This window comes from Phytohabitans rumicis (genome assembly GCF_011764445.1).
GTDB lineage: Bacteria > Actinomycetota > Actinomycetes > Mycobacteriales > Micromonosporaceae > Phytohabitans > Phytohabitans rumicis.
This window is the reverse complement of the sequence record NZ_BLPG01000001.1, coordinates 626,475-684,145: the sequence shown is the minus strand read 5'-3', so window position 1 is coordinate 684,145 and position 57,671 is coordinate 626,475. Positions and strand designations below refer to the sequence as shown.

The window sequence follows — 57,671 nt, the reverse complement described above, 5'->3', positions numbered from 1 at the left end:
CGTGCGGTACGGCGCCCAGGTGGTCGCGGTGACCCGGCTCGGCGTGGACCGGGTCCGCACCGCCGGCCGCGAGCAGGCCCCGTTCCTGCTCCGGCTCGGCACCGGCGAGGACCTCTACGCGCGGGCGGTGATCGACGCGTCCGGCACCTGGGCTATTGCGAACGTGCTCGGCGCGTCTGGCATCGCCGCGCATGGCGAGACCGCCGCCGCCCGGTTTGTCGAGCCGGCGCTGCCGGACGTGCTCGGCGGCGACCGGGACCGGTTCGCCGGCAAGCGGACCGTCGTGGTCGGTGCGGGCCATTCGGCGGCCAACACGCTGCTGTCCCTGGCGCGGCTGGCCGACCAGGTGCCGGGTACCCGGGTGGTATGGGCGATCCGCTCGGCCGGCCCGGCCCGCACCTACGGCGGCCAGGACGCGGACGCCCTACCGGCCCGGGGTGCGCTCGGCTCGCGGCTGCGTGAGCATGTCGAGGCCGGCACCATCGAGCTTGTTACCGGCTTCGCCGTGCACGCGGTCACCCCGGCTGCGGATGGGGGTGTGGACGTGTCGGACGGCGCCCGGGTGATCACCGCGGACCGGATCGTGTCCGCGACCGGGTTCCGCCCGGACCACGGCTTCCTCGCCGAGCTGCGGCTGGACCTGGACCCGATCCTCGGCTCGACGAGGGCGCTGGCGCCGCTGATCGACCCGAACGAGCACTCCTGCGGCACGGTCCCACCGCACGGCGTCGACGAGCTGGCCCACCCGGAGCCGGGCTTCTACGCCATCGGCGTGAAGTCGTACGGCCGCGCGCCGACGTTCCTGATGGCCACCGGCTACGAGCAGGCCCGCTCCGTCGTCGCCGCGCTCGCCGGGGACTGGCAGGCCGCCCGCCAGGTGCACCTCGACCTGCCCGAGACCGGGGTGTGCAACAGCAACCCGATCGTGGACAGCGACACCGTCGACGCCGGCGCGGGCTGCTGCGGCACGCAGGCCACCACGAGCCCGGCCGGTCGTGGTCTGGCGACCGGCGTCGCGGGTGGGTTGCTGTCCGCACCGCTGACCCTGCTCCCGGTCGTCCAACCGTCCACTGTGGACGGTGGCCAGGGCGGCTGCTGCGGCTGACATGACCCCGCAAACGGCATCGATGGCCGCCGGCCGGCGGGTCGGCGGCCACGAGCGGGGATCGGCGCGGTGGCGGATGGTCGCCGCGCTGGCGGTCACCCAGACGGTCGGGTACGGGGTGCTGTACTACGCCTTCGCGGTGGTGTTGCAGCCGATGGCCGCCACCTTGCACGCGTCGACCGCTGTGGTCACCGGGGCGTTGACGTGTTCGGTGTTGGCCGGTGCGGTGATGGCGGTGCCAGTCGGCCGGTGGCTGGACCGGCACGGCGGCCGGGCGCTGATGACCACCGGGTCAGTCCTGGCCACCGTGCTGGTGCTGGCCTGGTCACAGATACGCACGGTGGCCCAGCTGTACCTGGCGTTGATCGGAGTCGGGCTGACCGCCGCGATGGTGCTGTACGAGCCGGCCCTCACGGTCGTTGTCTCATGGTTTCCGCCCAGGCAGCGGGCGAAAGCGGTCCTCGCGGTGATCGCGGTGGCCGGGTTCGCCAGCACCATCTTCATGCCGCTGACCGGCATCCTGCTCGATCGGTACGGGTGGCGTACCGCGCTGGCGGTCCTGGCCGTGGTGTACGGCGTGGTCGCGGTGCCGCTGCACGCCCTGACCGTCCGCACCCCACCAAGAGCGGAGGAGGCCGCCGGGCGGCCGAGGGCTGATCGTCGCCGGGCGGTGGTGCGGGCGGCGGTGCGCGATCGCCGGTTTTGGTGGCTGGCGGTCGCGTTCGTCGCGCACGGCGCCGCGATGAGCGCGATCACCGTCCACCTGGTCGGCTTCCTGGTCCACAAGGGACACCCGGCCACGTTCGCGGCGACCGTGGCCGGGCTGCTGGGCGTGCTGTCGGTGACCGGCCGGCTGGTGCTGACCGGCCTGCACCGCCGCCTACCGCTGCACGTGCTCGCCGCCGTCGTGTTCACGGTGCAGGCCACGGCAGCGGCCGGCCTGACGGTCGTGGCCGGCAGCCGGATCGGCGCCGCCGCCGCGGTGGTCGCGTTCGGGATCGGGTTCGGTGTGGCCAGCCTGGTCAAACCCGCCCTGCTGGCCGACCGGTACGGCACCACCGCCTACGGCACCCTCGCCGGCGTCCTGGCCACCCCGATCACCGTCGCCAAAGCCGCCGCACCACTGGCCGCCGCCGGCCTCATCGCCACCGGCGGGTACCCGGCGATGCTGGCCGCGGTCGGCGCCGCCTGCCTGCTCGCCGCCGTCGGCATCACCGCCCGCGCCTCCACGCCCACGCCGGTCTCCGACATCCACCCCACGCGTGCCGTCGAGACGGCTGGTCAGCTGGCGGCAGCCAGCGATTGAGGTAGCCGACCAGGCCCTTCATCACCAACGCGGCGCTGCCGAGCGTCGACGGCGGGTTTCATCGTCACAGGGTGGCGGTGCCGCGGAAGCAGGTGGTCGTCGCCCCGCCGACCCAGACGGTCCCGTCAGCGTCGGCTGTGATCGTGATGTCGCCGGCCCGGCCCAGACGCGCACCCTGGGAAACCCGGTAGCTGCTAGGCGCCGCGCCCGTGCTCGTCAGCCACTGCCCGACCGAGGCGTTCATGCTGCCGCAGACGGGATCCTCGGCCACCCCGACGCCGGGCGCGAAGCTCCGCAGTTCGAACGCGTACTCCGAGCCCGACGGGTAGGCACCGACCGCACCCACCATGGCCGTGGGGATCTGCGACAGGTCGGGCTCCAGATCGAGCACCTCTTGCGCGGTGGCGAGCTGGACAACGGCCCAGCCGGGGCCGTTGTCGACCCACTGGTGGGCCAGCACCCGGTCGCGGTCGATGCCGAACGCGGCGACGATCTTCTCCAGGTACTCATCCTCGATGTCCCCGGTGCGCCGGGTGGCCGGAGCGGCAAACGACAGTAGGCGCTCGCCGCGGCGCACCTGGACAAGCCCGGCGCCGCACTCCTGCACGACGCGGTCTCCGCGACGAGGGCTCCCGCCGTGCTCAAGCCAGGCGTGGGCGGAGCCGAGTGTGGGATGACCGGCGAACGGAAGCTCACCACCGGGAGTGAAAATCCGCAACCGATAGTCCGCCTCAGGGGTCGTGGGCGGCAGCACGAAGGTCGTCTCCGACAGGTTCGTCCAGCGGGCGACGCGCTGCATTGCCTGATCGTCCAAGTCGGCCGCGTCGAGCACGACAGCGACCGGGTTCCCGAGGTAGGGGGTCGAGGAGAACACGTCGACCTGGGCAAAGTCGCGAGAACGAGGCACGTGGATCGGGCCTTTCGAGTTGTGGCTGTTTAGCCCAGGTACTTTTCCCACGGGCCGGTGATGGCCAGGGTGAGGCCGGGGTCCTGCATGTTGACGAAGAGTACTGTGCCGTCGGCGGTGAAGGTCGGGCCGCAGAACTCCGAGTCGTTGAGTTGGTTTCGGGCGATGGCGTAGGTCGGGCCGCCCGGGATCGCGCTGAGCACGTGGGAAGCGCCGGCGCCGTCCTCGGCGAGTACGAGGCTCCCCCACGGGGTGACGGTCACGTTGTCCGGGCCGTCGAAGGTCAGGTCGTCGTACCTGGCCGGCGCGCCGTCCTCCGCCGTGGTCTGGTGGGGGAAGTAGGTAACCAGCTGGATGGTCTGGGCGCGGTAGTCGTAGAACCAGACCATGCCGTCGTGCGGAGCGGCGTCCGCGGGAAGGTCACCCTCGTCCCAGGCGTAGGAGTTGACGACGTACACGCCCTCGTCGGTGCCCCACACGCCCTCGAACTTCCTTCCGCGGGTGACCTGGCCCTCGGTGAACTGTTCGCGCACGGGTGTGGTCTTCGCGTCGCGCTCGGGCACCTCGATCCAGCGCACCGGGAAGGGGCGGCCCAGCTGGGCGGAGGTCAGGTAGGCGACGTCGGGCAGCACCGAGCCGTCGTCCATGATGATCTGCATCGCGGCCAGGGTGCCGGCGTTGGCGGCGAGACGCGTGAGGACGCCGGGACCCAGCTTGACGCCACGGGGTGCGGTCCACCGGTAGAAGAGGCCGTTGGGCCCGTCGGCGTCCTCGGAGAGGTAGACCTTCGTGCGGTCCTTGTCGATCGCCAACGCCTCGTGGGCGTAGCGGCCCAGGCACTTGATCGGCCGCGGGTCTGCGCTGCCGTCGGCCCAGACCTCGAAGACGTAGCCGTGATCCTTCTGGAAGACCCCGGAGCGGTCGCCCTCCTCCCATTCGTCGCCGGCCCGGTCCTCGGTCTCCTCGCAGGTCAGCCACGTGCCCCACGGGGTGGGCCCGCCGGCACAGTTGCTGACCGTGCCGGAGATGGCGACGAACTCACCGAGGTTGCGGCCCGCACGGTCGGTCCTGATCACGGTGCAGCCGCCGGCGTCGACCGCGCCGGGGTCGTAGACGGTGCCCCTGACGTGCGGCACGCCCGACTCGGCGCCCGGGTCGATCTCGTGGTTCTGGATCAGGGTGTACCGGCCGTGGCCGGCGTCGTAGACGGCCATGCCGTCGTGGTCGGAAGGGGTCAGTCCTTGACCCTTGTCGAGCCGGGTGACGCCGGTCCGGGTGACGATCGTGTAGCTGAAGCCTTCTGGCAGCGCCAGAATTCCATCGGGGTCGTCCACGAGCGGCGGGAACGGCTTGCGACCGGTCCCGCCCACCGGCCGGGGGAGGTTCGGGTGGGCCTGGGCGAGTGACGGGAAGCCACCGGCGACGGCAAGGCCCACTCCAGCGGCCGCGCCGCCGGCAAGGAAGTTACGACGAGAGGCAGGCACGTGCGTATCTCCTGTTCAACAGAGTGCGACGACGAGCAGCCAACTCCTGCGGACCGACTCCGACACGCCGTTCACATGAGCTGTCGGTGACATCGAGGGTAAGAATCGGTCTGTGTTTTCGCCTCAAGGCCCGTCTCTGGGTGAACTGTGCGTCCAGGCGCTGTCCTCGGTCGAGCGCGGCTACGACCTGCTGGCTCCGAAGTTCGACCACACGCCGTTTCGTACCCCGCAGAGCGTTCTCGGGGCGACCGCCGACGCGCTGTCCGGACTCGGGCCGTTCAGCCACGGGCTGGACGTGTGCTGCGGCACCGGCGCGGGCATGCAGATTCTCGGGCCCCTGTGCCAGGAACGGATTACCGGCGTCGACTTCAGCGCCGGCATGCTCGCCCAGGCTCGGAGCGCGCACCCGGACGCCACGTGGGTACGGGCCGACGCCCGGGCCCTGCCTTTCGCCGAGGACTTCGATCTCGCGGTCACCTTCGGAGCGCTTGGGCACTTCCTGCCCGCCGAACGGCCCGCACTCTTCGAGGGGGTGTACCGCGCGCTGCGGCCCGGCGGGCTCTTCACGTTCCCGATCGGGTCGCCGCCGCCGCTCGCCTCGGTCTCGCACTGGGCCACGCTCGGATTCGACGTGGCAATGCGGGTCCGCAATGCCGTGTGGCGTCCCCCGTTCGTCATGTACTACCGCACCAGCCCGCTGTCCGCGGTCCGCGACGACCTGTCGGCGGCCGGCTTCACCACGACCGCCGTCGCCTTGACCGTCCTGGGCCGGCACCGGGACGGCAGCCCGCGGTGCCGGCTCATCCTGGCGCGTAAGCCGGCAGAGGGGCACTGACTACGGCGGTGTGCTGGTCGAGGCGCGGTTGCGCAGGACGGGCGGCCGGATCACGCGCTGGCGGCGTGGCTTGCCTTCGATCGCGGCCACGACCATGCGTACCGCCGCCCGCATGATGCTGCCGATCTCCCAGCCGACGGTGGTCAGGCCGGGGAGAGCAGCCCGGAGACCGGGTGGTCGTCGTAGCCGGCGACCGACACGTCCTGCGGTATCCGCAGGCCCAACTCGGCCGCGGCGGCGTACGCCCCGTAGGCGATCGAGTCCGAGAAGCAGAACAGGGCGGTGGGCCGGTCGCGTTCACGCAGCACGCGGCGCGCGGCCGCGGTCGCCGCGACCAGGTTGTGTCCGGAGGTGACGATCGAGACGGCCAGGCCGAGCCGTTCCGCTTCGGCGGCGACGTGCACCTCGGCCGGCCGGTCCGGGGTGCTGGCCCGGCTCGGAGTCAGCACGGCGATGTTCCGGTGCCCGAGGCCGGCCAGGTGCTCCAGGGCCAGCGTCACCCCGGCCCGGTTGTCGAACAGGACCTCGCCCGCGGTGCGCGCCGCGACCAGTGAGTCGCCGATGCAGACCATCGGTACCGTGTCGGCCAGGGCCGCCCAGCCGTCGGCGGACGGGTCGACCGGCGACACGATGAGGCCGTCCACCCGCTGGTCGCGCAGTTGGTGGGCGATGGCCAGCTCGCGCTTGGGGTCGCCGCCGGCGTCGAGGATCAACGCGTACCGGTCGCGGGCCAGCAGTTCGCGGCCGATGCCTGCGGCGAGTTGCTGTTGCCACAGGTCCTCCAGCGAACCGCACAGCACTCCGACCAGCCCGGTCTGGCCGCCGGCGAGCGCGCGGGCGATGGGGTCGGCCTCGTAGCCGAGCTCGGCCGCCGCCTTGCGGACCCGCTCCTTGGTCTCGTCGGAGACCTGGAGCCCGCGCAGCGCGTAGGACACCGCGGCGGTGGACAGCCCGGTCGCCTCCGCAACCTCACGTAACGTTGCGCGTTTGTTTCGAGGCACGCGGCCAGCGTAGCGGTACGGCTGTCGCCCATCCCCACGCAGCGAGACGAGCCTTGACACGCGGCCATGTTAAGCGATTCACTGAAGCGCTTAACTGAAACGCTTAACATGGGTGAAACCTGGGAGGTCGGCCTGCGGATAGATGTCCACCAGCACCTGTGGCCCGAGGAGTTCGTCGAGGCCCTCCGGCGGCGTGCCCGGCCGCCGCGCCTGACGGGCTGGACGCTGCATCTCGACGGCGAGGCCGACTTCGCCGTCGACCCCGCGCAGCACGATCCGGTGGTACGCGCCGCCGAGGTCCGCGCGCAGGGAGCCAGCCTGGTCCTGGTCTCGCTGTCCAGCCCGCTGGGTATCGAGTGGCTCGCGCCGGAGCAGGCGTACCCGCTCATCGACGCCTACCACCGCGGTGCCGCCGCCCTACCGGCTCCGTTCCGGGCGTGGGCCGCGGCCTGCCTGAGCGAGGTCGACCCGGCCGCGCTGCGCGAGCAGCTGGGGCGGGGCTTCGTCGGACTGCAACTGCCCGCGACGGCGCTCGCGGATCCGGCCGGCTACGCGCGCTGCGCCCCGCTGCTGGACCTGCTGGAGGAGGTGGGTCTCCCGCTCTTCGTGCACCCGGGCGCCGCGCCGCCCGCCGCACCGGTGCCGTCCTGGTGGCCGGCCCTCGTGCCGTACGTGCACCAGATGCATCAGGCGTGGTACGCGTTTCGCGCGTTCGGCCGCCCGCGCCATCCCCGGTTGCGGGTCTGCTTCGCCATGCTGGCCGGACTGGCGCCGCTGCACGGCGAGCGGCTCGCCGTGCGCGGTGGTACGCCGGGGGTCGTTGACCCGTCGATCTTCCTGGACACCTCGTCGTACGGACCGCGCGCGATCGATGCGACCATCCGCGCGCTCGGCGTCGACGGCATCGTGTTCGGCACCGACCATCCCTATGCCGGCCCGGCCGACATGCGGCTGGGCGTCGCCGCCGAGCACGCCATCGTCGCCACCAACCCAGCCCGACTGCTCGCCCTGAAAGGAGACCACCGATGACCTTCTCGACCGCGTTCACCCGTGACCTGACCCGATCGGAGCTGCAAGCCCTCGTGGACGACCTGGCCGCGCGGCGCGACGCCTGGCAGGCGCAGGTGGCCTTCTCCGACACCCAGCGGCACTATGTCTCGCTGCACCGCGACGAGCATGTCGACGTCTGGCTGCTGTGCTGGACCCGCAGCAACGACACCGGTTGGCACGACCATGACATCTCGTCCGGCGCCGTGCGGGTCGTCCAGGGCGCGATCAACGAGCACAATCCCCGGATCGGCGGCGACCACGTGGCCGCGACGATACCGGCCGGCCAGTCGTTCCACTTTGGACCTGAGCACATCCATCGGCTCACCGGCGGCACGGACGACACCGTCACCATCCACGCGTACTCTCCGCCGCTGTGGCGGTTGGGCCAATACACCATCGACGGCGACGGTCTGATGCGCCGGGTGTCCGTCAGCTACGCCGACGAGCTGCGCCCGCTCGACGCGTACCCCGCGATGTATTGACCTATGCTTCGACATACGCTGTGAATATCGCTGTACGGCTGGAGGGAGCGGGTGTGACAGACGGTGCCGCGTCGGCGACCGAGCGCCTGTTGGCACTGTTCAACGGCCACCGGCTCTCGCCGACCCAGCGGCGGATCGCGCAGTACCTGCTCGACCACATGCCCGAGGCGGCGTTCCTGTCGAGCGTCGACGTGGCCGAACGTGTCGGGGTGAGCCAGCCGTCGGTCACCAGGTTCGCGATGGCGCTGGGCTTCTCCGGCTATCCCGCGATGCGTGACGCGCTGCGGCCGATCGCGTTGCGCGCGACGAGCGCTCCGGACAGCCAGGAGGACATCCGGCGCAACGAGTTCCAGGCGGCCGTGGACGCTGAGATCCGCAACCTGACGGCGCTGCGCGACGCGCTCGCAGATCCCCGCCCCGTGCTCGACCTCGGGCGCGACCTGTCCGGGTCGAGGCCGCTCACCGTGCTCGGCTCGCGGATTTCCGGCCCGCTCGCCGCGTACTTCGCCTACGGCGCCAGGCGCATCCATCCCGACGTCCGGCTGGCCGGCGGCGGCAGCACCGTGGCCGACGAGCTGCTCCAGTCGCGCGAGGCCGGGGGCACGTGGGTGCTGGCCTTCGCCATGCCGAGGTACGCCGCCGAGCTGCGCGCCGCCCTGCGCTGCGCTCGCGAGCTGGGGCTGCGCACCGCCGTGATCAGCGACGTGCTGATGCCGTTCGCCAGCGACGTCGACGTGTCGCTCAGCGCCGGCGTCGGCTCGCGGCTGGTCTTCGACTCGTACGCGGGACCGACGGTGCTGGCCACGATCCTGCTGCAGGCGATCGCCGACGCCGAACCCGACCGCGCCCAGCGGCGGCTGGACGCGTACGAGCAGTTGGCCGAGCGGCACGGCTTCTTCATAACGGGCTGATGCCGGGGTAGGTGGCGAGCAGGTCGGCGGCGGCCCGCAGGTCCGCGTCCAGGTTGCGGTCCGTGGTGGGCTCCGGCAGTACGGCGGCGGCGAGGTCGAACGCGTCGCGGGCCAACCCCGGGGCGGGCGCCGTGCCGCGCATCCGCAGTGCGCGGATGGCCGCCACCAGTTCGACCGAAAGGATCACCCGGTACGCCGCCACGGCCTGGGTGGTGTTGCGAGCGGCCTGGGCGGAGAACGGTGCGTGCTCCTCGACTCCGCGGGACACGACGGCGCTGGCGAGGGTCGCCGGCGTGGCGCAGTGGCGCAGGTCGGCGAGGGCGGACTGGGCCACGTACTCCAGGATCATCAGTCCGGACGACCCGGCGGGACCGGCGGCCAGGAACGGCGTCAGTCCCGTGATCGCGGGCTCCAGCATGGTCGTGGTGCGCGCGACCGACAGCGCCGCGGTCTGGTAGAGCCCGATGCGCAGCGAGTCCAGTGCCAGGCCCAGGTGGGCCATGTGGAAGTTCGCGTTGTGCAGGATCCGGGAGCCGGCCACGTCCACCAGCGGGTTCTCGCCGGCGGCGTTGAGCTCGACCGCGAGCGTGCGGTCCAGGGCCGCGGCCGCGTCGACCGCGGATCCGTGCACCTGGGGCATGGCCCGGTAGCTGTAAGGGTCCTGGATTCGCGCGGACCGCGTTGGCTGGCCGCGCAGCAGCCGCCGCAGGCTCGCCGCGACCGCCTGCTGTCCGGGGTGGGGTCGGGCACGCTGGACGAACTCGTCGTACGCCTCGATGTTGCCGTCGGCGCCGAGGAAGGCGAGCGCGCTGATCACGGTGGCGGCACCGAACAGGTCCGACAGGTTCGCGCAGGCGAGCGCGGCCTCTCCGATCAATGCCGCGTTGGAGCTGACGAAACCGACGGCGTCGGCCGGGTCGAACTGCACCGCTGGCACCTGCCCGCCCCGCCAGGGCAGCTCGCCGAGCAGGCACAGTGCGGCGCTGGCCAGCGCGCTCAGGTCACCGGTGCCGATGGCGCCGAAGGTGTACGCGGTGGGTGCCAAGCCGCGGTTGAGCGCCTCGGCCAGGGCGGTGAGCACCTCGGGACCGACCCCGGAGCCGCCAGCCGCGAGCTGGTTGAGCCGGACGACGAGCATGGCGCGGGCGATCACCGGGTCGAGCAGCGGGCCGGCCCCGGCGGCGTGGCTGCGCAACAGCCGCAGGCCGTGCGCGTCCCCCGCCGACGCGTCGGATCCCGGCTCCGGTGCCACCGTTACCAGCCGGTTGGCGCCGACGCCGGTGGTGCGCCCGTAGACCGGTCGCCGGGCGGCCAGCTCCTTGACCAGCGCGTGGGCGGCCGCCGCCCGGGCCAGGCCGGCGGCGTCCACCTGGACCGAGGCGCGGTCCTGGGCCACGCGGCGGACCTCGGCGCAGGTGAGCCCCGCACCGTCGATCAGCACGTCCGGGTGCGACATGGCTTCTCCTCGATGGGTGTCCGCGTGAGCGCACATGTGACGGACAGGTAAAACCTCATCGCCATTATCTTGACAGTCTCTTCATGCGACAAGAGCATGAATACATCCATTCACGGGCGGCTCTTGCGGAGACACCTTGATCACGTTTGCCGAGGTAACCAAGCGGTACCCGGACGGCACCGTCGCCGTCGACCAGCTCAGCCTCGATATCCCCGCGGGCAAGATCACTGTTTTCGTCGGGCCCTCGGGGTGTGGGAAGACCACGACACTACGAATGATCAATCGGATGGTCGAGCCGAGCTCGGGCACGATCCGGCTCGACGGAGAAGAGATCGGCAAGTCCGACCCGCCCACCCTGCGCCGGCGGATCGGGTACGTCATCCAGCACGGCGGGCTCTTTCCCCATCGGACGGTCGTGGACAACGTCGCCACCGTCCCGTACCTGCTGGGTTGGGACCGCCGCAAGGCTCGTGGCCGGGCGATGGAACTGCTCGAACTCGTCGGCCTGCCCGCGTCGTTCGCCAGGCGGTACCCGTACCAGCTCTCCGGCGGCCAGCAGCAGCGCGTCGGCGTCGCCCGCGCACTCGCGGCCGACCCGCCGGTCATGCTGATGGACGAGCCGTTCAGCGCCGTGGACCCGGTCGTGCGCAAGAGCCTGCAGGAAGAGCTGATCCGGCTCCAGGCCGAGCTGCACAAGACCATCGTCTTCGTGACCCACGACATCGACGAGGCGATCCGCCTCGGCGACCAGGTGTGCGTGCTGAAGGTGGGCGGCCGGATCGGGCAGTACGACACCCCGGCGAACCTGCTCGCCGCCCCCGCCGACGAGTTCGTCGCGCAGTTCCTCGGCGAGGACCGGGGCCTGCGGCGGCTCGCCTTCCTCGGCTCCGACGGCCTGTCCCTGGCCACCGATCGCATCGTCACCGCGGGCACGGCCCCGGCCGGGCTCGACTGGGCGCTCGTCGTCGACTCCGACCGCCGCCCGGCCGGCTGGTCGAACGCCGGCGACCCGGACCTGCTGCCGTGCGCGCGCACCTTCACCGTCGGCGTCGACTCGTTGCGCTCCGCCCTGGACAGCGCGGTCCTCAACCCCTCCGGGCTCGCCATCGGCGTCGACGGCGACGGCCGCGCGGTCGGGCTCGCCGACCAGTCGCAGATCACCGAGCGGCTGCGCACGCCGGTGGCGGGCCAATGAGCTGGGACTGGCGCTGGAGCTGGATCGGCACCCATCTCGACCTGCTCGGCGAACTGCTCGTCCAGCACGTCTACCTGGCGCTGGTGCCGGTGCTGATCGGCCTGGCGATCTCCCTGCCACTCGGTCTGTGCTGCGTACGCTGGCCGCGCCTCTACCCGTTCGTCCTGGCCGTGACGAGCACGATGTACGCCCTGCCGTCGCTGGCCCTGTTCGTCGTGCTCATCGAGTACACCGGGTTCAGCGGGTGGACCGTCATCATTCCGCTGACCATCTACACCCTGGCGGTACTGGTCCGCAACGTCGTCGACGGCCTGCACTCGGTTCCCGACCACGTACGGCAGGCCGCTGTGGCCATGGGCTTCTCGGCGGCACGGCGCCTCATCCAGGTGGAGCTGCCGGTGGCCGTACCGGTCGTGTTCGCCGGGCTGCGGGTGGCCACGGTGGCGAACATCAGCCTCGTCAGCATCGGTTCGCTGATCGGCATCAGCGGCCTCGGCCAACTCTTCGTCGACGGCATCCAGCGCAACTTTCCCACCCCGATCGTCGTCGGCATCGTGCTCACGGTCGCCCTGGCGGTGCTCGCGGACGCGGCGCTGGTACTGCTCCAACGCGTGCTCACCCCGTGGAGCCGGACCAGAAGGACCACAGCATGAACATCGTGCAACTCGTGCTCGACTGGTTCACCGATCCCAGCCAGTGGTCCGGCCCGGACGGCATTCCCAACCGGGTGGCCGAACATCTCTACTACTCCGGGCTGGCGCTGCTGATCGCGGCGGGCATAGCGCTGCCGCTCGGCCTGCTGATCGGCCACACCGGCCGGGCCGGCTTCCTCGTGGTGAACTCGGGCAACGCCGCCCGCGCGCTGCCCACCCTCGGCCTGGTCGGGCTGGCGGTGGTGGTGTTCGGCATCGGGCTCGTGCCCACCCTGGTCCCCTGGTCGCGCTGGCGATCCCGCCGATCCTGGTCAACACGTACGAGGGAATCCGGCAGGTCGACGCGGAGCTGCGCGACGCGGCGCAAGGCGTCGGCATGACCGGTCCGGAGGTCCTGCTCCACGTCGAACTGCCGGTCGCGCTGCCGCTGATCATCCTCGGCCTGCGGACCGCGGCGATCCAGATCGTGTCCACCGCCACGATCGCCGCGTACGTGGGGCTCGGCGGGCTCGGCCGCTACATCTTCGACGGACTGGCCCGGCGGGAGTACGAGGTCATGGTCGGCGGTGCCGTCCTGGCCGTGCTGCTGGCGCTGCTGACCGAAGCCGCCTTCGCCCTGCTGGCCAAGGCGACCGTCGCCCAAGGCGTACGCCACCGGGCGACCGCACGGTGACCACCAGATAGATCCCCCGAAAGGATTACCCAGGATGAACGCCAAAATCCGAATGGTTGTCGCCCTTGCCGGCGCGAGCGCGACGCTGGCGCTGGCCGCCTGCGGCGGAGACGACGGCTCCAACCCGCTGGACTCAGCCGGAGGCGGTGGCGCCGGCGAGGTCGTGGTCGGCTCGGCCAACTTCCAGGAGAACGTGCTCCTCGGCGAGATCTACGCACAGGCACTGGAGGCCAAGGGCGTAAAGGTCACCCGGCAGTTCAACATCGGCGCCCGCGAGATCATCTACGACCAGATCAAGTCCGGCAACCTCTCGATCCTGCCGGAGTACAACGGCGCACTCCTGGCGTACCTCGACAAGGCCGCCACCGCGACCGGCACCGCCGACGTCAACGCGGCGCTCGTCGCCAAGCTGCCCGCCGAGCTGGAACTGCTGACCTCAGCGGCCGCGGAGGACAAGGACTCGGTCGTCGTCACCAGCGAGACCGCGTCCAAGTACAACCTCAAGTCGCTCGCCGATTTGTCACCGGTCGCCAAGGACCTCGTGCTCGGCGGCCCGCCGGAATTCAAGACCCGCACCCAGGGCGTGGTCGGGCTCGCCAGCACGTACGGCATCGAGTTCAAGGAGTTCAAGTCGCTGGACACCGCCGGCCCGATCACCGTGGCCGCGCTGAAGAAGGGCGACGTGCAGGCGGCCAACCTGTTCACCACCGACCCCGCGGTCCCGGAGAACGGGTTCGTCGTCCTGGAGGACCCGAAGAACCTGTTCAGCTCGCAGAACGTCACCCCGCTGGTGAACAAGGCCAAGGTCAACGACACGATCCGCGGCGCCCTCGACGCGGTCTCGGCCAAGCTCGACACCACCACCCTGGCCGCCCTCGACAAGAAGGTGATCAGCGACAAGCAGGACGTCGAGACGGTGGCCAAGGAGTGGCTGAGCGCCCAAGGGCTCGTGTGACGGTGAGTGGGGCCGGTACGGTGCGGGCGGCGCGTGGCGCCACCCGCACCGCTCGCGCTGCGTCACGGCTGAGGCGGGTTGGCCAGCATGTCGACGATGTGTTCCACGGTGATCCGGCGTAGGTCGGTGCCGCCCAGGTCGAGGTCCACCTCGTGCGCGGCCTCCACGGCGTCGATCAACCGCAACCAGCCCAGTGAGTCCAGGCCGAGATCGTGCAGCGGCTCGGCGCCGGCCAGCGCGGCGTTGGCCGGCACGGCGCCGTCGGTCGCCTGGGCGATGAGGGTGGCGACCCGGCGTCGAAGCTCGGCGCGTTCCATCAGCGCCCGCCCGCGACGCCGGCGAGCGACCGGTGCACGATCATGGCGATCTCCGCGACCGTGGGTGTGTCGAAGAACGCGTCCAGCGGCACCTCGACGGCGTACCGCTGCCGTATCCGGCTGCTGATCCTGGTGATCGTGAGCGAGTGGCCGCCGAGGTCGAAGAGGTCCTCGTGCGGGCCGATGTCGTCGACCTGGAGCACGTCCTGCCAGATCGCGGTCAGCTCGGTCACCACCGGGTCGCCGCCGCCCGCGCCCGCCGCGGCGGGATCCGGATCGGTGGGTCCCGGGCGGGGTGGATCCGGCAGCGCCGCGCGATCGAGCTTGCCGTTCGGCGTGCGCGGCAGATGGTCCACAGTGGACCAGATGGTGGGCACCATGACTGCCGGCAGCGTCTCGGCCAGGTGCCGCCGTAAGTCGGCCGGCTCCGGGGGCGTACCGCGCGGCACCGTGTAACCCACGAGGTGCGTGCCGCGCAGGACGACCGCGCCCTCGGCCACCCCGGGGTGGGCCAGCAGGCGGGCCTCGATCTCGCCCAGCTCGACCCGGTGCCCGCGGATCTTGACCTGGTTGTCGTCGCGGCCGACGTAGACCAGCCTTCCGTCGGGCAGCCACGCGCACCGGTCTCCCGTGCGGTAGAGCCGGCCGCCGGGCGCGAACGGATCGGGCCGGAAGCGCTCGGCGCTGAGCGCCGGGTTGCCGAGATAGCCGTCGGCTACGCCGTGGCCGGCCAGGTAGAGCTCGCCGGTCAGTCCGGTGGGGACGGGCCGCTGCGCCTCGTCCAATACGTACGCTCGGGTGTTGGCTATCGGCCGGCCTATCGTGACCCGGTCCAGGTCCGGCGGGATCTCCTCGGCGGTGGACCAGATCGTCGTCTCGGTCGGACCGTACACGTTGAACAGTCGGGCTACCCGGGGCCGCAGTTCGCGGGCGAGTGGCAGCGGCAGCGCCTCCCCGCCGGTGAGCGCGACCACCGCGTCGCGGCCGTCGAAGCCGCCGTCGAGCAGGATCCGCCAGCCGGAGGGCGTGGCCTGCACGTGGGTGACCCGCTGGCCGTGGATCAGCCGACGCAGCCGGGTGCCGTCGGTTGCCGCTCCCTCGGGAGCGATCACCACGCGTCCGCCCCCGATCAGCGGCAGGTACAGCTCCAGCGCGCTGATGTCGAACGACAGCGACGTCAGCGCCAGCCACCGGTCGGTCGGTCCGCTGCCGAGCAGGTCGCGCATGCCCAGCAGCAGGTTCGCCAGCGCGCCGTGGGAGACCGCCACCGCTTTGGGCGCGCCGGTCGAGCCGGAGGTGTACATCACGTAGGCCAGGTCGCCGGGCGTCGGTGGGCGGCCCGGGGCGGGCGGTGGGTCCGCGGTCGCGGCGAGGTCGGCGGGGTCCGTCACCACCAGCGCGGGGCGGCGTGAGCGAGGATGAAGGACCGCCGCGCCGCCGGGTACGCCGGATCCACCGGCACGTATGCCGCGCCGCAGCGGGCGATGGCCAGCAGCAGCACCAGGGACCACCAGGATCGCGGAACGCAGACGGCGACCAGCGACCCGGCGCCGACACCGCGCCGGCGCAGGATCGCGGTGAGGCGTGCGACGGCGGCGTCGAGTTCGGCGTACGTCAGGACGCGTTCACCGTCCACAATGGCCACCCGATCCGGCCAGGTGCGCACAGACGCCGCCAGGAGCGCCGGCAGCGTGCTGTCGGGCGGGTACGGCCGGGCCGTGTCATTCCATTCCCGCACGATCCGGTGCCGTTCGGCAGGTGGCAGTATCGGCAGTGCTGCCGCCGGCTGGTCATGGCCGTCCACGATGGACGACAACACGGTGGCCAGGTGCGCGCCGATCCGCTCCACCGCGTCGGTCGCCATCGCCTCGACGCTGTGTTGCAGGGCGATTCGCGGGCCGTCGGGCGCATCGACGATGAGCAGGTTCAGCGCATTGCGGGCCGCCGGAGCCGGGAAGAACCACTCCATAGTGGACGAAACGCCGGGGAAGCGTGGCTCGGTGGGCTGGCGCCGGTAGCTGACCGACACCGCGGTCAGGGCCGCGGACGGGCGCAGTCCGCTGACCGCACGGGCCAGCGGCACCGCCCGCACGTCGTACAGCTCCCGCAGCCCGGCGCGGACCGTGCGGGCGTACTCGCGAACGGTGCCGCGCAAGGGGGTGACCGCCAAAGGCAGTTCGTTGACGAACAGGCCGACCTCGCCCGCGGTTGGCGCGGTTCGGGTGGACAGCGCCACCGACACCGGCAGGCCGGCGTTGCCGTACCGGGCCAGCAGGGCGTGCACCGCGGTGAGCAGCAGCTCGAACCGGGTGACGCCGAGCCGCCGCGCGGCCGGGTCGATCCGGGCGGCCAGCTCGGCGGGCAGCGCCAGGTGGACGGTGCCGCCGGGCCCGGCGCCCGGCGGCTCCCGCCGCAGTCCGGGCAGGACGGGGTCGGGCGCCGGTGACCAGCGGGACGTCCAGTAGGCGCGGGCCCGGGGCAGGTCGGCGGCCACCCGCTCGCGGTCCGCCGCGACGGAGCTGGCCGGCGGCGCGACCGGTCCGGCCAGCTCGACCAGGTGGCCGGCGAGCGCGGCGCGGTAGGCGGCCGCGAGGTCGCGGGCCAGCACGTCCTTGGAGTGCCCGTCGAAGACGAGGTGATGGGCGACGACCAGCAGCAGGCTGCGGCCCGGGCCGGCGGTGAGCAGGGTGAACCGGGCCAGTGGGCCGGTGTGCAGGTCGAACGCGCGGGCGACCTCCGCGCGAATGCTCTCCTCGGAGAGCTCGCCGTGTTCGAGTGCGATCTTCATGGCGGCCGGGACCAGCACCGGTACGTCGCCGTCGATGGCCACCGCATTGCTCAGCGCCGGGTGCCGTTCGACCACTGCCGCGCACGCCTCGCCGAGCGCCCGCTCGTTGAGGCCGGCGCCGAAGTGGATGCCGAACGCCATCTGGTAGGCCCCGGCGGCGACCCCGGCCCGCTCGGTGAACCAGACGGCGTGCTGGGCGTGGCCGGTCTCGGTCGTGCTCACGGTGCTCCTGTCCGGTCGGGTTCGCCGGTGTCGGCGAAGAGGGGGCGAGCTGTCGTTTGAGGACCTTGCCGGCCTCGTTGCGCGGGAGGTTGTCGCGTACCAGCAGGTGCGCGGGCAGTTGGTAGTCGGCCAGGCGGGTGGACAGGAAGCCGCGGATCGCCGGCAGGGTCAGCGCGCCCTCCGGCGTGGCGGCGCGCGCCACGACGACCGCCGCCAGCACCGATTCGAGAACGGGGTGCGGTACGCCGAGCACAGCGGCCTCCGCGACCTGGGGGTGCTCGTGCAGGGCGGCCTCGACCTCCACTGTGGAGATCCGGTAAGCGCCGGACTTGACGACGTCCTGGCGCCGGTCGGTCAGGTACAGGTAGCCGTCGGCGTCCAGCCGGCCGAGATCGCCCATGCGAACCCAGTCGCCGCGGAACGTGGCGCGGCTGGTGTCCGGATCACCGTGGTAAGCGCGCGGATACGGCGAGCGCAGCCACAACTCGCCGGTCTCGCCGTCCGGGAGCGGGTTGCCGGCGCTGTCGGCGATCATCAGCGTGCCACCGGCCGGGCGGCCGAGGGCGGCCGGCCGGGACGGGTCGAAGATCATGCTGACCTCGGCGGGCGCGGCCTCGGTCGAGGTGTAGTAGTTGACGATGGCCGCGTTGGGGAACGCCGCGGCCAGCCGCGCGGCCACCGCCGGCGGCAACGCCGCCGCGGTCGAGCCGACCAGGTGGACGCCGGACAGGTCCTGCCCGGCGAGGGCGCCGCAGTCGAGCAGCTCGATCGCCAGCGACGGTACGAGGAAGACGGTGCCCACCCGGTCCGTGCCGAGCAGCCGGGCGAACCGGGCCGGCGTCGGTCGGGCGAGGGTCAGTGCGCCGGGTCGCGCGTACAAGGCGTTGAGCAGCATGGTCTGCGCCGCGTTGGTGCCGATGGCGAAGGCGTGTGCGAACCGTTCGGAGTGCGCCAGCCGCAGCCGGCGCGGGTGCGTGGGCGCGCCCAGGGTCAGGTTGGCGTGGGTGGCGACAACACCCTTGGGCCGGCCGGTGGTGCCGGAGGTGTACAGGATCTGCGCGATGTCTTCCGGGCGTACCGGTGCCGGCTCTCCAGCCATCTTCGAGCCGGACGCGAGCAGATCGGGCACGGACGCCGTCCATACCGCCGCCGGCACGCCCGCCGGCCGGGCCACCCCGTGGCCCTGCAACACGGCGGCGGCCGCGCAGTCGGCCAGCGCGTGGCCGAGCTGGCCGGGCGAGAGCCGGTCCGACAGCGGTACGGCCACGCCCCCGGCCCGCTGGATCCCGCAGTAGGCGACGGCGAAGTCGGGCCAGTTCGCGGCGCCGTACCGCAGCGTGACCCGGTCGCCGCCGCGTATGCCGCGCTCGCGCAGGGCGGCCGCGACGGCGCTGGCGCCGGCGTCCCACCGCGCGAGGGTGAGGGCAGGCCCGCCGGCCACCTCGATGGCCACGTGGTCCGGCTCCAGGCCCGCGCGCCAGGCGAGAAACCCGGACACGGTACGGGGCGGGCTCATGTGGTCTGCCTCCTCGGCAAGCCGCGCGGCGTCGGGTCAATCCAGCGTGAACGGCAAATCCATCGATGGGATCGGCCGAACGGTCATAGGAATGCGCTTTCCCAGCCGAGTTACGGAACCGTCACGGTGAGCACATACTTGCCGGGATGTGCAGAGCCGTCGATGGCCGCACACTGTCGACTGTGGACGGAGGTGGCCGCGTGGCGGTGCCGCTGACCTGGGGGCAGCGTGCGCTGTGGACAGCCATTCAGCGGCGAGGCGCGGAGCAGGCCCTGATGAGCATGCGGCGGGTCGTCGCCGTTCCCCGCGGCGCCCCCGCCGACGTCGACAGCGTGGCGCGCGCCATCGGGGTGCTGATCGGCCGGCACAGTTCGCTGCGCACCCGCATCCAGACGCTCGACGGCCAGCCGTACCAGGTGGTCGTGGACAGCGGCGAGCTGCCGCTGCTGTCCCGCGAGGCCGGTGAGCCCGACGGCGGTGCGGCCGTGGCGCATGCCGTCGCCGAAGAACTGGCCGCCGCGCCGTTCGACCACGCGGGGGAGTGGCCGCAGCGAGTGGCGCTGGTCCGGGACGGGGACCGGGTACGGCAGGTCGCGCTCGCCTTCAGCCACACGACCGTCGACTTCCGGGCCGTCGAGATCCTGCTCCGGGAGCTACGGCTGCTGCTGTTGCGCGGGCACGTGCGTACGCCCGCCCCGCTGCAGTCCGTCGATATCGCCCGCCTGGAGCAGGGCCCGGATCGGGCCCGTTCGGAGCGGGCCGTGGCGCACTGGGTCAGCGGCTACGACCAGCTCCCGACCGACACTCTGCCGCCGGTGGGCCCACCGCTGACGCCCCGGTTCCAGCGGGTGGTGCTGGTCTCCGAGGCGGCGGACACGGCGATCCGGCTCGCCGCCACACGGCACCGGGTCACCAGCACCACCGTGCTGCTCGCGGCGGTCGCGGTGGTGATCTCGGTGTGGTCCGGCACGGACGTGTGCGGCATGCACTCGATGGTGCACAACCGCGCACTGGACGGGTACCGGGACGCGATCGCCAAGCTGAACCAGGTAGGACTGGTCGTCGTCGACACGCGGGACCGGCCGAGCTTCGCCGAGTTGCTGTCGCGGGTCTTCCGGGCGGCGGTGCGCGGGTACCGGCACGCGCACTACGACCCGGCGCAGCTGCGCGCGGCGTTTCAAGCGGCCGGGCACCCGTACGAGAACGGCGTGAGCCCGCACTGCTTCTTCAACGACATCCGCCTCAGCACCGACGCCGACCTGTTTGGACACGCGACCGACGAGGCGGACGTACGGGCGGCGATGCGCCGGTCGACGGTGGCCGTGGCCGAGGGGTTCGAGCGGTTCACCTGGCGGCTGCGCGTGCAGGTCCTGGACGCGCCCCGCGGCGTCGGCATCGCCGTCACCGGGGACACCGCCTACCTGCCGCCGCCCGTCGCCGAGCGCTTCCTGCACGACGTCGAGCGGGTCCTGATCGAAGCGGCCTTCGGTGATGTGCCGTGGCCATGGCTGTCCATGACGACGACACCCGGGGGTGCGAACCGTGATTGAAGTGCCGCTTTCGCCCGCGCAGGAGCGGTTGTGGTTTCTGGACCGGTTCGACCCGGGTCAGCCGAACAACGTGGTGCTCTCCCGGCGGCTGCGCGGCCCGGTCGACGCCGACCGGCTTGCCCGGGCCTTCGGCGCGGTCACCGCACGGCACGACGCGCTGCGGGCCACGTTCCCCGAGCGCGACGGCGTGCCGGTACAGGCGATCGGCGATCCGGGCCCCTTCGCCTTGGACCGGCGCGACCTGACCGACGAGCCGCCCGCGCTGCGGGAGGACCGGGCCCGCCAGGTCGGCCTGGAGCTGTTCGACGCCGGGTTCGACCTCGCCGAGGGCCCGTTGATCCGAGCCACGCTGCTGCGCCTCGGCGACGACGATCACGTGCTGATCGTGGTGGCGCACCACATTGTCTTCGACGGCAGCTCCCAGTCCATCCTCGTCCGCGACCTGGGCGAGGCGTACGGCGTACTGGCCGCCGGCGGCCCGGCCGACCTCGCGCCGCCGCCGGTCACCTGGAGCCAGTACGTGCGCGAGCAGGCCGAGCAGCCGCCGGAGAAGGCCGAGCAGGCACTCGCGTACTGGCGCGAACGCCTCGCCGACGCGCCGGCGCTGACCCTGCCGACGGACGCGAGCCGGCCGTTGTTCAAGACCCCGCGCGCCGAGCAGGCCCGGCACGACCTGGACGCGGAGCTGACCGCCCGGCTCGAACAGTTGGCCCGGGCCCAGCGCTGCACCCTGTTCATGCTCCTGCTGGGCGTCTACCAGGTGCTGCTGAGCCGGCACGCCGGCCAGGACGACGTCACCGTCGGCACGGCCAGTGCCGGGCGGACCCGGCCCGAGCTGGAGTCGATGATCGGGTGCTTCGTCTACACCCTCGTGCTGCGCGGGGACCTGTCCGGCGACCCGACAGTCCGGGAACTGTTGCGGCGCACCCGCACCGCCGCGCTGGAGGCGTACGCCCACCAGGACATCCCGTTCGAGCGTCTGGTCGGTGAGCTGGACGTGGCCCGGGACGTCAGCCGGACGCCGCTGTTCGAGACCATGCTGGTGCTGCACACGCAGACCCGGGCCGAGCTCGACGTGCTGCCCGGCGTGGCCGGCGAACGGTTCGAGGTCGGCATCTCGCAGACCCTGTTCGACCTGGTCGTCGACGCGTCCGTCACGTCCACCGGGCGGCTGGCGCTGCGGGCACGGTACGACTCGGCCATCTTCACCGCCGAGACGGTCACCGCGCTGCTGCGCCGCTACGAGGGCCTGCTGCGGGCCGCCGTCGCCGACCCCGACCGGCGCATCGGCGAACTGCCGATGGACGACGCCGCCGGGCAGCGCCAGGTGCTCGCCCGCGGCCAGGGCCCCCGCCGCCGGTACCCGGGCACGGTGCCGTCGCTGTTCGCCGCCCGGGCGGCCGCGGCGCCGGATGCGCCCGCCGTCGGGCCCTACACCTACGGCCAGCTCGATGCGCGCGCCAACCGCATCGCCCGGCACCTGCGCCAGCGCGGCGTCCGGCCCGGCTCGGTGGTCGGCATCTGCCTGCAGCGCAGCCCGGACCTGCTCGCCACGCTGCTGGCCGTGTGGCGCGCCGGTGCCGCCTACCTTCCGCTCGACCCGGCGCTGCCGGCCGCCCGGATGGCCTGGCTGCGCGCCGACGCAGCCATCGAACGTCTGGTGACCTGCCAGGACCACGCCGCGTCCGCGGACGGCGCCGACCCGGAGCAGGTGATCTGGCTGGACCGCGACGCCGGCGCGATCGACAGCCAGCCGGCGCAGGCGCTCACCCCGGCCGGCGGCCCGGAGGCGCTCGCCTACGTGCTCTACACCTCCGGCTCCACCGGCCGCCCCAAAGGCGTCGGCGTCCCGCACGGCGCGCTGACCAACCTGCTGCTGTCCATGCGGGACACCCTCGGCAGCGGTCCGTCCGACGTCTGGCTGGGCCTCACCTCGCCGTCGTTCGACATCAGCGGCCTGGAGCTCTACCTGCCGCTGGTGACCGGCGGCCGGCTCGTGCTGGTGCCGGAGGACACCGCCCGCGACGGCATCGCCATCACCCGGATCGTCAGCGACCACGCGGTCACCCACGTGCAGGCCACCCCCTCGGGCTGGCGGATGCTGCTCGACGCCGGCTTCAACGCACCCCAGGTGACCGCGCTGACCGGCGGCGAGGCTCTCCCGCCGCCGCTCGCGCGCCAGTTGCGGCCGCGGGTGCGCCGACTGTTCAATGTGTACGGTCCAACCGAGACGACGATCTGGTCCACCGCCACGGAGCTGCCGGCCGCGGTGAGCGACGTGACCCTCGGCGAACCGATCGGCAACACCCAGGTGTACGTCGTCGACGCCGCGCTGCGGCCGGTGCCGATCGGCGTACCCGGCGAACTGGCCATCGGCGGCGCCGGCGTCGCCTGGGGCTACCTCGGCCGGCCGGCGCTGACCGCGGAACGGTTCGTGCCCGACCCGTACGGCTCCCCGGGGGCCCGCCTCTACCGGACCGGAGACCGGGTCCGGTGGCGCCGCGACGGCCGGCTGGAGTTCCTCGGCCGCACCGACGCGCAGGTGAAGATCCGGGGCCACCGCATCGAACTGGGTGAGATCGAGGCGCGGCTGGCCGAGCATCCCGACGTGAACCAGGCCGCCGTCATCACCACCGGCGACGGCGCCGACACCCGCCTCGTCGCATACCTGACCGCCGCGCCGGGCCGTACGCCGCAGAGCCGGCCGTTGCGCGCCGACCTGGCGCAGGTGCTGCCCGGCTACATGGTGCCGGGCCAGCTCGTCGTGCTCGACCACCTGCCCCTGAACACGGCCGGCAAGGTCGACCGCCGCCGGCTGCCCGCCGTCGGCGCGCACGACCTTCAGGTACGCGAGTACGTGGCGCCGCGCAGCGAGATCGAGCACGTCGTCGCCGCCACCTGGGCCGAGGTCCTCGGCCGCGAACGCGTCGGCGCGCTGGACGACTTCTTCGACATCGGCGGCCACTCGCTGCTGGCCACCAAGGTGGTCGCCCGGCTCGGCGCGGCCCTCGTGCTGGAGATCCCCATCCGCACCCTGTTCCTGAGCTCCACCGTCGCCGACTTCGCCGCCGCCGTCGAAGAGCTGCTGCTGGCCGACGTGGCCCGGCTGTCCGACGACGAGGTGGCCGGGCTCATCGACGGCGGGCCACGGTGACCGCCACGCCGGCGGACACCGCGCCGCCCGACCGGCTCTCGGCGCAGCGGCAGGCGCTGATCGCCCAGCGGCTGCGGCGAGCCGGGGCGGGCACGCCCGCCCCGGCGGCCATCCCGCGGCTGCCGGCCGGCGCGGCGCCGCCCATCTCCTTCGCGCAGGAGCGGCTGTGGTTCATGGAGCAGCTCAGCGCCGGCACCACCGCGTACGTCATGCGCACGGCAGTGCGCCTACGGGGCCGGCTGGACCTGGACGCGCTGCACCTTGCCCTGGACGACGTCGCCGCCCGGCACGACAGCCTCCGGACGTACTTTCCGGCCGCCGACGACGGGCGGCCGGTGGTGCGGATCGCCGAGCGGGTCAGCGTCCCGTTCCGCGTCGTGCCGCTCGGCACGCACGCCGGCACCGACGTGCTGGGCTGGGCCCGTGCGGTGACCACGGCCGACTCCGGAGCGTTCGACCTGACCCGGCCGCCGCTGCTGCGGGCGACGGTGGTCGAGATCGGACCCGACGACCACGTCGTGCACGTCGCGATGCATCACATCGTCAGCGACGGCTGGTCCAGGCCGGTGCTGCTCGGCGACTGGGCGGCGCTGTACGCGGCCCGGACCGGTCTCGGGGCGTCGCCGGAGCCGCTGCCGGTCCAGTACGGCGACTACGCCGACTGGCAACGGCGGCGACTGTCCGGTGCGGCAGCCGAGCGCGACCTGACGTACTGGCGGCAGGAACTGGCCGGGCTGCCGCCGATCGAGCTGCCCACCGACCGACCCCGCCCCGCACAGCAGGGCGCCGACGGCGCCGGCCACAAGATCCGGCTCCCGGACGAGCTGGTCGAGGCGCTGCGCCGGCTGGGACGCGAGCACGGCGCCACCCTCTACATGACGCTGCTGGCCGGCCTGCACACCCTGCTGTACCGGGTCACCGGCCAGCGCGACGTCGCGGTCGGCTCGCCGGTCGCCGGCCGGCTGCGGCCCGAGCTCGAACGCCTCGTCGGCCTGTTCGTCAACATGCTCACCCTGCGCGCCGGCATCCGGCCCGACATGACGTTCGCCGAGCTGCTGGCCCAGACCCGCGAGCGGGTTTTGGCCGCGCTCGGCCACCAGGAGCTGCCGTTCGAGCGGCTCGTGCAGGACCTCAACGTCGAGCGGGACACCAGCCGGTCGCCGCTGTTCCAGGTGCTGTTCGGCATGCACAACTCCGAAGGCCCGGCCGGCGCCTGGCCCGGCGGCCTGACCGCCCTGCGGTACGGCCTGCAGGTCACCAGCACCCGGCACGACCTCTCGCTGTACGTGGACGACCGGGCCGACGGCATGTGGGGCGTCTTCGGGTACCGGACCGACCTGTTCGACGCCGGCACCGTCGCCCGGCTCGCCACCGGATACCGGCGCCTGCTCGCCGCGGCGGCGGCCAGGCCGGATACACCGCTGGCCGACCTCGACCTGATGGACCGCGCCGAGCGATCGGCCGTGCTCCGGCTGGGCGCCGGACCGCGGCCCGCCTCGGCCCGTCCGGGCGACGACGCCGGCACTCTCGACGCCGTCATCGCGCCGCACGTCGCCGCCACACCCGATGCGCCGGCGGTGGTCTCCGGCGAGACGACGCTCACCTACCGGGCCCTGGACGCGGGCGCGAACCGGGTGGCCGCGTGGCTGCGCGGGCGGGGCGTGGGTCGGGGTTCGCTGGTCGGCGTGTGCCTGGAGCAGGCGCCCGAGCTGGCCACCGTGCTGCTGGGTGTGCTGCGGGCCGGCGGCGCGTACGTTCCGCTGGACGCGGAGCAGCCGGCGGCCCGGCTCGCGTCCATGGTGGACGACGCCCGCCCCACCCTGGTGCTGACCACGACGGAGCTGGCCGGCCGCTTCGGTGCGGCGCCCGTCGTCTGCCTCGACCGGGTACGAGAGCAGATCGCCCAGCACGGCGCCGCACCACCCGACCCGGTCGCCGGCCCGGACGACCTCGCCTACGTCATCTACACCTCCGGGTCCACCGGCCGGCCCAAGGGAGTGGCGGTGGCGCACCGGCAGGTGCGCCGCTACCTCGACGGCGTCGGGGCGCGGTTCGAGCCGGCGCCCGGGGCCCGGTGGGCGCTGCTGCAGTCGCTCTCGTTCGACTTCGCGGTCACCGTCTTCTACCTCGGCCTGGCCACCGGCGGGTGCGTGCACCTGGTGCCGCGCCGCTGCACCGGTGATGAACTCGCCGCGTACCTGCGCCAGCACCACGTCGACTACCTGAAGATGACCCCGTCCCACCTGGCCGCGCTGGCCACCGAGGTGCCGGCGACCGCGTTGACGCCGGCGCGCGCGTTGATCCTCGGCGGCGAGGCGTCCCGGCTGGACTGGGCGGCCGAGCTGGCGGCCGGCCCGGCGGCGGTGTTCAACCACTATGGACCGACCGAGGCCACCGTCGGCATCACCGTCCAGCGCGTCGAGCCGTCCGCGGGCGGGTCTGGGGCCACACCGATCGGCGTACCGCTTCCGCACGCCCGGGTGTACGTCCTGGACGAACGGCTGCGGCCCGTGCCGATCGGCGTGCCGGGCGAGATCTACGCCGGCGGCGACCGGCTCGCCCGCGGCTACCTCGGCCGGCCGGCGCTGACCGCCGAGCGCTTCCGGCCCGACCCGTACGCGGACGAGCCCGGCGCCCGCATGTACGCCACCGGCGACCTCGGCCGGTGGCGCGCCGACGGCTCGCTGGAGTTCCTCGGCCGCCGGGACGGCCAGGTCAAGGTGCGGGGTACCGGGTCGAGCTGGGCGAGGTGGAGGCGGCGTTGGCCGCGTGTCCCGGCGTGGGCGCGGCGGTCGCGATGCTGCGCGGCGACCGGCTCGTCGGCTACCTGCAGCGCGTACCGGGCGCGGCCGAGCCGAGCCACGCGGATCTGCGCCGCCAGCTCGCCGAGGCGCTGCCGGAGTACATGATCCCCAGCCAGCACGTGTGGCTGGACCGGCTCCCGCTGCAGGAGCACGGCAAGGTCGACCGGCGCGCGCTGCCCGAGCCGAGCGCGGCCGCGTCCACAGTGGAGTATGCACCGCCGGCCGGCCCGGTCGAAGAGGCGATCGCGGGCGTCTGGGCCGAGGTGCTGGGGGTGCCCCGGGTCGGCGCGCTGGACGACTTCTTCGACCTGGGTGGCCACTCGCTGCTCGCCACCCAGGTCGCGGCCCGGCTGCGCCGCACGCCCGGCCTGGAACGACCGACCAGCGTGCTGGACCTCTTCCAGGCGCGCACCGTGCGCGCCCTGGCCGAACTGACCGCCGCGGGATCGTCCGGGGAGCCCGCCAGGCTGCTGCACGAGCTGAGCCGGCCACCGACCGGGTCCCGGCTGCGCTCGTACGTGTGCGTGCCGTACGGCGGCGCGAACGCCGTCGTGTACCAGCCGCTGGCCGACGCGCTACCCGACGGGCACAGCCTGTACGCCGTCGCGGTGCCCGGTCACGACATCGGGTTGGCCGAGCAGACCGAGCCGCTCGTCGTCACCGCGGAACGGTGTGTGCGGGAGATACTGTCCACAATCGACGGCCCGCTGGTCATCTACGGCCACTGCGGGCCGGGCGGGGCGCTGGCCGTCGAGATCGCGCGGCGGCTCGAGGCGGCCGGCCGCGACCTGGACGCCGTCTACGTCGGCGGCATCTTCCCCTTCGCCCGGCCGGTCCGCGGCCTGGCCGGCCGGCTGTCCCGGCTCCGGCTGCGCGAGCGGCTGCGCGGCGACCGGGTGTACGCGAACTGGCTGCAGGGCATGGGCGCCGACCTCGGCGCGCTCGACGAGGAGCAGCGGCGGTTCCTGATCCGGGCCATGCGCCACGACGCGGAGGCCGCCGAGGACTACTTCACCGACCTGATGCACCAGCGGGTCACCCGGCTACGCGCGCCGATCGTCTGCGTGGTGGGGCAGTGGGATCCCGGCACCGACTACTACCAGGAGCGTTACCGCGAGTGGCACTTCCTCACCGGGACCACGGCCCTCGTCGTACTGGCCGAGGCGGGGCACTACTTCGCCAAGTTCCGCGCCAGCGAGCTGGCCGAGATCCTCACCGGCGTCGACCGGCGACTCGACCGGCCCGTACCACCCGCCGACCCGGACGCCTCGTGGCAGCTGGCCGCGGTGTCCACCCACGACACCGCCAGCCCGGCCGTGGGGCCGCAGCCGGGGATGCGGCGCTTCACCGCCGTCGCCGCCGGACAGATCGTCTCGGCGACCGGCTCGGCGCTGACCGGGTTCGCCGTTCCACTGTGGACCTATCTGGACACCGGCTCGCTGCTGCGGTTCGCCCTGTTCTCCGTGCTGGCCCAGGTGCCGGGCATCGTGGTGGCACCGCTGGCCGGCGCGATCGTCGACCGCAGCGACCGCCGGCGCGCGATGATCGCCGGCGACGCCGCCGCCCTGGTGGCGATAGCCGCCTTCGCGGCTCTGCACTGGACCGACACCCTCGCCGCCTGGCACGTGTACGCGTTCGTCGGCTGGCTGTCGGTGGCGTTGACCTTCCAGCGCCTGGCGTACCTGTCCGCCGTGCCGCAGCTGGTGCCCAAGCGCTATCTCGGCCACGCCAACGGAATGGTGCAACTCACCGGGGGAGTCGCCCAGTTCGTCGTACCGCTGACCGCCGTGGGCCTGATCGCCACCGTCGGCCTGGGCGGCATCCTGCTCATCGACCTCGCCAGCTACCTGTTCGTCCTCACCGTGCTGGCGCTGACCAGATTCCCGCATACGATGGCCCGCCGCCGCCGGGAGAGTATGGCGACCGAGATTGCCGGCGGCCTGCGGTACACGGTCCGGCACCGCGGCATCCGGGCGATGGTGCTGTTCTTCGCCGCGTTCAACCTCTTTCTGGCACCGCTGTTCCTGCTGCTTTCACCGCTGGTGCTCGCCTTCGCGCCACTCGGCGCGGTCGCCCAGGTCGCACTCGCCGGCGGGATCGGAGCCGTCCTCGGCGGGCTGACCATCACCGTCTGGGGCGGTCCGCGGCACCGGCGGATGCGCGGGATGCTGCTGGCCACGTTCGGGTTCGCCGCCGCGGGCCTGCTCGCCGGGCTGCGTCCGAGCGTGGCGGTGGTGGCCGCGGGCGCCCTCGGGATGTCGCTGTCGCTGTCGATCATCAACGGCATCTGGCTGACGATCATTCAGACGAAGGTGCCGCAACGGCTGCACGGCCGCGTCATCGCGCTCAACATGGTGATCGCGCTGTCCACGCTGCCGATCGGTCAGGCGCTGGTCGCTCCGGCGCTGGTGCCCCACGCCGAGCCGCTGCTGCGCGCCGAGGGCCCCCTCGCCAGCACCGTGGGCGTGGTGCTCGGCGTGGGACCAGGACGCGGCATCGGGCTGCTCTACGCCGTACTCGCGCTGTGTATCGCCGTGGTCGTCGCGATCGCACTGCGCGTACGGACGTTGGCCCGCTTCGACGACGAGGTCCCGGACGCGCCGCCGGACGACCTGATCGGCCTCAAGGCGTGGAACGACCGAGCGGCGGCGCGTGGCGCCGCCCCGCGCCCCCGGGAGGACATCCATGGACAGTGAGCGGTACGCCGTTGTCATCAACCACGAGGAGCAACACTCGATCTGGCCGGCCGACCAGGAGCCACCGGCGGGCTGGCGGGCCGAGGGCTTCGTCGGCGACCGGCAGCAGTGCCTCGACCACATCGAGACGGTGTGGACAGACATGCGCCCGCTAAGCGCACGCTGAGCCCGAGGAGCTAGCTCCATGTGTCTTTGTGGCGCGGCTCCATATTGTCTTTTTTCTATGTCTTGCCAGTTCTGGTCCCTTTGATCGACAATGCTAACTGTTTGGAGCCGGGCGCGCTGTCAACACTCATCGAACATTCGAGCCTCAACCGGATGCATGGGCCGGCATCCACACTTCAGGAGACGTTTCATGAGAAAGCTCAGAATGACCAGCGCCGTCTTGGTTTCGGTCGGCGCTGTGGTGCTCGCATCGACCGCGGTCGCCGTGGCGCTGCCGGCCGGGGCGGCCGCCGCCGGATGCTCGGTGAACTACGCGGTGTCGTCCCAGTGGCAGGGTGGCTTCGGCGCCAACGTCACCATCACCAACCTCGGTGACCCGGTCACGAGCTGGACGCTGACCTGGTCCTACAGCGCCGGCCAGACCGTCACGCAGGCGTGGAACACGACGCTGACCCAGAGCGGTGCCGCGGTCACCGCCAGGAACGTCAGTTACAACGGGTCCATCGCGACCAACGGCACGGCCTCCTTCGGCTTCAACGGCTCGTGGACCGGCAGCAACCCCGCTCCGACCAGCTTCGCGCTGAACGGGGTCGCGTGTACCGGCGCCCCGGTCCCGACCACCGCACCCCCCACCACCGCGCCGACCACCCCGCCCACGACGGGCCCGACCACCCCACCCCCGACCGGGGCGGCGGACATCACGGTGAACAGCGCCACCAGGTACCAGACGATCGACGGGTTCGGGGCCGCGACTGCGATCTGGGGTAGCAGCGCTTGGTCCACGGCCGAGACGCAGACGCTGGTCGGGCTGGGCGCCAACCAGTTCGGTCTGTCGATCGTGCGTACCGGCATCTCACCGGTCTCCAGTGAGTGGGCGACTCATGTGAACGCCTTGAGCACGGCGAAGTCGTACGGGTCGGGTGTGAAGATCCTCGCGTCGCCGTGGACGGCGCCGGCGGCGTGGAAGGCGAACAACAGCCGGATCAACGGTGGCAAGTTGTTGACCGACTACTACGACGACTACGCGAACCATCTCAATAGCTTCGTCCAGTACATGGCCGGCCAGGGCGTGGCGATTGACGTCACCTCGGTGCAGAACGAGCCGGACTGGCACCCGGCGTACGACTCGATGGACTGGAGCGGCACCGAGCTGCGGAATTTCGTACGTGACCAAGGTGCGAGGGTGCAAAACACCAAGCTGATGGTCGCGGAGGCGGTGAATTTGAACTACGGCTACACCGACCCGACGCTGAACGACGCGACCGCCCGGAACAACATCGGTTACATCGGCGGCCACTTGTACGGCACCGAGGACTCGGGCCGGCTGGCGCCGTACCCCCTGGCGGCCCAGCACAACAAGCCGGTGTGGATGACCGAATGGAACTTCCACGAGGCCGACGGCAGCGGCTCCAACATCTGGGGCAACCCCAGCAACCAGGCGGTCTGGAACGAGACGCTCGACACCATCATGCGAACGGTGCACAGGTCGATGGAGGCCAACTGGAGCGCCTACATCTGGTGGTACGGCAAGCGCTTCTACTCCTTCATCGGCGACGGCGAGGCGGCCTACGGCACCACCGCGGGGGCTCCGCTGAAGCGCGGGTACGCGTTCTCGCAGTACTCCAAGTACGTGCGCCCCGGCTACCAGCGGGTCGCCCTGACGAAGAGTTCCAAGGCATCGCCGCTGGAGGTGACCGCCTACCAGGGCGGCGGGAAGATCACGTTCGTGATCCTCAACCGATCGACCAGCGCGGTCAACAACGCCGTGCTCCAGGCCCCGCAGAACGTCACCAGGGCGGAGCACTACCTCACCTCGCTGAGCGCCAATTCGGCCAGCCAGCCGGCCACCGTGAACGGGGGACAGGTCACCGTCAGCATCCCCGCGCGCAGCATCTCCACGGTCGTGTTCACCCTCTGAAATTCCTCATTGGGCTCGTCACATCTCGGTCTGGTGTGTGGGTGCGAACGGTCGTCCGCACCCACACACCCGAACGCGCCGAGGGTCCGGCTCACCGAACTTCGGTAGCGGCAGGCGCTGCCGCAACGCGTCTTCACGGGTGAGCCCGACACCGGTGTGGTGTATCGAAGGCTTCCTCGGTCGGCGCGAACCGTTCGTGCAGCGCGCGGATCTGCTCGTCAGGGTGCGCAGCAGGCGTCGCCGCGCCACGCCTCCCGGCCTTCCTTGACCGCCACGGCGGCGATGACCAGCGCCGTGAGCGGGTCGGCCCACCACCAGCCCAGCGTGGCGTTGGCGACCAGCCCGACGAGCAGCACCGCGGACAGATACGTGCACAACAGGGTCTGTTTGGAGTCAGCGACCGCGGACGCTGAGCCGAACTCGCGGCCAGCACGTCGCTGCGCGTACGACAGGATCGGCATCACCAGGAGGCTCAGCGCGGCCAACCCGATCCCGACCGGGGAATGGTCCGCTTCGGTGGCACCAGCGATGGCCCGCACGGACTCGGCCGTGACGTACGCCGCCAGGGCGAAGAACGACGCGGCGATCAGCCGGAGGGTGGTCTTCTCCCGCCGGTGCGGGTCGGCCGCGCTGAACTGCCATGCCACCGCCGCCGCGGAGGCGACCTCGACCACCGAATCCAGGCCGAAGCCGATCAGCGCGGTGGAGGAGGCAAGGGTCCCGGCGGTGATCGCGACGGCGGCTTCGACGATGTTGTAGGCGATCGTGGCGGCGACCAGCAGCCGGATCCTTCGCCGCAACACCGCCTGGCGCGCCGTCGACGAGGTGGCGCCGACTATTGATGCCAGACCGGTCATGGGTGCCGATAGTACAGCGTTTGCTGAACTCAGCCGATCCTGAATATTCGGGCGGACTGTTGACGAACCAGTGACATATCTGAAACATTTGATTCCCCGGGCCGCAAGAAGTCGATGTCATCGCGAAAAAAACTGGCAAAGTCACGTGCCAAACCACACCGCCATGCCGCACAAGGGGACACCATGAGACGGAAACAGCTCAGCTGGCGGCTGATCAGCGGCTTTCTCGCCGCGGGTCTCGTCTACGCCGGGCTCGCACCCACGCCCGCCACGGCGGCCGGCGGGCCCAACCTGGCCGCGGGGCGCACCGCGTCGGCCAGCGGATCGACCGGGCCGTACACCGCGGGCAACGTCAACGACGGCAACCCGGCCTCCTACTGGGAGAGCCCCAACAACGCGTTCCCCCAATGGGTGCAGATCGACCTCGGCAGCGATGTGAGCATCGACCAGGTGGTGCTCAAGCTGCCGGCCAGCTGGGAGACCCGCACGCAGACGCTGAGCGTGCAGGGGAGCACCAACGGCACCAACTTCAGCATCCTGTCCGCGTCGGCCGGCCGCGTGTTCAACCCCGCGAGTGGCAACACGGTCACCATCGACTTCACCGCGGCGAGCGTCCGCTACGTCCGGGTGAACGTCACGGCCAACACCGGCTGGCCGGCCGGACAGGTCTCCGAGTTCGAGATCTACGGCGCCAGCGGCGGCAGCGGCAACCTCGCCACCGGCAAGGTGATGTCGGCCAGCAGCGCGCTCGGCGGGTTCGGCGCCAGCCTGGCCAACGACGGCAACTCGGGCAGCTACTGGGAGAGCACCAACAACGCGTTCCCGCAATGGCTGCAGGTGGACCTCGGCGCGGCCGTGAGCGTCAGTCGGGTCGTGCTGAAGCTGCCGACCGGCTGGGGCGCGCGTACGCAGACGCTGGCCGTGCAGGGCGGCACGGAGGCGGGCACCTCCAGCACGCTCTCCGCCTCGGCGGGCCGGATGTTCGACCCGGCGTCGGCCAACACCGTCACGATCGACTTCGCGGCCACGACCGTCCGGTACGTGCGCGTGCACATCACCGCCAACACCGGCTGGCCGGCCGGCCAGATCGGCGAGTTCGAGGTGTACGGCACGACCGGCGGCGACACCCAGCCGCCCTCCGCACCGGGCAATCTGACGCTGACCCAGCCAGCCGCCGGCCAGATCCGGCTCGCCTGGACCGCCTCCAGCGACAACACCGGCGTCACCGGGTACACGATCTTCGCCAACGGCGCCGAGCGGGCGAGCGTGGCGGGGAACATCCTGACGTACACCGACGCCCAACCGGCGACCGAGACGGTGGAGTACTTCGTGCGGGCCCGGGACGCGGCCAACAACGTCTCCGTGGACAGCAACCACGTCACCCGGGTCGGTGAGAACCCGCCGGGCGGCACCAACCTGGCCGCGGGCAAGCCGATGGAGGAGTCGTCACACGTCCACACGTTCGTCGCGAGCAACGCCAACGACGGCAACCTCGGGACGTACTGGGAGTCCAACGGCCAGCCGGGGACGCTGACCGTGAAGCTCGGCGCGAACGCGGACATCACCTCGGTGACGGTCAAGCTCAACGCCGACCCGGTGTGGGGCGCGCGTACGCAGACCATCGAGATCCTCGGCCGGGACCAGGGCGCGACCGGGTACACGTCGCTGAAGGCCAGCGCCTCGTACAGCTTCAGCCCGACCACCAACCAGAACTCGGTGACGATCCCGGTCACCGGCCGCACCGCGGACGTCCAGTTGCGTTTCACCGCCAACAGCGGCGCGCCCGGCGGGCAGGTCGCCGAGCTGGAGGTCATCGGCACCATGGCGCCCAACCCCGACCTGGTCATCACCGCGGCCAGCTGGAGCCCGGGGTCGCCGGACGAGACGAGCGCGATCACCCTGTCGGCCACCGTCCGCAACGCGGGCTCGGCGGCCGCCGGCGCGACCTCGGTCGCCTTCAACCTCGGCGGCGCGGCGGTCGGCAGTTCCCCGGTGGCGGGCCTCGCCGCCGGTGCCTCGGCCACCGTCACGTTCAACGCGGGCACGCGGCCGATGGGCAGCTACAGCTACACGGCGACGGTCGACCCGGCCAACCAGATCGTCGAGCAGAACGACGGCAACAACAGCTTCACCGCCTCCTCGCCGCTGGTCGTCGCGCAGGCGCCCGGCCCGGATCTCCAGGTCACCAACATCACCGCCAACCCGCCGAACCCGGCGGTGGGCGCCTCCGTGACGTTCACGGTGGCGGTCAACAACCGCGGCACCAGCGCGAGCGGCGCGACCACGGTGACCCGCGTGGTGGCGGGCGGCACGACGCTCAACACCAACACCGCCTCGATCGCCGCCGGCGCGACCGTCAACGTGGCGATCACCGGCAGTTGGACAGCGACGAGCGGCGGCGTCACCGTGACGGCCACCGCCGACGCGACCAGCGTCGTCACCGAGACGAATGAGAACAACAACTCGCTCTCCCGGTCGATCGTCGTCGGGCGCGGCGCCGCGGTGCCGTACGCCGAGTACGAGGCCGAGGCCGCCGACTACCAGGGCACGCTGCTGGTGGCCGACGCGCTGCGCACGTTCGGGCACACCAACTTCGCCACCGAGTCGTCGGGGCGGCAATCGGTGCGGCTGAACGGCACGGGTCAGTACGTCGAATTCACCTCGACCAACCAGGCCAACTCGATCGTCGTACGCAACTCCATCCCGGACTCGGCGGCCGGCGGTGGCATCGAGGCCACCATCAGCCTGTACGTCAACGGCCAGTTCTCCCGGAAGATCACGCTGTCGTCGCGCAACAGCTGGCTCTACGGCACGACCGACGACACCGAATCGCTGTCGAACTCGCCGCAGGCCAACGCCCGCCGGCTCTTCGACGAGTCGAACGCGCTGCTCGGCCAGAGCTACCCGCCGGGCACGAAGTTCCGGCTGCAGCGGGATGCGAACGACAGCGCGTCGTTCTACATCATCGACCTGATCGACCTGGAGCAGGTGGCACCGGCGCTGGCCCAGCCCGCCGGCTGCACGTCGATCACGCAGTACGGCGCGGTCGCCAACGACGGCGTCGACGACAGCGGGGCCATCCAGCGGGCCGTGACGGACGACGAGAACGGCGTCATCAGCTGCGTGTGGATTCCGGCCGGTGAGTGGCGGCAGGAGCAGAAGATCCTCTCGCCCGACCCCACCCGGACCGGGAACAACCAGAAGGGCATCCGCAACGCCGTCATCCGCGGCGCGGGCATGTGGCACACCAAGCTCTACACGAACACCGAGCCGCAGAATGTCGTCGGCAACATCAACCACCCGCACGAGGGCAACGTCGGCTTCGACATCGACGACAACACCCAGATCTCCGACCTGGCCATCTTCGGCATGACCACCAACCGGGCCAACCGCGGGCACGGGATCAACGGGCGGCTCGGCAAGAACACGCGGATCAGCAACGTCTGGATCGAGCATGTCAACGTAGGCGCCTGGGTTGGCCGCGACTACGCGGACACCCCGGCGTACTGGAACCCGGGCGACGGGCTCGAGTTCACCGGCATGCGGATCCGCAACACATACGCCGACGGCATCAACTTCGCCAACAGCACGCGGAACTCGCTGGTCTTCAACTCCTCGTTCCGCACCACCGGTGACGATTCGCTGGCGGTCTGGTCGAGCACCTTCGTCCGCGACCAGGCGACGGACATCGGGCACGACAACCACTTCACCAACAACACCATCCAGCTGCCGTGGCGGGCGAACGGTATCGCCATCTACGGTGGCTACGGAAACACCGCTGAGAACAACCTCGTCTACGACACGATGAACTACCCGGGCATCATGCTGGCCACCGATCACAGCCCGCAGCCGTTCTCCGGGACGACGTTGCTCGCCAACAACGGGCTCTTCCGGTGCGGCGGTGTCTTCTGGGGCGAGCAGCAGGAGTTTGGCGCCATCACGCTCTTTGCCGCAGGTCGGGACATCGTCGGTGCCGTCATCCGGGACACCGACATCATGGATTCCACATACGACGGCATCCAGTTCAAGACCGGCGGCGGCAACATGCCGGGCGTGACCATCACGAACGTGCGGATCGACAAGTCCAACAACGGCGCCGGCATCCTGGCCATGAGCGGCGCCCGCGGCAGCGCGACGCTGACCAACGTCACCATCACCAACTCGGCGACCGGAAACATCGTCATCGAGCCGGGTTCACAGTTCCAGATAACCGGCGGCTGAGCGTTGACGACGGGAGGTGGCCCGGCCGGATCGGCCGGGCCACCTCTTGAAGATGTGGTATGACGTCGGTTTCGTCAAAGTCCGGAAGCCACCTCCGAGCAGACCTCGCGAGACTATCGTTGCTTTCAGTCTCCGCCAACGGGTGGGCTCTTTATGGAGGTCCGGATGACGTCGCGCTTTTTTCCGTTCCAGTTGTCCCGTGATGACGTCGCCGCGGCGGCGACAAAAAACGGCGACAAGTCGATCGAACAGCAGTTGGCCGACTCATTCAACTCGAACAACGCGGTGCTGGCCTACGCGCGATCGCTGACCGGCACCCAGCTTCCACATCTGACTCCGCCACTGCCGTGGTACGACAAGTTCCAGAGCCAGTTCGCTGATGCCAAAGTGCACGCGATGCTGTGGCAGAACACGGTGACCCCGGGGCTGGTTGGAATTCCGACCGGCATCCTCAACTTCGCTCTGCTGTGGAGCCTGAACAACGCCACCATCACGCAGGCGATCGACGTTCTCGATCGGGACCCGCACAACCAAGAAGCCAAGGACACCGTGGTGTACTGCCTGCGCGAGCTGCACGCTGGCGTCGGTAGGCATCTTGCTGCGGCGACCCAGTTCCAAGGCACCATCAAGGACTTTTCGAGTAAGCTCACCAGCGATGCCAAGCTCATGAACGAGGCGATCCAGCAAGCCACCAAGAGCGCGGGCTACAACGAGGGCGAAGTCGCGCGTCTGGTGAAGCACGTGGAGGAATTGCGCAACGAGATCTCGAAGTGGCAGATCGTCGTCACGGCCTCTGCCATCGGCGCAGGGGTGTCGTTCTGGCTCGGCGCGGTAATCGCCATCTTCTCCTTCGGCTTCGGCCTCGCTTTCTCGGTCGTCGGGGCGGCGACAGGAATCGCCCTGATGATCGCCGCTGACGTAAAGATCAAGCAGTTGACCGCTCAGGTCGAGCTGGACCAGAAGAACATGAAGGAACTGAATGTTCAGATCGCGACGTTGAAGTTGATCGAGGAGAACCTCACCACCTTGGTCAAGCTGTCCGAGGCCGCGAGCGCACAGGTAGAGCTGATCCTCAAGGCATGGGACAGCCTGGAGAAGGAAATCCTCGCCGTGCTGGACGACGTGACGGCGGCGCAGGGCGACGTGGAGCGGATGAACCTTACCGCGCTCCGGACGGACATGGCACAAGCCAATGTCGACTGGCAGGCGCTGCAGGGCTTCTGCTCCGTGATCTCGGGCATCCACTACAACGAGGCGTCGCCTCCGACCGCGGACCTGGAACCGGCCAAGCAGCCGGCATCGGTGTGACCTGACGGTGCCGCGGCCGGCGCCGGCCGCGGCACCCTCGCCGTCTAGGCGTCGAGATCGGTGAGGAGCTGGTCGAGCACGTCCGGGGTGGCCCAGCCGTTGACCTCGATCCGGCCGGAGGCGCCGACGAGGATCTCGAGCCGGTCCGGGGTGGCCCACAACTCCTCGACCGAGCCGGCGATCCGGTCGGTCAGCAGGACGAACTCCTGGTTCGTCGAGCCGACCCAGGGCCGCACCCGGTCGATCCGATCGGCGATGAACGGGCCGGCCACCAGCAGATCGGTCGCGTCCAGCAACGCGGCCACGTCGTCCCGTCCGGCGTCGACCGCCCGGCTCAGCTCCTCCTGGCGGTACCCGGTGAAGGTCATCACGGACCGGCCCGCCGCACGGACCCCGGCCGCCACCCGGGACAGCGCGGCGGCCTGGTCGAACGGCTCGCCGCCGAGCAGCGTCAACCCGTCGGTACCCGCGTCGACGACCCGGGCGGCCAACTCGTCCGGCGGTAGCGGCTCGCCACCCCGGGTGCTCCACAGGTGCGGGTTGAAGCAGCCGGCACAGCGAATGGCGCAGCCCTGCACCCACACGGCGGTGCGTTCACCGGGCCCCTCGGCGCGGGTCGACGCCAGGAAGCGCGCCAGCCACACCAGATCCGGCGACCGGCCCACCGGTGGGATCAGCGCCGTTTCGGAAGGCTCAGACATCGAGGATCCGCCCTGGGGACGGTGGCCTCGGGGGAGCGGGAGCGCACACCACCAGGCCGCGGATCCGGACGAACTCGTGCGGGGGCAGGGTGGCGGCCGCGGCGAACTCCTCGACGCTGCCGAAGCCGCGCCGAGCCTCCCGTTCGGCCAGCACCCGCCGTACCCGTTCCGGGTCGAAGCCGGGCAGCGCCGCGAGTTGCTCGGGCCCGGCGGTGTTCACCTCAACAGGCGGCCCCGGCGGCGCCGCCGCCGGGCCGGGGCCGTAGTAGTAGCCGGGTGGCGGTGCGAGGCCGGGCGGCGGGGGAGAGAAGCCCGCACCGCGGCGGAGGGCCACAGTCGGTTCGGCGTGCCACGGTACGTAGCCGGCCCGCCACCGTAGCCACGCCGAGTTGATGAGGCAGGCGTGCAGGAGGCTGCCCGCCCAGACCGCGAGCCAGCTCATGGAAAACCAGGTGGCCGCCGCGCTCTCGGGCGCCAGGTTCGACGCGAGCACGAAGAACGCCCAGGCGGCCACCAGGTAGGCGATGCCGGGGATCCACCATTCCGGCCGTCGGGCCCGCAGTCCGATGTAGAGGAACCCGACGCCGTTCAGGCAGCCGAATCCGAGGATCGAGAACAGCAGCCACCAGCTGTGCCGGACCCGCCAGCCGAAGGTCGGCCGCGGCCGGTTGTCAGGCGCGGTCGACATCGCGCAACTCCTGCCGATCCGTCGCGTGCTGCTCGTACTCCGCCGTGTAGGCACTGTGGACGGTGCGGGCGTCCAGCAGCTCCTCCAGCACCGCGATGTAGTCCAGGCAGGCCGCACCGGTCAGCCCGACGGTTTCTGCGCTGACCATGCCGTCGCCGGAGACGGTCACCACGATGCGGGGCTCATCCGGCATGAGGACCGTCCCGCCCGACCGCGAAGACCAGGCGCACGCCGTCGTCCTCGGTGGTCGTCTCCGACTCCAGCCACAGGCCGGCGGCTGGCGCCCGCTCGCGCAGCCGGTCGAGGACGGCGCGCTGCACCTGATGCCCGTACCCGGTGTCGACCGCGCGGACGATCTCGACCGCCCGGGACTCGTCGACCTCGCCGGTGAAGTGCGCCGACCAGACGCCGTCCGCGTCCCGGGTGAACCGCCCCGTACCCCGTCCCATTGCGCGGCGATCTCGCGGTCGTCGGCGGTGACCGCGGCGCCGGCCTCCTGGAGCGCGGCGGCGAGCAGCGTCTCGTCGCGCATCCGGGTCCGCACCTCGCACACCACCCGTCCCTTCCCGTCTCGCCCGGACCGGGCGCCGTGGGCGGCGGCGACCGCCGCCACGGCCAGCGGGATCAGGATCAACGAGACACTCACCAGCTGCCCCCTTCCCTGCGGTCAGAATTCGACAACCCGGCCACCGCTGGTGGACGGGCCGGTAAACCCGGCGCCGGAGTCCCAGTCCTCGGCCGCGGTCGCGGCCACGGCGCGGGTCGAGGCCCAGGCGCGCAGCGCGCCGATCCGCTCGGCCTGCGTCACGCTCAACGGCACCATGTTGGCGATGGCCCGGATCAGGTCTTCCTTGACCAGCGGCCGCCGGGCGGCGAACGCCTCGAACAGGCCGCTGACGACCACCTGTTCGATCTCGGCCCCCGAGTAGCCCTCCGTCAACCCGCACAGCTCTTTCAACAGCGTGTCGTCGACGGTGAGGGAGCCGGCGGCGGCCGGGGCGCGCAGCCGCCGGTCGAGGTGGACGGTCCAGATCGACAGCCGCTCGACGCGGGTCGGCAGGTCGACGAAGAAGACCTCGTCGAACCGGCCCTTACGCAGGAGCTCCGGCGGCAGCCCCTCGATGTTGTTGGCGGTGGCGATCACGAAGACCGGCCGGGTCTTCTCCTGCATCCAGGTCAGGAACGAACCGAACACCCGCGCCGAGGTGCCGGAGTCGCCGGCGAAGTCGGCCGCGAACCCCTTCTCGATCTCGTCCACCCACAGCACGCACGGCGAGGTGGCCTCGGCGGTCCGGATCGCGGTGCGCAGGTTCTGCTCGCTCGACCCGACCAGGCCGGCGAAGACCCTGCCGATGTCGAACCGGAGTAGGGGCAACTCCCACGTCGCCGCCACGGCCTTCGCGGTCAACGACTTGCCGCAGCCCGGTATCCCGGTGATGAGGATGCCCCGGGGCGCCGGGAGCCCGTACTCGCCGGCCGCCGCCAGCCAGGCCCCGTCCCGCTTGGCCAGCCAGCGTTTGAGCGTCTCCAGGCCGCCGACGTCGGCGAGGTCGATGCCCGCGTCCACGAACTCCAGCAACCCCGCCTTGCGTACCGCCTGCCGCTTCTCCTCGTGCACCACCGACAGGTCGCGCATGTCCAGCACGCCGTCGTTGACGATGGCCCGCGCGAACGCGTTCTCCGCCTCGTGCAGGGTGAGCCCGACGGCGGCCTTCGCGAACCGTTCCCGGGCCACGTCGTCCAGATCGATCTGGATCCGGCCACTCGTGACGTTCGCGGCGATCAAGCTGTCGAGGACGACCCGGATCTCCCGCTCCGTCGGCAACGGGAAGTCCACGATCGTCACGTCCCGGTCCAGCTCGGGTGGAATGCGTAGCACCGGGGAGACCAGGATGAGGGTACGCGGAACCGGGCCGGACTTGAGCGCCGCGGCCACATCCCGCAGCCGGCGGACGACCTCTGGATTACCGGGACGCCCGGCGGAGCCGAGGTGCGGGTGGAGGTCCCGTAGGACCACGACGCACGCGTCGTCGAAGCGCAACACCGCGTCCAGGACGGCCGCCGGGTTCGCCGTGCCGCTCCGCGCGGCGCCGTCCGGCCCGACCAGCCCTTCGGTCGCCGACCAGGTCCAGACCGCGCGCGGGGTGCGGACCAGGGCGTCGTCGCGGGCGGTGGCCACGATCTCGGCGAGGACCCGCTGCTCCTCGTGCGACTCGATGTAGAGGATGGGCACCCGCGCCTTCAAGAGCTGTGCCAGCTGAGCCCGGAAGCCTCTCGACACCAGCGTTCCCCCATCCCGTCAGGCCGAGAGCAGACTGTATCAACCGGCAACGTCCACAATGGCGTACGAGGGGAGTCACGGTGCGGGCGGTGGCGAGCCGGTCAGGGTGCGTTTGACGTCGACCTTCACGATTTTGCCCACTTTGGAGCGGGGCAGGTCGGTCCAGATGTGCACCGCCTTCGGCGCCTTGACGGAGCCCAGACGTTCCTTGACGAAGGCGATCAGGTCGGCGGCGTCGGGTTGATGTCCGGGGAAAGGCTGGACGACCGCCTCGATCCTTTCTCCCCATTTGTCGTCGGGGAGCCCGATGACGGCGCAGTCCTGGACGTCCGGATGCCGCATGATGGCCTGCTCGACCTCGGTCGAGTACACGTTGAAGCCGCCGGTGATGATCATGTCTTTGGCGCGGTCGACGATGAAGAGGTAGCCGTCGTCGAGGTAGCCGATGTCACCCGTGTGGTGCCACCCGTACGCCGAAGCCTCGGCCGTCGCCTGCGGGTTCTTGTAGTAGCCGGGTGTCACCAGCGAGGAGCGGACGACGATCTCGCCGCGTGCCCCGGCATCCAGTAACCGTCCGTCGGGATCCATGATCGCGACGGTCACCAATGGCGATGGCCGGCCGGCCGAGGACAGCCGTTCGGCGGCGATCGAGCCATCGGGGCGGAAGTGGTCGGCAGGTGGCATCATCGAGATCATCATCGGTGCCTCGGTCTGCCCGAAGAGCTGGGCCATGACCGGCCCGATCCGTTGCAGTGCCTCCGCCAGCCGCGTCGCCGATATGGGGGCCGCGCCGTACCAGAAGCATTGCAACGACGTCAGATTCGCTCGATCGAGCGCCTCGTGACCGAGCACCATGTAGATCAGCGTCGGTGGTAGGAACGTGTGCGTCACCCGGTGGGCTTCGATGAGCCGGATGAAGGCGCCGACATCGGGGCCGCGCATGATGACGATCTCGCCGCCGTGGCACAGGATCGGGAAGCAGAGCACCCCGGCCGCGTGCGTCAACGGCGCCAACGCGAGGTACACCGGGCGGCCGTCGAAGGGGTACCCCATCAGGGTGAGCGCCGTCATGGTCTCCAGGTTGGTGCCGGTGAGCATGACGCCCTTCGGCCGTCCGGTGGTGCCGCCGGTACCGACGATCATCGCCAGGTCGTCGACGGGTGACCGGTCCACCGGCCCGCCGCCGCGCGCCAGGAACTCGTCCCACGTCAACGCGCCGTCGACGGAGCCGTCGAGGCAGACCCACGTGTGGATCATCGCCAGATCCGGCCGGATGCGTTTGACCAGCGGTGCGAAGGAGGCATGGAACACCAGCACCGAGCAGTCGAACAGATCGAGCAGTTCGCGATTCTCGGCCGCTTCGTTGCGCGGGTTGATCGGGCACCAGACGGCTCCCGCGCGGCTGATCCCGAACACGCAGGCGAACGCGACGGGGTCGTTCGCCGAGAGGATCGCGATCTTGTCGCCGGGCTCGACGCCGCTCGCCACGAGTGCGGCAGCCACGTCGAACGACAGCCTTCGCACGTCCGCGTATGTCAGCGTTTCGCCGTCCGTGGTCAGGCACGGCGCCTGGGGTCCGAGCGATGCGCCCTTGTCGAGGAAGTCGACGATGCGCATCGCTCAGCGCTCCACGGTGAGAACCGGCTCCATGACCAGCCCGAAGGAGCGCAGCACGCCCAACAGTTGCCGGTGCCCGAACGCCTGGCATCCGGAGGCGAAGCCGACCCGCATCGGGGTTTGCTGGAGAAGCGAGTAGGCGGCATATGCCTGGAGCAGGCCGGTCTGCTTGTAGTTGCTGTTGCCGTGGATGACGCAGTGCGCGCGGCCGAGCGGCCCGGACGCGTGCACCGAGTCGAGGGACTTGTTGAGGCGGGGGTTCTCGCGCGGCGGCATCTGGTTCATCACCTGGGCGGCGGTGGCGTCGAGCGCGGCGTACTTCGCGTCGGGATCCATGTCCTTGGTCGCCTCAAGCGCGGCCGCGACGATCTGGGGCACGCCCTGCATCAGAGCCTTGTTGAAGACTCCGCCGAGGGCCCGCACGTTGGCGACGCGGGGTCGCGCCGGAACCACACGGGGTGCGAGGTGCCGCCCCAGGGCAGGGCGAGCGCGAGCTCGTGCTGGCCGGGGATGGCGAGCTGGTAGAGGCCCGCTCCGGGGTCCCACGCCTGGTACTCGTTCTGTTCCAGGTAGTGGGCCGTGGACATCGCGGCGTTGACGAGGATCGTCTGGGTCGAGGCGATGGTCGGGCTGCCGCCCCAGAAGACGGCGATGTCGAGGGTGTCGAGGCCCGGATGATCGAGGCAGAGCTGCGCGGCGATCTCGCCCGTCGTATACATCTGGGCGATCCCGGGGGCGAGCAGCAGGCCCGCCGCGGCGAAGTCGGCGCCGTACTTCTCGTCGCAGGTGATCATCCAGTCCTGCTCACCGGTGGTGTCGAGATAGTGCACGCCCGCGGCGAGGCAGGCTTCGACGACCTCGGGCCCGTAGCGGGCGAACGGCCCCACGGTGTTGCAGACGGCGGAGGCGCCCTGGAAAAGCTTGGTGAGCATCTCGACCGTGTGTGAGGTGGTGGCTATCTCGTACCGCGCGGTCTCGATCCCGGCGACGTTCTTGTCCATCGCGGAGCCGAGTTTGCCCTCGTCGCGGCCGAGGGCGAGGAAGGGGACGTTGTACTCCCGCAGGTACTCGCAGATCAGGCGGCCGGTGTAGCCGGAGGCGCCGTACACGATGACGGGCTTGTCGGTCATGGCTGTGCCTTTCGCTGGTAGGCGGGTGAGGACTTGGGGCTCACATGCCCATGCCGCCGTCGACGGGCAGGCCGGCTCCGGTGATGAACTTGGCGGCGTCGGAGGCGAGGAAGACGACGGCGTCGGCCATGTCGTCGACCTGGCCGAGGCGTCCGGACGGCGTCAGGCCCACGACCGCCTCGACCGCGGCCTCGGGCGACGGGAACAGGCCGAGCGCGGCCACGTCGTTGGCGAGCCCCGCGCCCATGGCGGTCGGGACGAGGCCGGGGTAGATGCAGTTGACACGGACCCCGTAGCCGAGTTTGCCGGCTTCCATGGCCGCCACCCGGGTCAGGCGGTCGACTCCCGATTTCGTCGCGGAGTAGACCGCGATGGCGGGGAAGGCGATCGTCGCCGCGACCGATGCGACGTTGATGATGCTGCCGCCCTTGCCGGCGACACCGCCCGGCCGCATCGCCCGCAGGCCATGCTTGAGGCCGAGCGTCGTGCCGAGCAGGTTCACCTCGAGCATCGTGCGGACGTCGGCGGCGTCGACCTCCGTGAGCAGGCTGGTGATCTCGACGCCGGCGTTGTTGACGAGGATGTCGAGCCCGCCGAGACGGTTGACCGTCTCGGCGACGGCCGACTCCCAGTTGCCGTCGTCGGTGACGTCGAGGCGCACGAAGCCGTGCCCGTCGCCAAGCGACTTGGCGGTCTGGGCGCCGGACTCCTGGATGTCGGCGATCATGACGCGGGCTCCGGCGGCGGCCAGCGCCGTGGCCATGCCCTCTCCGAGTCCTTGGGCTCCTCCGGTGACCAGGGCCGTACGGCCGCTGAGGTCGATCGAGGTCATGGCGGGCTCCTTTGCCGGTTGGTCAGCGGTGGCGCCCAGCGTCGACCCGTTCTTGACACTTGTCAAGACTTTCCTTGACACTCGTCCAAACGTCGATGCCGTACCGTTTCAGTGGCCAGGCGAAAGGGTGGATCGTGGTGCAGACGACGCAACCGGGGCTCGACCGGTTCGAGCGTGCCCGGGTCGACAAGTTCGAGGCGCGCCGCGCCGAGCTGGCCGACGCCACCCTGGCGACGCTGGGCGAGCTCGGGTACGCCCGGACGAGCCTGCGTGAGATCGCCCAGAAGACCGAGTTCTCCCACGGCGTCCTGCACTATTACTTCCGCGACAAGATCGAGCTCATCACCTACTGCGTACGCCGCTACAAGGCGCACTGTGTGACGAGGTATGACGAGATCGTCGCGGAGGCCGGGGATCCGGAGGTCTTCGCAAGCCGGTTCGCCGACGCGCTCGTCGTCACGATGAGCGAGGACACCGCGATGCATCGCCTCTGGTACGACCTTCGTTGCCAGGCGATGTTCGACAAGGCGTTGCTGCCAACCGTGAGCGACCTCGACCGGCAGCTCGAGGAGATGATCTGGCGGGTCGTGTCGCGCTACGCCGATCTCGCCGCGACAACGCCCGCCGTGTCGTCGGCCGCCGCCTACTCCGTTTTCGACGGGCTCTTCGAGAACTGCCTCATGCGCCACAGCGCCGGCGACAGCACCGCGGCCGACCGGCTGCGTACCGAAGCAGGGTGGCTCCTGGCTCGATTGATGGCCTGATCAGCCTGCGCCGCGCCAGGTCGCGGCGCCCAGGCTCGCTGCCAGCAAGAGGACCAGCACTCCGAGGTAGTTCCAGGCGCCGAGGGCTTCTATCGGGCGCACCGACAGCAGCGTGTACGTCAGCAGCCAACCCGCGTCGACGAAGAGCGCGGCGGTGAACAGCGCGCCGTGCCAGGGCGGCGACGGCCGCGGGGCGCGAGATGTGGACATGAGTGGATGCTATGTCCTTACCGCTGACACCGACAGGGGTCTTGTCAACGGAATTCATGTGTGTCACCGTCATGGCATGGCGGACAACTGGCGTGACGGGCGTCGATACCTGTGGCCGTCCGCGGTCATCGTGCCGGTACTGCCGTTCCTGAGCTTCGGGCTCGTCCGGCAGACCGGCGCCGGCGGTTGGTGGTGGCTGACCGCCGTGCTGGTCTTCGCGGTGATCCCGATCATGGATGTGCTCGGCGGCGACGATCCCGGCAACCCTCCCGAGGAGCTCACCCAGGCGCTGCAGGACGACCGGTACTACCGCTGGCTGACGTACCTCTATCTGCCTTTGCAGTTCGGCGGCCTCGTCCTGGGCGCCTGGCAATGGCAGGCCGGCGGTCTGGACTGGGTCGGGCGGCTGGGGCTGCTGGCCGCGATCGGCACGGTCAACGGCATCGCGATCAACACCGCCCACGAGCTGGGCCACAAGCGGGAAAGCGTCGAGCGGTGGCTGTCGAAGATCGCGCTGGCGCCCACCGCCTACGGACACTTCTACGTCGAGCACAACCGCGGCCACCACACGAGAGTCGCCACCTTCGAGGACCCGGCCAGCTCGCGGCTGGGCGAGACCTTCTGGCGCTTCTGGCCGCGTACCGTGCTGGGCAGCCTGCGGTCGGCCTGGCGCCTGGAGACCAGTCGATTCACCGTACGGGGACGCTCACCGTGGACGCCGCGCAACGACGTACTCAATGCCTGGCTGATGACCGCGGTCCTGTTCGCCGCGCTCGTCATCGCCTTCGGCCCGGGGGTCCTGCCCTTCCTCGCGGCGCAGGCCGTGCTTGGTTTCTCGCTCCTGGAGGTGGTCAACTACCTCGAGCACTACGGCCTTGCCCGGCAGCGGACGGCGACCGGCAGGTACGAGAAGGTCGACCCGACGCACAGCTGGAACAGCAACCGGTTGACGACCAACATCTTCCTGTACCAGTTGCAGCGGCACAGCGACCACCATGCCAACCCGACCCGGCGCTACCAGGTGCTGCGGTCCCGCGACAGCTCCCCGCAACTACCGGCCGGCTATGCCACGATGATTGTCGTGGCGCTCGTACCTCCACTGTGGCGACGGGTCATGGACCCTCGGGTCCTCGCGCACTACGGCGGCGACCTGGACCGGGCCAACGTCCATCCGCCCACGCGGGCACGGCTGGCGGCCGGCCTGGTTACGGGTACGCGGTGACGCCTCCCGCACCGACGCCCGGCCGGCAGCGTTACGTGGAGCGGTCCCGAGACGCCATGCGGGCGGCCATCCTGCAGGCGGTGGAGGACCTGGTACGGGACCGGGGCTGGGAAGCCACCCGCATGGCCGACGTGGCCGTCCGGGCCGGCGTCAGCCGGCAGACCCTCTACCAGCTGTACGGCTCCCGAGAGGCGCTCGCCCAGGCGTACGTGCTGCGGGAAACCGAACAGTTCCTGGAATCGGTCCTCGACGCCGTCCGCGGCCGGGCCGACGATCCGTTCGCCGCGATCGAGGCCGGGCTGGACGCCTTCCTGACCGGCGCGGCCGACAACGTGATGGTCAAGGCCATCCTGCAGGGGCCCACCGGCAACGAGCTCCTCCCGCTGGTGACCACCCAGGCTCTGCCGGTCATCCAGGTCGCCGAGGAGTTGCTCACCGGCGTCATCGGCGAGCTGTGGCCCCAGTTCCTGGCCGACGACGCACGGCTGTTCGCCGGGTCCGTCGTGCGGCTGGCGATCAGCCATGTCACCACCCCGACGAGCAGCCCCGAGACGAGCGTCAAGGACATCTCCCGGCTGCTGATCCCGTTCGTGTCGTACGCCCTGGGCCCGGGAGGAGGCTGATGACGCGGCGTTCGACCGTCTACGACGTGGCGCGCCTGGCCGGCGTGTCGATCGCGACGGTCTCGTTCGCGTTCAGCCAGCCAGAGCGGGTACGGCCCGGCACCTTGGAGGCCGTGCTTCGGGCCGCGGACGAACTCGGGTACGCGCCCAGCGCCAGCGCCAGGGGTCTGGCGAAGGGCAAGACCGGCGCGATCGGCTTGTACTCCTTCGACTATCTGATCCAGGACGACGTCGCCGCGGCAGTGGGTGCACCGCCGCCTGAGCCCGACTACCGCTCGTTCCCGCTGTACGTCGACGAGGTGCAGAACGGCGTCGCGTTGGAGTGCCGGCGCCGGGGGTACGCCTTGATGGTCGGCGGCGGGAAGAGCGGACCGGCCACGGCACCGATCGTCGACGTGGCCGGGCGCGTGGACGGGCTGATCGCCTTCGTCGCCGGATCGTTGGCCCCCGGCGTGGTCGACGGCATCGCGCGGCGGATCCCCGTGGTGGAGCTCGGCGGCACGGCGCGCGATGACCGGCTGCGTTCGGTCGCGGTGGACAACGCCGGCGGCATGCGGCGCCTGACCGAGCACCTGCTATCGGCCCACGGTTGCCGCCGGCCGGTCTACATCGGACGGTGTGACGTCCCCGACTTCGTTGACCGCTATCGGGGCTTCGCCGCCGCGCTCGGTGGCGCCGGCCTGCCGGTCCCGGACCCGAGGCCGAGCCTGCCTGGTCATACCGACATCACCGTCGAGTCGGTACGCGCCTGCCTCGCGGCGGGGCCGCTGCCCGACGCCTTCGTGTGCGCCACCGATCAGGAGGCCCTGGTCGTGCTGGACGAGTTGCGACGTTCGGGTTTGGCGATTCCGCGGCAGGTCGCGGTGACCGGGTTCGACGGGATCGTCGCCGGGCGGCTGTCGCGGCCGACGCTCACCACGGTGCGTCAACCGATGGAGCGGATCGGCCGGACCGCGGTCGGCATCCTGGCCGCCATGCTCGACGGCGATGCCCGTCCCGACCCGGTGCCCGAGCTGCCGGTGGAGCTGATCCTCCGCGACAGTTGCGGATGCGGCGTGACGTCGATCTGACGCTCCATCGATACCAATCAACGGAACGTACTTGCGGACATCGATCTAAGCGCTTAGATTACCGCTACCTCTACCTGCCGATTTAGCTGCCAGAGAAATGCCCGCCACCGCTGTTTGGGATTCGACGTCTTTCTTGGGGAGAAAAGTACATGAGAAGCATCATCGCCAGGGCGGCGACATGCATCGGTATCGTCGTGCTCGCCATTGGTGCCATGACGGGCACGGCTGCCGCAGCCGCCCCGGCGGTTTCGAGCGTCGCCGCGGGTTTCGCACATACGTGTGCGATCAGTACCGACGGAGCACTCTGGTGCTGGGGCGGAAACTACACCGGCCAGCTTGGTGACGGCACGACCACGGACCGGACCACACCGGTGCGTGTCGGCACCGCCACCGCCTGGGCCGGCATCGACGCCGGCACAAGTTACACCTGTGCGGTACAGACCGGCGGCACGCTGTGGTGCTGGGGCAGCAACCGCAGGGGCCAGCTCGGTGACGGCACCACCATCAACCGGACCACCCCGGTACCCGTCGGCACCGCCACCACCTGGGCCAGGGTGAGCGCCGGCGACAGTCACGCCTGCGCCATCCGGACCGGCGGCACCCTGTGGTGCTGGGGCAGCAACCGCAATGGGCAGCTGGGTGTCGGTATGTCCGTCGACACCGCGACCACCCCGGTGCAGGTTGGCACGGCGACCAACTGGGCGAGCGTCACGACCGGCTTCGCGCACACCTGCGCCGTCCGCACCGACGGCACGCTGTGGTGCTGGGGTGACAGTTCGACCGGACAACTCGGTCTCGGCATCCTGACCTACGCGGCGACTCCGACGCAGGTCGGCACCGCGACAACGTGGACCGGCGCAACAGCCGGGTACGCCTTCACCTGCGCGGTCCGCGCCGACGGGACCCTGTGGTGCTGGGGCGAGAACGGGTACGGACAGCTGGGTGTCAGCGGCGCCTACCAGACCACACCGATCCAGGTCGGCGCCGCCACCAGCTGGAGCCGCGTCAACGCGAGCGATGACACGCCGTGCGCGGTCCGTACCGACGGCAGCCTGTGGTGCTGGGGCAACAACATGCTGGGGCAGCTGGGCGACGGCACCACGACCCACCGGTTCGCCCCCACCCGGGTTGGCGACGCCAACACCTGGACCACCGGCTTTGCTGTCAGCTATCACAGCTGCGCGGTCCGCACCGACGGCAGCCTGTGGTGCTGGGGCAACAACATGTCCGGACAGCTGGGCGACGGCACCACCACCCAGCGGTCCACGCCGGCGCAGGTGACCCTTCCAGGCTGACGTAATTCGCGAGTTTCGACGACACGCCGTCGGCCTGTACCGCTGAGACATATCGCGGTACAGGCCGACAGCACGATCTAGCCTTCGCGGAGGGCGCGCAGCAGCGCCGGCTGGTCGACGATCGCGGCGCGTGCGGTGTTGACCAGATAAGCGCTGGCCTTCATCGCGCGCAGCTCCGCCTCGCCCAACAGCCCCCGGGTGCCGCAGTACGTCGTCCATGCTGTCGGCGAGTTCTGCGCCCGCGTCGGCCGCGCGTTCGGTGGTGAGGTGTTGGCTCCACGCGGCGTCTGGGGTTTGTCCGGGCAGATACGCCCCGGCCCGCGTCACCTGCGGACCGCATGCTCCCGCGGGCACCGCGCAGGTCGGCGGCTCGCTGGCGCTCGCCGAAACCCCCGACCAGCGCTGCCAGCCCCGCGGCACAAGACCCAGGGACAACGGCCGAGCGCCGCCCGGGAGACGGTGGTGTGCGTCGCGGTCTGTGCTCCGCTTCCGTTCCAGAGACTAGTTTTAGGCCCCATACCTGAGAGGCATATTTATGACTGTGAGGTATGGGGCCCAGAAACCAACCTGCCCGGTGAAGGCGTCACGGGCTGTGAGGTCCATCTATTAGATCTTTCCGTGGTCCACACCCCATCGCCGCGCAGGCATCACCCGTCGGGGTTGGTCGTGGACCGCGCAGGGTGCGGCCGCGGGAGCGACGGCCTGGACCGCGACGAGCGCCGCGGTAGCTCAGAACTCGATCCTGATTCTGAACCTGACCCCGAAAGGTCTCTAGATCTACTCGCCGCCGCCTGGGTGAAGCTGCGGGCGCGACGGTCGACGTCCCCACTCTGGACGGTATCGCCGACGCCTACCTGGCCCATCCCGACGACGGCGCCGCCCACCCGGGGGTGCTGTTCTACATGGACGCCTTCGGGGTACGCCCCCGACTGCGGCAGATGGCCGACCGGCTCGCCGCGGCCGGATACACGGTGCTGGTCCCGAACGTGCTGTACCGTCACGACCGCGCGCCGCTGGTCGAGCTGCCCGAACGCATCGAGGAGCAGGATCGGCCGGCGTTGTTGGCCAGTTCCCCGCAGGCCACCGACGGATCGGTCGGGGTCACGGGGTACTGCATGGGCGCGGGCCTTGCGCTGCGCACCGCGGGCACCTACCCCCACCGGGTCGCCGCCGCCGGCGGCTTCCACGGCGCCGGCCTCGCGAGCGATGCTCCCGACAGCCCGCACCTGCTCGCCGAGGGGATCACCGCGGATCTGTACTTCGCGCACGCCGACCAGGACCCCGCCATGCCCCCGGAGCAGATCGATCGCCTCGACAAGGCACTCACCGCGGCGGGTGTCCGCCACGACACCGAGGTCTATGCCGGCGCACAGCACGGCTACACCATGGCCGACACCACCCGCTACAACGCCGACGCCACCGAACGCCACTGGACCGCGCTGCTGGACCTGTTCGGCCGCACCCTCAGCTGACCGAGCAAAGCGCTCCGGCGAAGCGGGTGCATGTTTCTCAGGCTTCGCTCAGCGACTCATCATGTCGGCGACTCGATTGAGCAGCGCGGCCAGGTGCGCGGTCTCCGCCGGGCCCAACTCCGTGGCGATCCGGCGGTCGATCGCCGTGACCGTGGGTTCCGCGGCGCGCAACGCCTCGCGGCCCGCGTCGGTGAGGTGCAGTTCCTGTACGTGGCCGTGGCGGGGATGTGATCGGCGTTCGACGAGGCCCCGGTCCTCCATCTTGGCCACCAGCGACGCCACGTTCTGGGGAGTGACGGCCAGGCGGCGGGCGACCTCCGCGCCGGTGCGACCGGGCTCGGCGTGGACGCACATCAGCAGGGAGTAGTGCGCCGCGGCCAGGCCCATCGTCCGCAACTGCCGCTCTTTGAAGGTCTGTACGGCCAGTTCCGCCCGACGCAGTGCCCACGTCACTCCGTCGAGCACGCCGCCGGTCGCTGGCTCCCCGCCGTCTGCCATGAGCTGAAGCCTACAGGTGCTTCACAGGTATCAAGTACTTGATGTGTAGCATCTGATTGACCCAGCATCATGCTCGACAAGCCGCTCTCATCCTGCATCGTCCTGCGACAGGCACAAGAACGGGCCGCGTACGCCCGCACTGAACCGCTCCGCGGCCTGCAGGGCGACCATGACCCGGCGGTGGGGGGACATCCGGGTCCGCGCCGTCGCGAACAGGGCGCCCAGGGCCAGGTCGCTGCCGCACCCGACGGCGGTCACGGCGCCTCCTTGTCAGCCGGTAGGGCGGCGGTTGTAGTCGATGCGCCAGTCCTGGGTGTACTCGGTCCAGGTGTCACCGTCGCAAAGGTAGGTCGACGGCTTCGGGTCCAGGGTCAGCGCCTGGCGGCCACGGCTGCTGCCGTTCTCGAAGAACTCGCTCGTGCCCCGTGCCGTGCCGGAATAGATGATCGTTTGGTCATGGGTCCGGAGCCGCCCGGTGAACGTGCCGCGGATACGTTGCTCCCATTTGTTGCCGTTGAATGTGGCGGTCCGGGGAGGGCTGGAGTTGTAGTCGTGGACGTACGTGCCGTCCGCTCGGACGGTCTTCACCGTGCCGCCGGTGTTGGTGAAGGTGGTCGGGACGCCGTCGATGAAGTTGGTGATCGAGTAGCTTGTCGAATCCCAGACGCCGACCAGGCACGGGTCGATGAGCGGGCTCGGGGTCGGCGACGGCGTCGGGGTTGAGCCGGCCTCCGAGGCCACCGGGGTCGGGCTCCGCTGGGCGCCGTCCGCGGGCGGCGACCCGCCCCGCGTTCCGAGCCAGACCGCCGTGGCGGCGGCCACCACCGTGACGGCACCGGCGGCGACCCAGCGGCGGCGTCGGGGGTGTGGGGCAGGCGTACCGGCCGCGGGTGGCATGTCGGCGGGTGGCCAGGCGTCCGTCGCCGCGGGCGGGTCGGCCAGCGCGCCCTCGGCGACCGCGAGTTCGGGCTGGTCGACCGCGGCCGGTGCCACTCCCAGGGCCTGGTGCAGCAGGGTCCCGACCAGGGGCATCCGGCTGGCACCGCCGACCAGGAAGACGCCGAGCAGCGGTCCGCTCCGAGCAGCGGTGGACAGGTCACGGCAGACGGCGACGGTGCGGTCCAAGACCGGGCGGGCAAGCTCTTCGAGTCGTTCCCGGCCGAGGGGCATCTCCTCGTCGAAGAGTGGAATGTGGACGATCGTGGTCGCGGTGCGGGACAGCACCTCCTTGGCCGTGCGTACGGCGTCCCACAGCAGGCGGCGGGCCCGTCGGTCGGCTCGGTCGCCGGGGTGGGCCAGCCGGCGCCAGCGATCCGGGTCGCGAGCGGCGAGGGTCTGGCCGAGATGGTCGACGATGGCCGCGTCGATGTCGAGACCGCCGGCGTCGTCGAGCCCGGTGGAGGTGACCAGCTCGATCCCGTCCGGCGTGCACCGCACGAGCGAGGCGTCGAACGTGCCAGCGCCGAGGTCGTACACCAGGACGTACCCGGGATCGGTCAGCGGGGTGCGGGACAGATGGTGGCGAGCCGCGGCGACCGGCTCGGCGACCAGGTGGACGGTGCTGAACACGGTGCCGGCCGCCGCCTCCAAACGACCCCGCCGGGTCCCGCCCCACGACGCGGGACAGGTCAGCACGGCGGTGGCGACGTGGTCACCGGCCGCCCTGTCCGCCTCCACCGACACGTGGCGCAGCACCGCCGCCACGACCGCCTCCAGCGTCACCTCCTGCCCATCCAGGAGCAAGCGGTCCTCGTCGATGTGTCGTTTCGGGTACGGCTCAAGACCGGCCGGGTTGCTCGATCCCGCGTGCCACGCGTCGCGGCCGACGACCAGCCGACCGTCCGGCATCGCATAGACGGCGGAAAGCAGCAGCGGCGACCCGTCGAACAGCAGCGCCCGCGGCTCACGGCCTGGCCCGGACAGCACCGCCACGGTGTGCGACGTACCGAAATCGATGCTAATCCGCGTCGTCTCCATCGGCGCCAACCGTAGCGCCGTCCGGCGCCCGTCAGTTGGCGTAGGTGCGCGGGTCGACGACCGGTCTGCCGATGAGGTATCCCTGGCCGTACCCGCAACCGATCTCGGCCGCGATGTCCCGCTGCTGCGTGGTCTCGATGCCCTCGGCTACCACCTCGAGGTTGAGGCTGCGCGCGAGGCGCACGATCCCTGCCACCAGGTCACGCTGACGAGTCGAGGTCTCCAGTTGACTGATGAAGAGCCGATCCAGTTTCAGGATGTCGAGGGGGGCGTGACGCAGGTAGCTCAGGGCCGAATAGCCGGTGCCGAAGTCGTCGATCGCGATCCGCACGCCATGGAGGCGTAACGACCGGAGGTCCTCCCACGCCTTGTCGTCGTCACGCAGAAGCGAGCTTTCGGTCACTTCCAGGACGAGCCGACGCGGCGGCAGACCGACCGTGGCGAGCACTCGGTCCACGGTGTCGACGAAGCCGGCCGACCGGAACTGCTGCGCCGACACGTTCACGCTGACGTACGGCGCTTCCGGCCCTGCCGTGGCCGTCCATCGCTGCGCGGAATGCGCCGCGGTCGCGAGCACCCACTCGCCGATCGGCATGATCAGGCCCGACTCTTCGGCGATGTCGATGAACTCGTCCGGGCTCAGCTGTCCGCGGGTCGGATGCTCCCAGCGCAGCAACGCCTCGTACCCGGCGGTGCGGCCGGTCTTCAACGCGGCGATCGGCTGATAGGCCAGACTCAGCGAGTCGTCCTGGAGGGCACGGCCCAGCGCCGCACGCAGCGCCACCCGGTCCGTGAAGGCGTCGGCCATCGACGGGTCGTACCGGCGCCACTGCCCAAGGCCGCCGGCCTTCGCCGCGACGAGTGCGTGGTCGGCATGCCGTAGCAACTCCGGTGCGCCGCTCGCGCCGGCGGATGTCGCGACCCCGATACTGGCGCTACAGAACACCGGGCCACCGTTGAGGGCGATCGGATGTGCCAGCGCGTCGGCCAACCCGGCGGCTGCCTCGTCCAGCGGGGTCGCCGCGACGTCGCGGATCAGTACCGCGAACTCGTCGTCGCCGAGTCGTGCCGCGACACCGTCGTGCCCGACGGTCTCGCGGATGCGATGGCCAACCGCGGTCAGGAAGGCGTCGCCGGCGGCCTGCCCGAGGCCGTCGTTGATGGCCCTGAACCCATCCAGGTCGACAAGGAGGACTCCGACGGCATCGGGTTCGGTCGCGATGGCGTGGTCGACGCGTTCGTAGAACCGTTGCCGGTTAGACAGACCCGTGAGAGGGTCGTGCGACCTCTGCTTGGTCAGCTCCCGCTCAAGCTGGCGCTGTGCGGTGACATCGCGCAGGGTGACGACCAAGCCGCTGGTCGCGCTCGCCACCGGTACCGGACGGCAGGACACCTCGACGTACACCGTGCGGCCATCTCGAGCGTAGATCGTCCAGTCGGCCCGGCTCGACTCCGGCGGTGAGTCCAGGTCGCCGGCGCGGACATGGTTCAGCAGGTACTCGGCTGTTCGCCGCTCGGCTCGATCGACCAGATCGGGCAACGGTATGTCGTCGAGCGCCGTCGTGCCGAAGACCGTGCGGGCGGACGGGCTCGCGTACCGGATCCTGTTCTCGTCGTCGACGATCAGCACAGTGATGTCGGTCAGCTGCAGCCGTGCCACGGCCAGTTCGGCCTGAACCGATATCAGTTGCCGGGCAGCTTGCAGGTGGGCGTGCGATCTGGGCGGGAAGCGGTGTCCAACCAGGTTGCGCGCTGCCCGTTCCGCGATGGCGGCGACCGCTTCGCTATCGGTGGCCGCGGCGAGCTCCGCGCTGGCGCCACGCACGACCCGGTCCTGCCGCCGCGCGTCGCGTGAGCCGATGGCCATACTGACGAGCCAGGTCACCACCGCCACGATCGCGGCTGTGGTGACCACGGCGAGAAGAATGGACGTGCTACCCACCATGCTCGCACCATCATCACCCGCGGCTGGCTACCATACCCTTTGTCGCGTGCTCGGGTAAGGCGAGGATCCGCTGCAACGCGCGTCCGGCCCCCTCCGCGAGAGCCTCGAGTTCGGCGACCTCGCGGTCCGAGGCGCGGTGCGGGTACGACCAGTACGCGCCTACCGCGCCGACCGGGTAGCCGTCCCCGACCATGGTGGGCACCATGAGCAGACTGCGCACGAACGTCGGCCGGTACGCGTCCTGCGGGACGCGCTCGTCGAGCCAGATGTCGGGGATGACGACCGTTTCCCCGTGCAACATGGCCCATCCGCTGATGCACGAGGCGACGGGGAACCGCTCGCCCTTCCACAACGGGCTCACCGCATCCTCGTCGGCGTAGTGGCACTGGTCGCCATCGAGCTCCACCACCGTCGCGCCTTGAGCGTGAACGGCCGCTCGGGCGCTCGTCTTCAGGATGACCCGAACCTCTTCGGCGGTTTCGGCGCCATTCAGCATCGCTATTGCCCAGCCAACTGAGTTTTTCGCTTCGGCACGCATCTAAGTCGACCCCATCTCGGCAAACACCACCGTATCAGACAAATCCCCGTCTATCGCCCCCAGATCGTCATGTACCGGTTGCGGTACCCGTTGTCCGGTTCCCAGTACGTCGCGCCCCCCACATTGGCGGTCGTCGTCAGGTGGACCGGCGGGACGAAATTGCTGCTCGGCCGGCGCGCGATCGCCCGGTTCAGTTCGTCGATGATCTGCCAGCCCTGTTGGAGCAGTGGCTCCGGTACGGTGGCCGCCTCGTACTGCCGGCCGCGGATCCGCTCGAACGCCACGGGGTCGCCATCGCCGGCCCCGATGTTGTATGGAGGGCCGGCTCCCCGCTTGCCGGCCTTGCGCAGCGCCGAGGCCGCGTCGGCGAAGTAGAGGTCGTTGATGGCCACCGAGTGCGTCCACGAGTCGCCGAAGCGCTCCACCAGCGCTGAGATGTGTCGCGGCGTACGGGTGCTGCCCTCCGGGATTGGAATGTCCTCAGTGGACAGCACTCGTACGGCGGGACATGCCTGGAGCGCGGCGGTGATCAGTTCAGACTTGCGTCTGGCGAACGGAATGGACGCGTCGGTGAAGACGACCACGCCGGCGGTTCCGCCGGAATGGAGGATGATCCACTGGGCGCTGATCCTCGCGACGTCCTCGACCTTCGTGGTGATGTTGGTGAACAGCTTCGGGTTCTGACTCGGGCCGGGCGAGCCGACGGCGTGCCAACCGACCACCGGTATCCCTCTGGCGTCCGCCTCCGCTAGCTGTAGGGCCGCGATACCGGGGTCGAAACCACCGACGATGATCCCATCCGGATTCAGCGCGAGAGCGTGCGTGAACGCGCTCTGGATTCCACTGGGCGAACCCTGCCCGTCGATCAGTTCCAGGTTCCACCCGACCGCGTGAGCGGCCTCGACGGCTCCCCTCGCGGCGCCCGCGACCCCGGGGTTGGTCATGATCTGCGCGATGTACACGACGGTCTTCCCGGTCGGGGCGCGGGGACCGGTGGTCGGGCCGGTCCACGGCACCGTGGTCACCTCGGCCGCGGCCACGGCCGCTTTGGCCTCGGCGAACGCCTCGGGGCAGGCCGCCCCGCCCGCCGCTCCGGGCGGAGGTGCCGCGTCGCGGTCGGGGTCGCCGGGACAGCCGGTCAGCCCCGCGTACACGACGACCAGGGCGCCGACGGCGGCTACGCGGGACCGGCGTGTGCGTTGGGCCGCGCGAACCACTTGGTCAACTCCACTGCCGGCATGGGTCGCCCGATCCCGAACCCCTGCATGTCGTCGCAGCC

General features: G+C 70.9%; 49 protein-coding genes and 2 pseudogenes (2 of these 51 cut by a window edge). 25 read left to right on the top strand and 26 right to left on the bottom strand.

From position 1 onward, the window contains the following. Both Prum_RS02955 and Prum_RS02950 read left to right on the top strand, forming a co-directional pair. Positions 1-1,105, top strand: the 3' portion of a protein-coding gene (locus Prum_RS02955; protein ID WP_173073738.1) for an FAD-dependent oxidoreductase. It extends 317 nt beyond the left edge of the window; only the last 1,105 of its 1,422 coding nucleotides appear in the window; its start codon lies beyond the left edge, outside the window; the stop codon is at positions 1,103-1,105. A 1-nt stretch (position 1,106) separates the two neighbouring features. Further along, positions 1,107-2,411, top strand: a complete 1,305-nt coding sequence (locus Prum_RS02950) for an MFS transporter (RefSeq protein ID WP_173073736.1) — start codon at positions 1,107-1,109, stop codon at positions 2,409-2,411. A 64-nt stretch (positions 2,412-2,475) separates the two neighbouring features. Here the strand turns inward: Prum_RS02950 and Prum_RS02945 are convergent, their stop codons facing one another. Both Prum_RS02945 and Prum_RS02940 read right to left on the bottom strand, forming a co-directional pair. Further along, entirely contained in the window at positions 2,476-3,318 is an 843-nt protein-coding gene (locus Prum_RS02945; protein WP_173073734.1) for a PhzF family phenazine biosynthesis protein, read from the bottom strand. A 29-nt stretch (positions 3,319-3,347) separates the two neighbouring features. Continuing rightward, entirely contained in the window at positions 3,348-4,802 is a 1,455-nt protein-coding gene (locus tag Prum_RS02940) for an alkaline phosphatase PhoX (RefSeq protein WP_173073732.1), read from the bottom strand. Positions 4,803-4,914: 112 nt separating this feature from the next. On the opposite strand from Prum_RS02940, the gene Prum_RS02935 reads away from it, so the two are divergent. Then, the gene (locus Prum_RS02935; protein ID WP_173073730.1) at positions 4,915-5,637 is read left to right on the top strand and encodes a class I SAM-dependent methyltransferase; all 723 of its coding nucleotides are present in this window, start codon (positions 4,915-4,917) and stop codon (positions 5,635-5,637) included. A 143-nt stretch (positions 5,638-5,780) separates the two neighbouring features. Here the strand turns inward: Prum_RS02935 and Prum_RS02930 are convergent, their stop codons facing one another. After that, complete coding sequence (locus Prum_RS02930; protein WP_218576976.1) at positions 5,781-6,638, bottom strand: LacI family DNA-binding transcriptional regulator; 858 nt, start codon at positions 6,636-6,638, stop codon at positions 5,781-5,783. A 108-nt stretch (positions 6,639-6,746) separates the two neighbouring features. Here Prum_RS02930 and Prum_RS02925 point away from each other — a divergent pair, with 108 nt between their 5' ends. Genes Prum_RS02925 through Prum_RS02915 form a run of 3 tightly spaced genes read left to right on the top strand, consistent with a single transcriptional unit; the run spans position 6,747 to position 9,081 of the window. Continuing rightward, positions 6,747-7,667 (top strand): amidohydrolase family protein, encoded by a 921-nt coding sequence (locus Prum_RS02925; RefSeq protein ID WP_173073728.1) that lies wholly within the window; start codon positions 6,747-6,749, stop codon positions 7,665-7,667. Further along, positions 7,664-8,170 (top strand): cysteine dioxygenase, encoded by a 507-nt coding sequence (locus tag Prum_RS02920; RefSeq protein WP_173073726.1) that lies wholly within the window; start codon positions 7,664-7,666, stop codon positions 8,168-8,170. Before Prum_RS02925 ends, Prum_RS02920 begins: the two co-directional genes overlap by 4 nt. Positions 8,171-8,223: 53 nt before the next feature. Further along, a complete protein-coding gene (locus Prum_RS02915; RefSeq protein WP_218576975.1) occupies positions 8,224-9,081 on the top strand; it encodes a MurR/RpiR family transcriptional regulator in 858 nt (285 codons plus the stop codon). On the opposite strand, the gene Prum_RS02910 is transcribed toward Prum_RS02915, so the two are convergent. Further along, positions 9,068-10,537, bottom strand: coding sequence for an aromatic amino acid ammonia-lyase (locus Prum_RS02910; RefSeq protein ID WP_173073722.1), 1,470 nt, complete (start codon positions 10,535-10,537; stop codon positions 9,068-9,070). The two genes, Prum_RS02915 and Prum_RS02910, sit on opposite strands and share 14 nt — an antisense overlap. 136 nt (positions 10,538-10,673) lie before the next feature. Here Prum_RS02910 and Prum_RS02905 point away from each other — a divergent pair, with 136 nt between their 5' ends. From Prum_RS02905 to Prum_RS02890, 5 genes are read left to right on the top strand one after another with little or no spacing between them, the layout of a single operon-like run. Next, positions 10,674-11,732: an ABC transporter ATP-binding protein gene (locus Prum_RS02905; protein WP_173073720.1), complete on the top strand. Its 1,059-nt coding sequence runs from the start codon at positions 10,674-10,676 to the stop codon at positions 11,730-11,732. Next, positions 11,729-12,385 carry an ABC transporter permease gene (locus Prum_RS02900; protein WP_173073718.1) on the top strand — a complete coding sequence of 219 codons (657 nt, stop codon included), beginning with the start codon at positions 11,729-11,731 and terminating at the stop codon, positions 12,383-12,385. The genes Prum_RS02905 and Prum_RS02900 overlap by 4 nt, the downstream gene beginning before the upstream one ends. Further along, positions 12,382-12,765, top strand: coding sequence for an ABC transporter permease family protein (locus Prum_RS50760; protein ID WP_246278716.1), 384 nt, complete (start codon positions 12,382-12,384; stop codon positions 12,763-12,765). The genes Prum_RS02900 and Prum_RS50760 overlap by 4 nt, the downstream gene beginning before the upstream one ends. Further along, a complete protein-coding gene (locus Prum_RS50755; RefSeq protein ID WP_246278517.1) occupies positions 12,666-13,058 on the top strand; it encodes an ABC transporter permease in 393 nt (130 codons plus the stop codon). The genes Prum_RS50760 and Prum_RS50755 overlap by 100 nt, the downstream gene beginning before the upstream one ends. Positions 13,059-13,092: 34 nt before the next feature. Next, a complete protein-coding gene (locus Prum_RS02890) occupies positions 13,093-14,013 on the top strand; it encodes an ABC transporter substrate-binding protein (RefSeq protein WP_173073716.1) in 921 nt (306 codons plus the stop codon). 62 nt (positions 14,014-14,075) lie between these two features. Here Prum_RS02890 and Prum_RS02885 read toward each other — a convergent pair whose 3' ends face one another. The 4 genes and pseudogenes from Prum_RS02885 to Prum_RS02875 form a co-directional block, all read right to left on the bottom strand. After that, a complete protein-coding gene (locus Prum_RS02885) occupies positions 14,076-14,330 on the bottom strand; it encodes an acyl carrier protein (RefSeq protein ID WP_173073714.1) in 255 nt (84 codons plus the stop codon). Continuing rightward, complete coding sequence (locus Prum_RS49120; protein WP_218576974.1) at positions 14,330-15,721, bottom strand: non-ribosomal peptide synthetase; 1,392 nt, start codon at positions 15,719-15,721, stop codon at positions 14,330-14,332. Before Prum_RS49120 ends, Prum_RS02885 begins: the two co-directional genes overlap by 1 nt. After that, entirely contained in the window at positions 15,718-17,340 is a 1,623-nt protein-coding gene (locus Prum_RS49115) for a condensation domain-containing protein (RefSeq protein ID WP_218576973.1), read from the bottom strand. The genes Prum_RS49120 and Prum_RS49115 overlap by 4 nt, the downstream gene beginning before the upstream one ends. A 76-nt stretch (positions 17,341-17,416) precedes the next feature. After that, positions 17,417-18,856, bottom strand: a pseudogene (locus Prum_RS02875) (class I adenylate-forming enzyme family protein); the annotation flags it as partial. A 200-nt stretch (positions 18,857-19,056) separates the two neighbouring features. Here Prum_RS02875 and Prum_RS02870 point away from each other — a divergent pair. The 6 genes from Prum_RS02870 (at position 19,057) to Prum_RS02850 (ending at position 31,143) form a co-directional block, all read left to right on the top strand. Then, on the top strand, positions 19,057-20,406 hold the full coding sequence (locus Prum_RS02870; protein WP_173073713.1) for a condensation domain-containing protein: 1,350 nt from the start codon (positions 19,057-19,059) through the stop codon (positions 20,404-20,406). After that, a complete protein-coding gene (locus tag Prum_RS02865; protein ID WP_173073711.1) occupies positions 20,399-23,560 on the top strand; it encodes a non-ribosomal peptide synthetase in 3,162 nt (1,053 codons plus the stop codon). Before Prum_RS02870 ends, Prum_RS02865 begins: the two co-directional genes overlap by 8 nt. Then, on the top strand, positions 23,557-26,469 hold the full coding sequence (locus Prum_RS49110; protein WP_218576972.1) for a non-ribosomal peptide synthetase: 2,913 nt from the start codon (positions 23,557-23,559) through the stop codon (positions 26,467-26,469). Before Prum_RS02865 ends, Prum_RS49110 begins: the two co-directional genes overlap by 4 nt. Further along, positions 26,358-29,060, top strand: coding sequence for an MFS transporter (locus Prum_RS50750; protein ID WP_246278516.1), 2,703 nt, complete (start codon positions 26,358-26,360; stop codon positions 29,058-29,060). Before Prum_RS49110 ends, Prum_RS50750 begins: the two co-directional genes overlap by 112 nt. Continuing rightward, positions 29,050-29,226 carry an MbtH family protein gene (locus tag Prum_RS02855; RefSeq protein ID WP_173073709.1) on the top strand — a complete coding sequence of 59 codons (177 nt, stop codon included), beginning with the start codon at positions 29,050-29,052 and terminating at the stop codon, positions 29,224-29,226. The genes Prum_RS50750 and Prum_RS02855 overlap by 11 nt, the downstream gene beginning before the upstream one ends. A 189-nt stretch (positions 29,227-29,415) precedes the next feature. Next, complete coding sequence (locus tag Prum_RS02850) at positions 29,416-31,143, top strand: cellulose binding domain-containing protein (RefSeq protein WP_173073702.1); 1,728 nt, start codon at positions 29,416-29,418, stop codon at positions 31,141-31,143. Positions 31,144-31,361: 218 nt separating this feature from the next. Here Prum_RS02850 and Prum_RS02845 read toward each other — a convergent pair whose 3' ends face one another. Further along, positions 31,362-32,000, bottom strand: a complete 639-nt coding sequence (locus Prum_RS02845; protein ID WP_173073700.1) for a cation efflux transmembrane domain-containing protein — start codon at positions 31,998-32,000, stop codon at positions 31,362-31,364. A gap of 183 nt (positions 32,001-32,183) precedes the next feature. On the opposite strand from Prum_RS02845, the gene Prum_RS02840 reads away from it, so the two are divergent. Then, positions 32,184-36,221: a galactose-binding domain-containing protein gene (locus Prum_RS02840; RefSeq protein WP_173073698.1), complete on the top strand. Its 4,038-nt coding sequence runs from the start codon at positions 32,184-32,186 to the stop codon at positions 36,219-36,221. A 165-nt stretch (positions 36,222-36,386) separates the two neighbouring features. Next, positions 36,387-37,529, top strand: a complete 1,143-nt coding sequence (locus Prum_RS02835; protein ID WP_173073696.1) for an HBL/NHE enterotoxin family protein — start codon at positions 36,387-36,389, stop codon at positions 37,527-37,529. Positions 37,530-37,573: 44 nt separating this feature from the next. Here the strand turns inward: Prum_RS02835 and Prum_RS02830 are convergent, their stop codons facing one another. The 8 genes and pseudogenes from Prum_RS02830 to Prum_RS02795 all read right to left on the bottom strand — a co-directional run bounded on the left by Prum_RS02830 (position 37,574) and on the right by Prum_RS02795 (position 44,778). Beyond that, a complete protein-coding gene (locus Prum_RS02830; protein WP_173073694.1) occupies positions 37,574-38,230 on the bottom strand; it encodes a 4Fe-4S single cluster domain-containing protein in 657 nt (218 codons plus the stop codon). Further along, positions 38,223-38,918: a ComEA family DNA-binding protein gene (locus Prum_RS02825; protein WP_173073692.1), complete on the bottom strand. Its 696-nt coding sequence runs from the start codon at positions 38,916-38,918 to the stop codon at positions 38,223-38,225. Before Prum_RS02825 ends, Prum_RS02830 begins: the two co-directional genes overlap by 8 nt. Continuing rightward, on the bottom strand, positions 38,902-39,111 hold the full coding sequence (locus tag Prum_RS02820; protein ID WP_173073690.1) for a DUF2997 domain-containing protein: 210 nt from the start codon (positions 39,109-39,111) through the stop codon (positions 38,902-38,904). The genes Prum_RS02825 and Prum_RS02820 overlap by 17 nt, the downstream gene beginning before the upstream one ends. Continuing rightward, positions 39,101-39,367, bottom strand: a complete 267-nt coding sequence (locus Prum_RS50745; RefSeq protein WP_246277605.1) for a hypothetical protein — start codon at positions 39,365-39,367, stop codon at positions 39,101-39,103. The genes Prum_RS02820 and Prum_RS50745 overlap by 11 nt, the downstream gene beginning before the upstream one ends. A gap of 218 nt (positions 39,368-39,585) precedes the next feature. Further along, positions 39,586-41,199, bottom strand: a complete 1,614-nt coding sequence (locus tag Prum_RS02810) for a Ycf46 family AAA ATPase (RefSeq protein WP_173073688.1) — start codon at positions 41,197-41,199, stop codon at positions 39,586-39,588. Positions 41,200-41,274: 75 nt separating this feature from the next. Continuing rightward, on the bottom strand, positions 41,275-42,816 hold the full coding sequence (locus Prum_RS02805; protein WP_173073686.1) for an acyl-CoA synthetase: 1,542 nt from the start codon (positions 42,814-42,816) through the stop codon (positions 41,275-41,277). A gap of 3 nt (positions 42,817-42,819) precedes the next feature. Then, a pseudogene (locus Prum_RS02800) lies at positions 42,820-43,946 on the bottom strand (DUF5938 domain-containing protein). 40 nt (positions 43,947-43,986) lie between these two features. Further along, positions 43,987-44,778, bottom strand: coding sequence for an SDR family NAD(P)-dependent oxidoreductase (locus Prum_RS02795; RefSeq protein ID WP_173073685.1), 792 nt, complete (start codon positions 44,776-44,778; stop codon positions 43,987-43,989). A gap of 137 nt (positions 44,779-44,915) precedes the next feature. On the opposite strand from Prum_RS02795, the gene Prum_RS02790 reads away from it, so the two are divergent. Continuing rightward, on the top strand, positions 44,916-45,542 hold the full coding sequence (locus Prum_RS02790) for a TetR/AcrR family transcriptional regulator (protein ID WP_218576968.1): 627 nt from the start codon (positions 44,916-44,918) through the stop codon (positions 45,540-45,542). Here the strand turns inward: Prum_RS02790 and Prum_RS02785 are convergent, their stop codons facing one another. After that, positions 45,543-45,752, bottom strand: a complete 210-nt coding sequence (locus Prum_RS02785; RefSeq protein ID WP_173073681.1) for a cell division protein CrgA — start codon at positions 45,750-45,752, stop codon at positions 45,543-45,545. Between the two features lie 76 nt (positions 45,753-45,828). Here Prum_RS02785 and Prum_RS02780 point away from each other — a divergent pair, with 76 nt between their 5' ends. From Prum_RS02780 to Prum_RS02765, 4 genes are all read left to right on the top strand, one after another. Continuing rightward, positions 45,829-46,974 carry an alkane 1-monooxygenase gene (locus Prum_RS02780; protein ID WP_173073679.1) on the top strand — a complete coding sequence of 382 codons (1,146 nt, stop codon included), beginning with the start codon at positions 45,829-45,831 and terminating at the stop codon, positions 46,972-46,974. Between the two features lie 35 nt (positions 46,975-47,009). Continuing rightward, entirely contained in the window at positions 47,010-47,597 is a 588-nt protein-coding gene (locus Prum_RS02775) for a TetR/AcrR family transcriptional regulator (protein WP_173073678.1), read from the top strand. Further along, positions 47,597-48,667 carry a LacI family DNA-binding transcriptional regulator gene (locus Prum_RS02770; RefSeq protein WP_173073676.1) on the top strand — a complete coding sequence of 357 codons (1,071 nt, stop codon included), beginning with the start codon at positions 47,597-47,599 and terminating at the stop codon, positions 48,665-48,667. Before Prum_RS02775 ends, Prum_RS02770 begins: the two co-directional genes overlap by 1 nt. 149 nt (positions 48,668-48,816) lie before the next feature. Beyond that, positions 48,817-49,962: an RCC1 domain-containing protein gene (locus Prum_RS02765; protein WP_173073674.1), complete on the top strand. Its 1,146-nt coding sequence runs from the start codon at positions 48,817-48,819 to the stop codon at positions 49,960-49,962. A 77-nt stretch (positions 49,963-50,039) separates the two neighbouring features. Here Prum_RS02765 and Prum_RS02760 read toward each other — a convergent pair whose 3' ends face one another. Beyond that, entirely contained in the window at positions 50,040-50,150 is a 111-nt protein-coding gene (locus tag Prum_RS02760) for an NAD(P)-dependent oxidoreductase (RefSeq protein WP_246277604.1), read from the bottom strand. A gap of 603 nt (positions 50,151-50,753) precedes the next feature. On the opposite strand from Prum_RS02760, the gene Prum_RS02755 reads away from it, so the two are divergent. Next, positions 50,754-51,434, top strand: coding sequence for a dienelactone hydrolase family protein (locus Prum_RS02755; RefSeq protein ID WP_173083326.1), 681 nt, complete (start codon positions 50,754-50,756; stop codon positions 51,432-51,434). A gap of 48 nt (positions 51,435-51,482) precedes the next feature. Here Prum_RS02755 and Prum_RS02750 read toward each other — a convergent pair whose 3' ends face one another. The 7 genes from Prum_RS02750 to Prum_RS02720 all read right to left on the bottom strand — a co-directional run. Continuing rightward, a complete protein-coding gene (locus tag Prum_RS02750) occupies positions 51,483-51,932 on the bottom strand; it encodes a MarR family winged helix-turn-helix transcriptional regulator (RefSeq protein WP_173073672.1) in 450 nt (149 codons plus the stop codon). Between the two features lie 87 nt (positions 51,933-52,019). After that, positions 52,020-52,190, bottom strand: coding sequence for a hypothetical protein (locus Prum_RS02745; RefSeq protein ID WP_173073670.1), 171 nt, complete (start codon positions 52,188-52,190; stop codon positions 52,020-52,022). Positions 52,191-52,202: 12 nt separating this feature from the next. Beyond that, complete coding sequence (locus tag Prum_RS02740) at positions 52,203-53,909, bottom strand: Hsp70 family protein (protein ID WP_173073668.1); 1,707 nt, start codon at positions 53,907-53,909, stop codon at positions 52,203-52,205. A gap of 31 nt (positions 53,910-53,940) precedes the next feature. Continuing rightward, entirely contained in the window at positions 53,941-55,854 is a 1,914-nt protein-coding gene (locus tag Prum_RS02735; RefSeq protein WP_173073666.1) for a putative bifunctional diguanylate cyclase/phosphodiesterase, read from the bottom strand. 13 nt (positions 55,855-55,867) lie between these two features. Next, positions 55,868-56,392, bottom strand: a complete 525-nt coding sequence (locus Prum_RS02730; protein ID WP_173073665.1) for a GAF domain-containing protein — start codon at positions 56,390-56,392, stop codon at positions 55,868-55,870. Between the two features lie 50 nt (positions 56,393-56,442). Then, positions 56,443-57,609 (bottom strand): substrate-binding domain-containing protein, encoded by a 1,167-nt coding sequence (locus Prum_RS02725; RefSeq protein WP_173072704.1) that lies wholly within the window; start codon positions 57,607-57,609, stop codon positions 56,443-56,445. Continuing rightward, a protein-coding gene (locus tag Prum_RS02720) for a putative bifunctional diguanylate cyclase/phosphodiesterase (protein WP_173073663.1) crosses the window boundary here: on the bottom strand, positions 57,570-57,671 show its final stretch. 1,809 nt of this gene lie beyond the right edge of the window; only the last 102 of its 1,911 coding nucleotides appear in the window; its start codon lies beyond the right edge, outside the window; the stop codon is at positions 57,570-57,572. The genes Prum_RS02725 and Prum_RS02720 overlap by 40 nt, the downstream gene beginning before the upstream one ends.

What these genes read in the sequence shown, in the direction of transcription:
- Prum_RS02950 (WP_173073736.1), top strand. Translation starts at nt 1,107, where the DNA reads ATGACCCCGCAAACGGCATCGATGGCCGCCGGCCGGCGGGTCGGCGGC.
- Prum_RS02925 (WP_173073728.1), top strand. Translation starts at nt 6,747, where the DNA reads ATGGGTGAAACCTGGGAGGTCGGCCTGCGGATAGATGTCCACCAGCAC.
- Prum_RS02920 (WP_173073726.1), top strand. Translation starts at nt 7,664, where the DNA reads ATGACCTTCTCGACCGCGTTCACCCGTGACCTGACCCGATCGGAGCTG.
- Prum_RS02910 (WP_173073722.1), bottom strand. Translation starts at nt 10,537, where the DNA reads ATGTCGCACCCGGACGTGCTGATCGACGGTGCGGGGCTCACCTGCGCC.
- Prum_RS02900 (WP_173073718.1), top strand. Translation starts at nt 11,729, where the DNA reads ATGAGCTGGGACTGGCGCTGGAGCTGGATCGGCACCCATCTCGACCTG.
- Prum_RS50760 (WP_246278716.1), top strand. Translation starts at nt 12,382, where the DNA reads ATGAACATCGTGCAACTCGTGCTCGACTGGTTCACCGATCCCAGCCAG.
- Prum_RS02890 (WP_173073716.1), top strand. Translation starts at nt 13,093, where the DNA reads ATGAACGCCAAAATCCGAATGGTTGTCGCCCTTGCCGGCGCGAGCGCG.
- Prum_RS02885 (WP_173073714.1), bottom strand. Translation starts at nt 14,330, where the DNA reads ATGGAACGCGCCGAGCTTCGACGCCGGGTCGCCACCCTCATCGCCCAG.
- Prum_RS50750 (WP_246278516.1), top strand. Translation starts at nt 26,358, where the DNA reads ATGCTGCGCGGCGACCGGCTCGTCGGCTACCTGCAGCGCGTACCGGGC.
- Prum_RS02855 (WP_173073709.1), top strand. Translation starts at nt 29,050, where the DNA reads ATGGACAGTGAGCGGTACGCCGTTGTCATCAACCACGAGGAGCAACAC.
- Prum_RS02850 (WP_173073702.1), top strand. Translation starts at nt 29,416, where the DNA reads ATGAGAAAGCTCAGAATGACCAGCGCCGTCTTGGTTTCGGTCGGCGCT.
- Prum_RS02845 (WP_173073700.1), bottom strand. Translation starts at nt 32,000, where the DNA reads ATGACCGGTCTGGCATCAATAGTCGGCGCCACCTCGTCGACGGCGCGC.
- Prum_RS02840 (WP_173073698.1), top strand. Translation starts at nt 32,184, where the DNA reads ATGAGACGGAAACAGCTCAGCTGGCGGCTGATCAGCGGCTTTCTCGCC.
- Prum_RS02835 (WP_173073696.1), top strand. Translation starts at nt 36,387, where the DNA reads ATGACGTCGCGCTTTTTTCCGTTCCAGTTGTCCCGTGATGACGTCGCC.
- Prum_RS02830 (WP_173073694.1), bottom strand. Translation starts at nt 38,230, where the DNA reads ATGTCTGAGCCTTCCGAAACGGCGCTGATCCCACCGGTGGGCCGGTCG.
- Prum_RS02825 (WP_173073692.1), bottom strand. Translation starts at nt 38,918, where the DNA reads ATGTCGACCGCGCCTGACAACCGGCCGCGGCCGACCTTCGGCTGGCGG.
- Prum_RS02820 (WP_173073690.1), bottom strand. Translation starts at nt 39,111, where the DNA reads ATGCCGGATGAGCCCCGCATCGTGGTGACCGTCTCCGGCGACGGCATG.
- Prum_RS50745 (WP_246277605.1), bottom strand. Translation starts at nt 39,367, where the DNA reads ATGGGACGGGGTACGGGGCGGTTCACCCGGGACGCGGACGGCGTCTGG.
- Prum_RS02805 (WP_173073686.1), bottom strand. Translation starts at nt 42,816, where the DNA reads ATGCGCATCGTCGACTTCCTCGACAAGGGCGCATCGCTCGGACCCCAG.
- Prum_RS02795 (WP_173073685.1), bottom strand. Translation starts at nt 44,778, where the DNA reads ATGACCTCGATCGACCTCAGCGGCCGTACGGCCCTGGTCACCGGAGGA.
- Prum_RS02785 (WP_173073681.1), bottom strand. Translation starts at nt 45,752, where the DNA reads ATGTCCACATCTCGCGCCCCGCGGCCGTCGCCGCCCTGGCACGGCGCG.
- Prum_RS02780 (WP_173073679.1), top strand. Translation starts at nt 45,829, where the DNA reads ATGGCGGACAACTGGCGTGACGGGCGTCGATACCTGTGGCCGTCCGCG.
- Prum_RS02770 (WP_173073676.1), top strand. Translation starts at nt 47,597, where the DNA reads ATGACGCGGCGTTCGACCGTCTACGACGTGGCGCGCCTGGCCGGCGTG.
- Prum_RS02765 (WP_173073674.1), top strand. Translation starts at nt 48,817, where the DNA reads ATGAGAAGCATCATCGCCAGGGCGGCGACATGCATCGGTATCGTCGTG.
- Prum_RS02750 (WP_173073672.1), bottom strand. Translation starts at nt 51,932, where the DNA reads ATGGCAGACGGCGGGGAGCCAGCGACCGGCGGCGTGCTCGACGGAGTG.
- Prum_RS02740 (WP_173073668.1), bottom strand. Translation starts at nt 53,909, where the DNA reads ATGGAGACGACGCGGATTAGCATCGATTTCGGTACGTCGCACACCGTG.
- Prum_RS02735 (WP_173073666.1), bottom strand. Translation starts at nt 55,854, where the DNA reads ATGGTGGGTAGCACGTCCATTCTTCTCGCCGTGGTCACCACAGCCGCG.
- Prum_RS02730 (WP_173073665.1), bottom strand. Translation starts at nt 56,392, where the DNA reads ATGCGTGCCGAAGCGAAAAACTCAGTTGGCTGGGCAATAGCGATGCTG.